Below are 56356 nucleotides of genomic sequence, written 5' to 3' on the forward strand. Positions count from 1 at the left end.
TTTTAAAGGGCGGGGTGGGCCCCTGGGCCCCAAACCGCGGGGGCCGCGGGGAGCGATCCGTCTTGTCCTTTCTTTTTCTTTTCCGTGGCTGGACGCGCACGGAAATTGTCCGTGGCCGGGCGGGATGGGTTGCGCAGGGGCGTGAGCCGCATGGATGCGGCGACCGAGCTTACAGGGGTGAGGGCGCTTTGCTTGCGAAGCATTGCTTCGCAAGCGACCGAACGCACAGCCGCTAGCGGCTGGGCCGGGCCCCGGAGGGGTACTTGCAGCCTCCCCTGCGCAGCCCATCCCGACCGGCCAAGCACGGCTTTGCAGTCGAGCAAGCTCGACTCTACCGACCACGCATCCAGCCACGAGGGGCTCAGCCGTTCGCCGCCAACTCAACATCCAGCGCGCGCAGGCGATCCACGGTGCCGACATCGGTCCAGCGCCCGCGATGGTGCTGCCCCGTCATCAACCCCTGCGCCATGAAATGCTTCTGCAGCGGCACCACCGAGAACTTCGGCGGCATCCGCTCGCTGCCCGGTGCCTCGCCGATCACCGCGCGCCAGTCGGCCACGATGGAAGGGCGATACACGCCGATGCCGGCATAGGTCAGGCACGGTCCTTCGCGGTCGTGGTGCAGCAACCCCTGCGCATCGAGGCGGTAGTCACCGTCCGGGTGCTGCGTGGGATTGTCGACCAGCACCAGGTGCGCCTGGCCCTGCGGCTCGCGCGGCAGCGTGGCGAAATCGAAGTCAGTCCAGATGTCGCCGTTCACGACCAGGAACGGGGCGTCGCCCAGCACCGGCAACGCGTTGAGAATGCCCCCGCCGGTTTCCAGCGGGGTCTGCCCTTCGTACATGAAATGCAGGCGCAGGCCCCATTGGCTGCCATCGCCCAGCGTCGCCGGGAACTGCTCGGCCAGCCATGCGGTGTTGACCACCACCTCGCGCACGCCGAGTGCGGCCAGGCGTTCCAGGTGCCACACGATCAGCGGCTTGCCAGCTACTTCCAGCAGCGGCTTGGGCGTGTGCAGGGTCAGCGGGCGCATGCGCTCGCCGAGGCCAGCAGCAAAGATCAGTGCCTTCATCGGGCCACGCGCATCGGTGCGGCCAGGTCGGCCAGCGCTGGCTTGATGCGGCCTTCCAGCAGCTGCTGCAGCGGTGCCAGTTCGCGGTAGCGCGGCAGCACTTCATCCAGATAGGTGATGAAGCGCGGCGCGTCGTCGAGGTAATGGCCCTTGTTGTCGCGATAGCGCAGGCGGCAGAACAGGCCCAGGATCTTCACGTGGCGCTGGATGCCCATCCAGTCAGCATCGCGCAGGAAGGTGGCGCGGTCGGGCATCGGCAGGCCGGCGTCGCGGGCGCGCTGGTGATACTGCGCCAGCCACTCGTCCACACGCTGCAGCGGCCAGCTCAGGAACGCGTCCTTGAACAGGCTCATCGCATCGTAGGCGATCGGGCCGCGCACCAGGTCCTGGAAATCCAGCACTGCGGGACCATTCTCGACCGGCATCAGATTGCGCGGCATGTAGTCGCGGTGGGTCATCAGCTGGGCCTGGCCCAGCGCGTTGTCCATCAAACGGCGGTGTACCAGCTGCAGCCCTTCAATCTCGCCGCAGTCCAGCTCCAGGTTCAGGTGGCGCTGCAGGAACCATTCGTCGAACAGCCCGGCATCGCGCTGCAGCAGCGCCTCGCCGAACTGGCCGAAGTCGGCCGGCACCGGGATCGCCTGCAGGCGCAGCAGCTGTTCGATCGAACGGCCGAACCATTCGTCAGCGTTGCGCTCGTCGAGGATCTTCGCCAGGGTTGGGCCGCCGAGATCTTCCAGCAGCAGGAAGCCGGCATCCAGATCCTGTGCCAGCAGCGCGGGCACACGCAGGCCGTTGTCGTGCAGCAGGCCGCGCATGCGCAGCCACGGCCGCGGATCTTCCAGCCCCGGCGGGGCGTCCATCACGATGTGGCTGCCGCGCGTGCTGGTGGTGCGCCAGTAGCTGCGCATGCCGGCATCGACCGAGGCGCGTTCGACCACCGCGTTGGCATCGTCGAGCTGGGTACGGGCCCACTGCAGGCGCTGCGCGCTGCGCTGGGGATCGGAGGCGGGTTCGGTCATGCAGGCATATCCGGGCGCGCTGGGCGCGCCTACGTCGGGAACAGAATGGGAAAGGGGGGCGGGGTCAGCGGCGGCCGCTGAACAGGCGCAGGACGGCCAGCACGGCCACCGCACCCACTACCGCACCGAGGAAACCGGCCGGCTCACCGGGGGCGTACCAGCCCATGTACTGGCCGAACCAGCCTGCCACCAAGGCGCCAATGATGCCCAGCACGATGGTCAGCAGGCAGCCCATGCGGTTGTTGCCGGGCATGAAGAAACGCCCAAGCAGGCCAACGAAGAAGCCGACCAGGATGATGTAGAGCCAGCTGCTGCTGCCGAACAGACCATTCATGCGCGCGATTTCCACCAAGGGTGGACGCAGCCTAGCAAGGCCAGGCTGCGTCCGTCACGGTGTGCCGTAATCAGCAGCAGCCGTGGTCGCCGTGGCGAGTGCCACTGTCGGCAGCCACCGGCGAACCGCTGGTCTCGCCGCGCAGGCTGGCGGCGTAGTGCTCGCTGATCACCTTGGACACGCAGGCGGTGACCTTCTTGCCCATCGGGATGTGCAGGAACTCGTTCGGGCCGTGTGCATTGGAGTGCGGGCCGAGCACGCCGGTGATCATGAATTGGGCGCCCGGGAACTTCTCGCCCAGCATGCCCATGAACGGGATCGAGCCGCCTTCGCCCATGTACATCGCCGGCTTGCCGAAGAAGGCCTGGCTGGCGTCGTCGATGGCCTGGGTCAGCCACGGCGCCATGGCCGGGGCGTTCCAGCCGGTGGAGGCCTTTTCCAGGTCAAGGGTGACCTGCGCGCCGTTCGGCGGATCGCGCAGCAGCGCTTCCTTCAGCAGCTCGCCGCAGGTCTTGCCATCGGCGGTCGGCGGCAGGCGCAGCGACAGCTTCACCGAAGTCTGCGGGCGCAGCACGTTGCCGGCCGATTCCAGCGCCGGCATGCCACCGACGCCGGTGACCGACAGTGCCGGGCGCCAGGTGCGGTTGAGCACCAGCTCGGTCAGGTCCTCGTTCATCGGGCGCAGGCCGTCGACCATCGGGAACTTCTCGAAGATCTCGGTATCGACCACTTCGGCGGCACGCTTGGCCTGCGCCTGGCGCTCGGCCGGGATTTCTACGTTCATGCCGTCGATCAGGATGCGGCCGGTGTCCTGGTCCTCGATGCGCGACAGCAGCTGGCGCAGCAGGCGGAAGCTGGACGGCACCACGCCGGAGGCATCGCCGGAGTGCACGCCTTCGTTGAGCACCTTCACGGTGAAGTTGCCGCCGGTCAGGCCGCGCAGCGAGGTGGTGCACCACAGCTGGTCGTAGTTGGCGCAGCCCGAATCCAGGCAGACCACCAGCGACGGCTTGCCGATGCGGTCGGCCAGATGGTCGACGTAGGCCGGCAGGTCGTAGCTGCCGGACTCTTCACAGGCTTCGATCAGCACCACGCAGCGTGCGTGCGGCAGGCCCTGGGCCTGCAGCGCCAGCACGGCGGCCAGCGAGCCGAAGATGGCGTAGCCGTCGTCCGCACCGCCGCGGCCATACAGCTTGTCGCCGCGCAGGACCGGGGTCCACGGGCCGAGGTCGTCGTCCCAGCCGGTCATTTCCGGCTGCTTGTCCAGGTGGCCGTAGAGCAGGATGGTGTCGTCGCCGGTTTCGGCGCCGGTAGCCGGAATTTCCAGGAAGATCAGCGGGGTACGACCTTCCAGGCGCACCACTTCAACCTTCAGGCCGGGCAGCTGCTGGGCCTTGGCCCAGTTCTCCATCAGCGTGACCGCCTGTTCCATGTAGCCGTTCTGCACCCAATTGGCGTCGAACATCGGCGACTTGTTGGGAATGCGGATGTAGTCGACCAACTGCGGGACGATTTCGCTGTCCCACTTGTCATTGACGAATTGGCCGAGCTTGGCGCTGTCCATCTGAAACTCCGGTTGCATGGGCTGATCCGGCCATTCTACGCCTGTGCCACGGGTAGGGTTTTTCCTACAGCACGTCGGGTATTTGGCTGGCTTTTAGAAATCCAGGAAACCGATAGGCTGTGTGCATGTGGTGACGGACACTGTTCCTACCGACGGGATTGCCGGTCGGGACGGCCAGAATCACAAGGAGTTACACGTCGTGCCTTGGAATGTCGTGTTGAGGGCACTGGTGCTGGTCGTGTGGATCGCTGGGGCGCATGCCGCCGAACCGATCGACATCAACCGCGCCGATGCCCAGGCGCTGCAGCAGGGATTGACGATGGTCGGAGCCGCCAAGGCCGAGGCAATCGTCGAGCACCGGCGCAGACACGGCCCGTTTCATCGCGTCGAGGACCTGACGCAGGTGAAGGGGATAGGGAAAGCAATCGTCGAACGGAATCGACAGCGGATCACCGTAGGCAACAGGTTGTTGCCGGCGGATCCGGTACCCGGATCGGTACCGGTGCGAACCGTACCCAGGCGCTGACAGCAGGAATCGTCGGAACCGGCAGGAAGCTGGCTCACCGGTCACGGACAGGACGGCCGTGACCACCGACCGCCGCAGGACGCGGCACCAATCACCAGGATGGTGGCATCACAGACCTGTGGAAGGGGCTGAGATACAAACAGGACAGACGCGGCCGCGTGCAGGATGCAACGCTACCCCCACAGCGCAGGATGCGAGGGGGCGGCAGCAGGCCGACAAGGACGTAACGATTGCCCGGTACGACACATGGCTGTGTCGCCGGGCAGTTTCATTTCCGGCGCCTGGTTTTGCCGCGGCCACCACGGGCCGATGGTGTACGGTGGCCGCACCGCATGGAAAGGACCCCCGCTGGATGCTTCCGCACCGCCCCACCACCCTGATGCTCGCCCTTGCACTGGCCCTGCCGCTGCTGGCCCATGCCGCTGCGCCGACGCCGGCTGCCAAGCCTGTAGCTGCCTCAGCCAGCACCGCCGAAGTGCGCGGGCCGACCGACCTCAAGCCGGGCGAGTACCTGTGGCATCCGGAAATCTCGCCGACCGGCCCGATCGTGCTGGTGGTCAGCCTCGATGAGCAGCGCGCCTATGTGTACCGCAACGGCATTGCCATCGGCCTGACCACGATCAGCTCGGGCAAGGCCGGGCACGAAACGCCGACCGGTGTGTTCACCATCCTGCAGAAGGACAAGGACCACAAGTCCAACCTCTACAACAGCGCGCCGATGCCCTACATGCAGCGGCTGACCTGGGACGGCATCGCCCTGCATGGCGGCAGCCTGCCCGGGCATCCGGCCTCGCACGGCTGCGTGCGCCTGCCGCAGGCCTTCGCGCAGAAGCTGTTCAGCGAAACCCAGCGCGGCGATACCGTGGTCGTGGCCGATGCCAAGAGCTCGCCGATGACCCTGGCCTATCCGTCGGTGCTGGCGCCGGTGAACGCGCGCGGCCAGGCCCTGCCGGAGACCGAGGGCGGGGCGCCGGCACAGGCCTGGTGGGACGACGCCGCGGCGCCGGCCGGGCAGGTCGGCATCCTGGTCAGCCTGCACGACCAGCGCCTGTACGTGCTGCGCGATGGCGTGATGATCGGCGAGTCGCCGCTGAAGGCTGACGCCCTGCCGGCCTTCCAGGGCACCACGCTGTTCGTGATGGGGCAGGGTTACAGCGACACCCCCAGCCCGCTGGACGTGAACCAGCGCCTGCACCAGTGGACGGCCTACCCGTTGCTGGGCCAGGACCGGGCCCAGGCCACACCGGACCTGCTGGCCACGCCTTCGCTGCCGATGGCGCTGCCGGCCGACTTCGCCCGCCAGCTGTACCAGGTGCTGGTGCCGGGCACGACCCTGCTGGTGACCTCGCTGCCGGCGGTCCGCCCAAGCCCGGCTGAATCCGGAATGCAGCCGGTCTTGGAATCCGAGCCGCCAGGGTCCACCCTCAAGGGCAACTGAGTCCCCTCGTTGTGCCCATGTCTGCATCCCGCCTGTGCCGGCTGGCCGCGTTCGGCCTGCTGGCGACCTCGGCCAGCGCCCCGGCGCTGGCACAGACGCCCGCCCTCGCCACCTCTGCCGATGATCTGGCTGCCTTGCTGTCGCGCAGTGCGCCCAAGGCCGACCGCCACGTGTTGCAGCTGGCGGCGCACGCCATGCGCTGTGCGCTGCAGCGGCCGGAGCTGGGCATCAACGGTGATCGCCTCAGCGTGATCGATTACTCGCGGCCGTCCACCGAGCCGCGCCTGTGGGTCTTCGACCTGGCCCACCAGCGCCTGCTGTTCGAGGAATGGGTGGCGCATGGCCGCAACAGCGGCGAGAACCGCACCGAGCACTTCTCCAACCGCGATGGCAGTTTCATGTCCAGTCTCGGCGCGTTCACCGCGCAGGAGACCTACATGGGTGGCAATGGATATTCGCTGCGCCTGGCCGGACTGGAACCGGGCTTCAACGACCGCGCGCGCGAGCGCGCGATCGTCATCCACGGTGCGCCGTACGTGAATCCGGCCACCGCGCAGCTGCAGGGGCGGCTGGGCCGCAGCCTGGGTTGCCCGGCGGTGCGGCTGTCTGTGGCCAAGCCGCTGATCGATGCGTTGCGTGGCGGCACGATGGTGTTTGCCTACTACCCCGACCAGGACTGGCTGAAGCACTCGCAGCTGCTGGCCGGCGGATGCGGTGGCCAGGGCACGCTCGCCACGCGGTGATGCACGACGGCGCGCAGCATGATGCAATGCGCGGATGAACATCGACTCCCTACTGCACACTCCGAGCCAGGTCATTTCCAGCCTGGACTATCGTCGCGAACGCTGGCGGAATGGACTTGGCTGGACCCGCGAGATCCTGCGCCTTCCTGCGCAGGGTGATGACTGGGCGCTGCGCCTGTCGGTGGCCGAGATCGAGCAGGACGCGGCGTTCTCCGCCTTCCCTGGCGTGGAGCGCGAGCTGGTGCTGCTGCAGGGCAATGGCGTGCGCCTGCGCTTCGACGATGGACGCGTGGCGGAAGTGCTGCCGCCACACGGGCGGGTGCGCTTTGCCGGCGAGGAAACGCTGCACGGCGAACTGGTCGATGGCACCACCCATGATTTCAACCTGATGTGGAAGCGCGAGCTGCTGCAGGCCGAACTGCTGCACCGGCCGCTGGTGGGCGCGATGTTCTTCTTCTGCGAACCGGGCGTGGCCTGGGCGCTGCATCTGCTGGCCGGTCAGGGGGAGTTTGGCGCCGACAGCGGCCTGCCGGCGCTGCAGGCGGGCGATACCGCATGGTTGGCAGCCGGCGAACGTCAGCGGCACGCGTTGCAGGGTGGTGGCGAGTTGCTGGCGATACGGGTCAGTGCAGCGGCGGGATGATTCCTGGGCGCCGGTGGCTCAATCCACGCATGGCGTGGATCTACTGGGTGTGGTTGCCATGCCTGGACACGCCGCGCAGTAGATCCACGCCATGCGTGGATGCGGTCGCCGATGCCGCGTCATGGTGCGAACCAAGGTTCGCACCCACCAGAGGGCGGTTCGCACCCATCAGAATGCGGTTCGCACCTACCAGGAGGCGGTTCGCATGCATCGATGCCATTCAGTAGATCCACGCCATGCGTGGATGCGGCAACCTCAATACACATCGCGCCGGTAACGACCGGCCAGCAACAGCGCTTCCTTGCCTGCAGTACCCAACACCTGCTCGATCACCGCATCCACCGCCGGGGCCATGCCCTGCAGGCTGCCGCAGACCAGGATCGTCGCGCCTTCATCCACCCACTGCCGCAGCGTTGCCGCTTCGGCCAGCAGCCGGTCCTGCACATAGCGATGCGCGCCGCCGTCGCGGCTGAATACCGCATCCAAGCGCGCCAGCGTGCCGTCTTCCAGCATCGCCTGCAGTTCTTCACCGAAGTGGAAGTCGTGCGCGGCGGTGCGCTCACCGAACAGCAGCCAGGTCCGGCGCGCGCCCTGCTGAGCACGTTCGTGCAGGTGCGCGCGCAGGCCGGCGATGCCGGTGCCGTTGCCGATCAGCAGCAGCGGCACATCTGCGGGCACGCCATGGAAATTGTCGTTGCGGCGCAGACGCAGCTGCACCGGTTCGCCGATGGCCGCGTGGTCGCACAGCCAGCCGCTGCCGATGCCGGGTGTTCCATCGGCGCGCAGCTGGCGACGCAGCAGCAGCTCCACCGCACCGTCGGCCATCACCGAGGCGATCGAGTACTCGCGATGCGGCAGCGGCTGCAGCGCCGCCAGCAATGCGGGCAGATCACCCGGGGGAACCAATGAGGGCAGGTGCGAGCGCGCGACGCGTGTCAGCAACGTCTGCTTGTCATCCAGCACGATGTCCGCATCGAAGCGTTGTGCATCCAGCCAGGCACGCACGGTGTGCGATGCGTGCTGCGGGCCGATCTCGGCGATGTCGCCGGCCTGCCACTGCGCATCCGCGTCGGCCGGTGGCTGCAGGCGCAACCAATACACCGGACCGCCGGGGCTGCCCGGGTTCAGATGCTCGCGCTGCAGCAGCGTCCACGGCTGGTACTCGGCCGGGCTCCAGTCGGGCAGTTCACTGGCGCCACCGCCGAGTTGTCCCAGCAGCTGTTGCCAATGACGCAGCGCCGCCGGATCGGCGTTGTCGACTTCGATCGCATCGAACAGTGGATGCGCGCCGTGCTGGCGCAGCCATTGGTCGAGCTGGTGACCGAATCCGCAGAAGTGGCCATAGCTGCGGTCGCCCAGTGCGAGCACGCCGTAGTGCAGGTGCTGCAGCGAGGGCGGCGTGGCCATCACCCCGCGCAGGAACGGCAGGGCGTGGTCGGGCGGATCACCTTCGCCGGTGGTGCTGGCGATGAACAGCGCGCGCTGGCTGTCGGCCAGCAACACGGCGTCGACCTCATGCAGGCCGCGCACGCGCACGGGCACGCCGGCACCGCGCAGGGCTTCGGCACTGCGTTCGGCCAGTTCGCGGGCAAAGCCGGTCTGGCTGGACCAGACCAGCAGGATGGGCGCGGTGTCTCCGGTTGCGGCATCGTCGTGCGGGCGCCCCCGCCACCACAGTGCAGCGCAGGCCAGCGCATACAGCGCCGTGGCGAGCACCGCGATCTGTAACTGCCGCGCCGGTGGCGCGCCCTGCCACCAGGCTTCCCCCAGGTGCAGGCGCAGCAGCGCCCAGCCGATCACTGCCAGCAGGAACAGAGCCAGTGCGTTGCCGAGCCAGGCGCGCGATGGACGTGCGCTCATGCGTCCTGCTCGTCGAGCAGGCGCTGGAAGGCGCTGCTGAGGAATTCCTGCGGGCCTTCTGCGGCGCGTTGCAGGTAGCGCGCGGCCAGTCCTTCGCGTTCGGCCAGCGCCATGCCCTGTTCGCGACCGAGTACGGTCAGTGCGGTGGCCCAGGCATCGGCGTGCATGGCGTCGTCGGCCACCACGGTGACTGCCGCGGCGACCTGGCGCACCGGTCTGCCCGAACGCGGGTCCAGGCTGTGGCTGTAGGCCTCGCCATCGGCCTGGTACTGGTGCCAGCGATCGCCGGAGGTGGCCACGGCCTTGCCGTCCAGCGCCAGCACCCGTGGTGGGGTATCGGTGTGCACGTCTTCTTCCGGTGCGGATTCCACCAGCACGCGCCACGGCTGTCCGTCCGGTTTGCGGCCGTAGCCGGCCAGCTCGCCACCGACTTCGACCAGCGCGGCAGTGATGTCCTGTGTGCGCAGCCACGCAGCGACATGGTCGACGCCGAAGCCCTTGGCGATTGCAGAGAGATCCAGTTCCAGTCCGCCCGGCTGCAGCAGTGCATCGTCCTGCCACTGCAGGCGCTGCCAACCACAACGCTCACGCGTGGCCTGCAGGGTAGCGTCGTCGGGCTGGCGGCGTTCACCGGCATGTGCACCGAAGCCCCACAGGGCAACCAGCGGACCGAGGGTGGGATCGAAGGCGTCGCCACTGGCCGAAGCGATGGCCTGTGCGCAGGCCAGAACGTGGCGGGTCTCAGCCGGCAGCACGCACCATTGGCCAGCGTCGGCGCGGTTGTAGCGGCTCAGGTCCGAACCGCGCTCCCAGGTGCTCATCTGCGCGACCACCTCGTCCAGCCGCGCCTGGATGCCGGCATGGAGCGGGTGCAGGTCGCGCTGGCGCGGGGCGACCAGCGACACGCTCCAGGTGGTGCCCATGGTGGTGCCACCGAGGCGGGCGATATCGAGCAGGGGATCGGTCATGGTGGTGTGCTGCAGATGCGATGCCGGGGTTGCCCGGCATCGCGGTCCACGTCATTACTGCGGCAGCACTTCCAGCGTGGCGACGTAGCTCAGGCGGCGCTTGGCGGCCTGCTTCACCGACGTCCTGTTGTCTTCGGTGCCGGTTTCCAGCCAGTACATGCCGGCTTCCGGCCAGGTCACCTTGATCTCGCCCTTGGCATCGCTGGTGACCTTCAGTTCGTCCTGCGCGTTTCGGTAGCGGGTACCGCCACGCACGATCTCGAATTCCAGGCCGGCGGCAGGCTTGCCATCGACCAGCACACGGAAGGTGGCTTCCTCGCCAGCGAACAGATCGTTCGGGTGGCCGACGGCGACCAGCTCGATGCCACGGTTGGTCGGCTTCAGCGCAGTGTCGTTCGGGGCGCCGTTGGTGACGAAGGTCTCCACGCGGCCGACCGACTGGCTCACTTCCAGCTTCTTCGCGTCCTTCGGCAGTTCGCCGAAGGTGGCGACGCTGCCGCGCCAGCGCTTGCGCTCGCCGTTCTGCTCGTAGGTGGCGAACAGGCCATCGTTGACCGACGCGATGCGGTAGGTACCCGGCTGCTTCAGTTCGATGTCGAACACGCTGCGGTACTTGCCGGTCGACGCGTTCTGCGGCTGCACGGTGCTGCCGTCCGGTGCGGTGATCACCAGCGATTCCAGGCGCAGCGGCACGTGGTTGAAGTAGAACAGGTCGTTGGAGACCGCACCGTCGACGGTGATCCACGGCGCGTTGCCGGCGATCACGGTCTGCGAGGGCAGCAGCCAGGCCTTGTGGGCCAGGGCGGAGAAGGGAAGGGCAGCGGCCAGGGCGGCGGCGAGGACGAGCGTGCGCTTCATGCGGAAGACTCCAGTGGATGCGGGGTGATGCGACAAGGGCGAGGGGATTACGACTTAATCCCCTCCGTCCCCTTTTCAGGGTTTGACGGCCAGGGTGACCTGGCCCAGTTCGGTGGCGCCCTGCGCCTTGCCGTTCTGCGCGGCGGTGGCTGGCCAGGTGAAGGGGATCTTCAGCAGTTCGCGGCCGCCGACTTCGCGCACCGCTTCCACTACCAGGGTGTAGTTGCCCGGGGCCAGCTGCTTCAGTGCCGGCTGCTTGTCGTTGAACGACAGCGCGTGCTTGCCGACCGGGCGGGTCGGACCGGTCACGCCGTCCACCGGCACCTGCAGGGTGCGGCCACTCTTGCGCCACCACTGGCGCAGGTCGGGCAGCCACTTGGTGCCATGGCCTTCGCTGTTGCTGGTCTGCTGGTACCAGATCGAGAGGTTGGCCGCGACCTTCTGGTCGGCGCCTTCCAGCCACACGGCCACATACGGGCGGTGGTATTCGGCCACGTTGAGCTTGGGCACTTCGACGTTGATGTCGAGGGTGGTGGCATAGGCCGGCGAGGTGGCCAGCAGGCCGCTGAGGGCGATGGTCAGGGTGACGCGCATGGGGCGGCTCCGGAAACGAAGGAAAGTCAGTGGATCAGCAGCAGGGCGATCAGCAGCGGGATCATCAGGCCGAGGCCGACCAGCGGCCAGGTCATGCGCCGTTGCCGCGCATGCAGGTGCAGCAGGAACAGGCCGGTGATGCAGAACACCAGGCAGGCCACGGCGAACAGGTCCAGGAACCAGCCCCACGCCGGGCCGGCATTGCGGCCCTTGTGCAGGTCGTTGAGGTAGGACACCGCGCCGCGCGAGGTTGATTCGTACTCCACCGCGCCGGTCTCGCGATCGATGCTCAGCCAGGCGTCGCCGCCGGGGCGTGGCAGCGACAGGTAGATCTCTTCGGGCGACCACTCGGCCGGGCGCCCGCCGATGGCGATGCCCAGCTGCGTGTCCAGCCATTGCCGGGCCGGGCGCGGAATCGGCGCGTTGCCGTCCTCGCGCGTGCCCAGTTGGCCCAGCAGCGCGGCCGGCAGTTCCAGATGCTGGTTCTGCACCTCGGGCTTGGCCTCGATCTTTGCGGCATGGTTGAGGGTCAGGCCAGTCACCGCGAACAGCAGCATGCCGATCAGGCACACCGCCGAGCTGATCCAGTGCCACTGGTGCAGCGTCCGCAGCCAGAAGCCACGGTTCTGTTGCTGCTGCACGGTGGAAGAGGCAGGACGGCTCACGGCACGGTTCGGGGCGGACGAGGACTGCCCATTACATCATTGATGAGAATAGCTCGCAATTGCGTGTCGTTCTGTATCCCTGGAGGGGAATTGCCGGCGGTTGGCCGGCAATTCCGGGGTTCCGGGAAACATCGTGGGGTTGCCGGCCTGCGGCCGGCACTACCGACAGGCTGGAACTGCCGATCCACGCCATGCGTGGATCGAACAGTACCGGCGATCAGAACTTGAAGTTCAGGCTCACCCAGACGCTACGGGCCTTGTCCTTGTTGTTGTAGTCGTCTTCGAACAGCACTTCGTTGCTGGCATCGCCATAGATGCCGCTGTTATCAAGATCGGCGAAGCTGGCTCGGTAGGTGGTGAAATCCCGGTCCAGCAGGTTGTTGATGCGAGCATTGACCGTCAGCCACTGCGTCGCTTCGAACGAAGCGCCCAGGTGCAGGGTGGTGTAGTCCTTGTAGTACAGCTTCTCCCGGGTATTGGCGCTGAGTCCGCGGAAGCGCTTGGAGCGCGCCTCTGCCGTCAGGAATACATTGAACCGCTCGCTGGCTTGCCAGTCGAAGGTAGCGTTGGCCATGTGCCGCGCGCTGTTGCCCAGGGGGAGGCCTTTCTCCGCGCCGCTCTTCTGCTCACTGTCCGTGTAGGTGTAGTTCGCACGCAGGCTGAAGCGCTCGCCGATGTTCCAGCGTCCAGCCACTTCGGCGCCCTGGATGATCACCTCATCGATGTTCACCGTTTTGCTGCTGTTGGCGTAGCCCAGCTCGGCGTAGTCGCCGGTGGAGGTGCAGGCCAGGGCGAGGCGGCCGCCACAGGGTTGTGAGGCGATCTTGTCGTCGAAACGGTTGTGGAACACCGTGGCATTGAAGTTGTGCCCGTCTGGATGCTGCCAGTAAACCGCCAGTTCGGTGCTGGTGCTGGTTTCGGGCTTCAGGTTCGGGTTGCCGAACATCGGTAGCGTGCCCTGCGCGCCGAAGCCGGTGACGCCGTCGTACAGCTGAGTGGTCTTGGGTGTCTTGAAGCCCGTGCTGACACCACCCTTCACCGTCCACTGTTCATTGACGGTGTAAACGCCGTACAGGCGCGGGCTCAAGTGGTCGCCGAATACCTCGTGGTCGTCGTAGCGCAGGCCATAGGTGATTCCCAGCGGCGCGATGACGGTCCAGGTGTCCTCAGCGAACAGCGAATACATGTTGTGCTCCTGCTTCTGGCCGGGCATTCCGCGCTCGGTGCCGAACACGCCGTCAGTCAGTTCACCACGGATGACCTGCGCACCGACAACGGCGATATGCTGGCCTGCGGCCTGGAAGGGAATGTCCAACTTTGCATCGAAGGTGTACTGGGCGCTTTCGAGCGTGCGTTGAGGACGTGGCAGGAAGGTTGATTCAGCCAGTGCGCGGCGTTCAGCCGTTGAGCGGCCACGATAGGCACCGGTGCCGTCGATCATCTGCAGCAGCAACTCGCGTTCGGCGACAGTGAATGGCATCGTCCGGCCATCGTTGTTGGTCGAGACGTGCGAGAGGGACACCAGGCTGTTGCCAAAGCCCCACTTGCCCTCGTGGGTCAACGCCCATGCATCGCGGGTGAATTCCTGGGTCGGTCCGTAGCCTACGCGCGGGTCGGCTCGACGAGCCCACGTGCCGCCACTGACGCGGCATGCATTGGCATTGGCACCGCTGCCGTTGCGGCAGAAGTTGGCCGTGCGCCAGATGCTGTTGATGTTGTCCACGGTGCCAACCGGGTACTCCTCGACACCGGCATCATTGATCTTGATCGAATTGTCGTACTCCTGGCGCGAGGTGTCGTAGTCCAGCGTCAGGCGTTGATCTTCATTTATGTTCCATTCGAGGCTCAGACCACCAGCTTTGTTTGTGTTGTCTACGGTCTTGCCACCGCCGCCAAAACCCAGCGTGCGGGCATGAGGGGTGCCGTTGGGGTCGATTGCCGGTGAGTAACGGGGATTGGAAGCATCACGGTCATACCAGCTGGCCCGTGCGCTGAGGTTCAGTACACCAGGAACAATGGGACCGGTCACATACAGGTCTGCGGTACGGTCGTCACCGAATTCGTCATCGGTCTCGAAGGTGCCGGCAAGGGTGGCCGAGCCGCTCCAGCGGTCCAGCGATCGCTTGGTAATGATGTTGATGACGCCACCCATGGCGTCGGCGCCGTACAGTGTGGAAGCCGGGCCGCGGATGACCTCGATGCGCTCGATCGCGTCCAGCGGTGGGATGTGGTTGAACTGGTTGCCACCGAAGTTGTTCGGGTAGATGTCGCCGTGATTGTTCTGACGGCGGCCATTGACCAGGATCAGCGTGTAGTCCGAGCCCATGCCGCGCATGGAAATGGTGCCTTGGCCGGTCTTGTCGCGGGTCTCGCCAACGTCCACGCCTTCCAGATCGCGGACTGCATCCAACAGGGTCATGTATGGGCGCTTGGTCAGCTCTTCCTGGGTGATGACTGAAATGCTGGCCGGCGCGTCAGTAATTTTCTGCTCGAAGCCGGAGGCGGTGACCACCACCTTGTCCAGCGTCTGTGGCGCGCCGGAAGCGTCACCGTGGGCGAAGGCGGGGGCGGTCATGGCCGCCAGCACGGCGCTGGTCAGCAGGGTACGGGACAGGGACGAACGGACACGATGGCGCTGGGCCATGGCAGTAACCTCGAAGGATGCAGGGTGGTGCGATGCCAGGCGCGAACGGCGCGGCATGCACGGGGAGGCCCGGTCAGGGGCGGCAGGGATGAAGCAGGCAGCGGCGCGCGGGCACGACCGCGCAGGCGGTCACGCGGGGCCGTGAATCAGGCGAGCGGCGGCGCCTGGCCGCGTTGCTGGCGGCGCCCGGGCGCATCGGCCCAGGGCGTGTCCGGAGCGGCCAGCGGCCAGTCCGGGCGCACGCCGGGCATGGCCGGCGTGGCGGGTACGAGTTCAAGCTCGGTGCGCAGCCATTGGCTGGCCAGCAGCAACGGCGGGCGTGCCTTCTCGGCTGATTTCACCGGAGCGGCAGCACAGCGGCGCAGCTTGGCCGGTGCCTCTTCCTGCAAGGGACCTTCGCCGCCGCGCTCTTCCAGCGGCATCTGCACGGCCATTCCGGCCTGGCCGTGTGGCAGCAGCGGCAGGGTGCCCAGCAGCAAGGCCAGCATCGCCACCCACGCCAACAGGCTGGCCAGCGCAGGACGCTGGCCGCGCATGGCGGTGCCCATCTTGCGATGGATGAGTGGGCGAGGGCGAAGCGGGCGCAGCAAGCAGGGGTCCCCAGGGGTCTGCCGGCAGCGGCCGGCATCAACGGGGCGTGATTGTAATGAGAGCTGTTAGCTGTTGCAAATGAGAATGATTGCCAAAATGTCGCAGGCCAGCCTGACGGGGCTCAGACTTCGCTCCAGCGCCGCAGCAGGTTGTGATACACGCCGGTCAGCTGCAGCACCGCCTCGGCGTCGCCACCGGTCTGCCGCAGGCGCTCGATCGAGCCGTCCATTTCCCACAGCAGGCGGCGCTGCACATCGTCGCGGACCATGCTCTGCACCCAGAAGAACGAGGCCACGCGCGCGCCGGCGGTAACCGGCCGCACCTGATGCAGGCTGCTGGACGGGTACACGATCAGGTCGCCGGCGGGCAGCTTCACTTCGTGCTCGCCGTAGGTATCGCTGATGATCAATTCGCCGCCCTCGTACTCGTCCGGCGCCGACAGGAACAGGGTGCAGGAAATGTCCGAGCGCAGCTGTTCGCCGTTGGCCAGGTTCATTACCGCGCCATCGACATGGAAGCCATAGGTGCCGCCACCGCTGTAGCGGTTGAAACGCGGCGGCAGGTATTTCAGCGGCAGCGCGGCGCTGAAGAACAGCGGGTGCCGGGCCAGTGCGACGAGGATGATCTCGCCCAGTTCGCGGCGCAGCGGTGAGGCCTCGGGCAGCTGCTGGTTGTGCTTGGCCTGCGCGCCCAGATGGCCGACGGTCTCGCGGCCATCGGTCCAGTCGGCGGCATCCAGTCGGCGGCGGAAGTCGGCAACCTGGTCGGCGCTGAGAATATCGGGGACGTGCAGCAGCATGCGGGACTCCTCAGAGGGACGGCGGTGCGACCAGGGCGCGCACCTGCGGATGCGGCGACGCGGCCAGTTCCGGCACGATGTGCGCCATGAACGCCGGGCTGCCGTGGGCCAGTGCAAGCCGCAGCCAGTGCACGGCCTGCTCGACCTGGCCGGCCTGCAGCAGGATCGAGGCGTAGTTGGCCTGGCCGCGGAAATCACCGGCTTCGGCCGCGCGCTGGTACCAGGCCAGCGCTGCCTGCGGATCGGGTGCGGTATCCAGGCCGTCTTCGAGGTGGCGGGCCAGCAGGTTCATCGATTTGGCATGGCCCAGGTGTGCGGCACGGGTATACAGGGCCAATGCCTGCGCGCGGTCCTGGGTCACGCCGCGGCCGGTGGCCAGCAGGTTGGCCAGGTTGTACAGGCCCCAGTCCAGCCCGCTATCGGCCGCGCGCCGGTACCAGACCGCGGCGAGTGTCGGGTCGGGCGCGGTGCCCTGGCCCAGTTCGTGGCAGCGGCCAAGCATGTTCATCGCCATCGGCGCGCCGTTGTTGGCGGCGGTTTCGTACCAGAGCAGTGCCGCCGAGGTGTCCTGTGCGGTGCCTTTGCCTTCCATGTGCATCTGCGCGAGCAGCAGCTGCGCCTCGACCTGTCCGGCCTGCGCAGCGTCGCGCACGCGCGCGAAGGCAGCCTGCGGATCGTGCTGCAGCAGCTCGGCCAGGGCATCGCTGTCGATGGGAGTGCGGGTAACCATGGGGTGAGTATCGCCGGAAACAAAAACGGCGGCAGGAGAACCCTGCCGCCGTGGTGGAGCGGAGCTACATCAGAACTTCACGTTCAGTGCCAGGGTGGCCGAGCGACCCGGGGCGATGCTCGCGTAGTGCGAGGCATAGGCCTTGGTGAAGTAGGTCTTGTCGGTCAGGTTCTGCACGTTGAGCTGCAGGCTGATGTTGTCCTGGATCGCGTAGCTGGCCATCGCGTCGAAGCGGGTGTAGCTGGCAATCCACTTGGTGTTGGCGACGTCACCGTACTGCTTGTCCGAGTAGAACGCACCAGCGCCGATGGTCAGGCCGATCGGGAAGCGGTAGGTGGTCCACAGGTTGGCGCTGTGCTTGGCGGTGTTCGGGAACACGTTGCCGTTGTTCGGGGAGACCACGTAGGTCGGGCAGGGCTGGCCACGCGGTACGCTGACGCCGCAGACGAAGCCGTTGTCCTTCAGTTCCGAGTCCAGGTAGGTGTAGCCGCCGTACAGGCTCCAGGCATCGGTCAACTGGCCATTGAAGCCCAGTTCGAAGCCGTTGATTTCCTTCTTGCCGGCATTCTGGCTGGTGCCGTTGTCGATGGTCACACGTGCGTTGTTCATCACGGTGTGGAAGATCGCGGCAGTCAGGTTCAGGCGGTTGTCGAGCAGGTCCCACTTGGTGCCGAGTTCGAGGTTCCTGGTGTCCTGCGGCTTGAGGTCGGCGACGCCGGCATTCAGGCCGTCCGAACCGTCGCCACCGTCCATGCCCGGCGGGGTCGAGGAGGTGCCCCAGGACAGGTAGATGCTGCCGTTGGCGGCCGGCTTGAACACCACGCCGGCCTGGTAGTTCAGGAAGTCGTTGTCATTGCGCACACGGGGAGTGGCGCTGCCCGGAGTGAGCAGGGTGGTGGAGTAGTCGTCATAGCGCAGGCCGACGTTGAAGCTCCACTGTGCATTGAGCTCGATGGTGTCGAACAGATACGCGGACTTGGTCTTGGTGCGCTGTTCAACGTCCTGCGCCTTGTTGCTGCGATAGACAGTCTGACCGGCCGCCCACGGATCGTTCGGGTTCGGATTGTTGAAGTCGGTGCAGTTGTAGCCGGTAGCGGCACCGGACACCGTGCATCGCGAACTGTTGGCCGCGAGGGGTTCCAGCGGGTTGGCGGTGCCTGGCGTCATCTGGTAGCTGCCACGGGTCATCTTCTCGTCGCTGTACTCCACGCCCGCGCTGTAGCTGTGCTTGAGCGCGCCGGTCTGGAAGGCGCCGGTCAGGCCCAGCTGGTCAGCGAAGCTCTTGACGTCGACCGCACGGGAGTTGGTCCGGCGCCACAAGGTGCCGTACAGGTTGGGGTTGCCCTTGCTGTCGTCCGGCTGGGTCCACAGGTAGTCGTTGCTGGTGTTGCCCAGGCGCGCGATGTTGCGCAGCTTGTGGCCGCCGAAGTCGTAGCTGGCGTCCAGAGTGCTGATATCGGCGCGGGTGTGCTGGAAATCACGGTCGACCAGGCCGTAGTAGTTGTTGCGGTCCGGCACCATCGGGCGGCCATCGCCGTTCTTGGCCACGTTCGGGCCGCTGGAGAACGGATTGTTGTAGGGGAAGCCACCCGCGTCCGGCAGGTCATCGCTCTGCATGTGGTAGTGGCTGGCGATCAGCTGCGCCGGGCCGTTCAGGCCGAACGCGATCGACGGCGCGATGCCCCAGCGGCTGACATTGGCGGCGTCGCGGCCGGCGATGTCCGACTCGTGCTTCATCAGGTTCAGGCGGGCGGCGATGCCGTCGCCCAGCACGTAGTTGGCGTCCACGGTGCCGCGTGCGTAGCTGTCGGTGCCGATGCCCATGCTGGCGCTGGTCTCGTTCTTCAGCTTCGGCGTCTTGCTCACCAGGTTCAGGCTGCCACCACCGGAGTCACGGCCGCCGTAGGCCGAGCTCGGGCCCTTGACCACTTCCACCTGCTCCAGGTCGAAGATTTCGCGGGTCTGCGAGCCGACGTCGCGCAGGCCGTCGACGAAGACGTTGCTCTGCGAATCGAAGCCACGGATGAAGGGGCGGTCACCGGTCGGGTTGCCGCCTTCGCCGGCACCGAAGGTGATGCCGGGGACCATGCGCAATGCATCCTGCAGGTTGGTCGCTCCGGTTTCGGCGATCAGCTTCTCCGACACGATCGACACCGACTTCGGGGTATCCAGCAGTTCGGCGGTGAACTTCGGCGAGGACGGATTGAACCAGCTGCCGCGCACCTGCACCTTGTCCAGGTCGGTGGCCTTGCGGGAGCCGGCATCGGCGCTGTCGGCGGCCTGTGCGGCCAGCGGTGCGAAGCCGGCGGCCAGGGTGGCGGTAGCGAGCAGGGAAACGCGCGGGGCGTGCTTACGGGACGTGATGTGGGTCATGGTATGGGTGGCGGTGGCTTGGATCGGGAAAGGGCGAGGGCCGAAGCGCAGGCAGCGCGACGACACGTAGAGAGCTTCTTCTGTAGAGCCGAGCCGATGCTCGGCTGGCAGGAAACGCAATCAGGCGCACGGCAACGGCCGCAGGGCGCCTCAGCTGGCGTGCGGTGCGGGCGGAGCGTGGCCGGGGTTCAACCGCAGTGCGGGATCGTGCAGGTGCCAACGCAGGGCGTCGGAGCGCCACAGCGGAACATGCGCGACCAGGGCGGCGCGCGGGGGAGCCAGTCCAGTACAGGGCGTGGTGCCCTCGCCATCCAGCGGCGGCTCCGGCGCTGGTGCGACATGGTGCGGGCACTCGTCCGCCGGCGGGGCCGGCATCGGCATGACCTGCTGCAGATCTTCAGCGTGTGCCTGCCAGCCGTGGGTAGCAGAGCCGTTGCCGCGTCCTTCGTGCAGTGCCGACCAGCCCAACAGCAGCGTCAGCAGCACGGCCATGAGCAGCGGCCACCCTTGACGGGCAAGCTGGCACAGCGTGGCGGTGGGCGCGGGCGAAGCCATGGCGCGGGGGCGGAGTCGTTACGAAGATGTTACGTAGAATAACATCAACGATAATGATTCGCATGTGCGGGGCGTGACGGGCCGCTGGGGCCGCCCCGGAGCGGCCTGGGGGCGCCCTCATGGCCTTCCGGTAGATCCACCCCATGGATGGATGCTCTCCCGCGGGGCGCCCTCTGGGGGGGGGGCTCTCCGGGCCGAGCGCCGCCTCAATCCCGGTCGTCGCGGGTCCAGACAGCGTCGTGCTCGCGCTTCACCGGAAACTTGGGCACAGGGCTGTAGGCCGGGGCACACAGGGCGCGGCCGTCACGCACGTCGAAGCGCGCGCCGTGCAGCACGCACTCCACGCTGCCTTCGGTGGTGTTGAACTCGCCCGAGGACAGCTCGAACTCTTCATGCGTGCACTGGTCTTCCAGGGCGTACAGCTCGCCGTCGAGGTTGAACACCACGATCGGCGTGCCGGTCACTTCGTCGAACACGCTCTTCATTTCACCCGGCAGCAGCTCGGTGCCGGCACAGACGAAGGTCCAGGTATCGCTCACGCGGCGGCTCCGGCCAGCGGCTTTTCCAGGATCTCGAAGCGCAGGTCGTCGCGCTTGGGAATACCGAAACGCTCGTCGCCGTACGGGAACGGCTTCTTGATGCCGGTGCGCAGGTAGCCGCGGCGCTCGTAGAAGGCGATCAGCTCGTCGCGCACGTCGATCACCGTCATCTGCATCACCGGCACCTTCCATTCGCGTGCAGCGTGCGCTTCGGCGGCGTCCATCAGCTGCTTGCCGACGCCGCCGCCCTGCTGGGCCGGATCGACCGAGAACATGCCGAAGTAGCCCTTGCCGTCGACATCGGCGACGTGGGCGCAGGCCACCAGCTGGTCCCCGCGCTCGGCCAGCAGGATGGTGGAGCGCGGGCGGTCCAGGTCGGCCTGGATGCCCTCGGCGTCGATGCGGGCGCCGTCCAGTAGGTCGGCTTCGGTGGTCCAGCCGACACGGCTGGCGTCACCCCGGTAGGCCGAGGTGACGAGGGCAATGAGGGCGGGGATGTCGGCCGACGTGGCGGCGCGGAAGGTCAGGGTGCTCATGGGGACATTCTAGGTGGGGCGTGGGCGGGCGCAAATGGGGGAGGAGCTCCGGCAGTTCTGGCAACCGCCATGCTCGCGCTTCATCAAATGCCAGGCGGAGTGCTGGGTGGGCATATCGAAGGGAATCGCGCTGGCAGCCGCCGCCATGCATGTGGGGCTTCTGGCCGGCCCGCCGACGCGCGAGGATGGGGGCGGCATTGCGCCCAACGGCCTGAGGTGCCCGGGTTTCAGTCCGTCCCGTGCGTTACCTGTCACGCTGGAGGCGCTGCGGGCCGATCCCATGCGCTATCACGGGAGATTGCTACGCGTGCGGGGTGCCTACGTTGATGGTTTTGAAATGTCTGCGCTGCATTTCGGGCCGCCGGTACAGGACCCATGGGTGGCCGAGGGCGTGTGGGTGAATGGAATTCCCATCTTGGCGCTGCCGTCGGAGCAGGCGGTTGAACTCACCGGAATCGTAGCGGCGGGCCGACCCGTTCTCCCTTTCGGCAAGGGGCATCTTGGGCAATGGCCTGCGGAGCTCTGCGCGCCTTCGATCCTTCCATTGGCGGCGCAATAAAAAACGCCGCAGTTTCCCGCGGCGTTCTCGATGCTTCCGGCTGGCCTGGGAATCTCACCCCAGCAGCTTGCGCACCTTGGTCAGCGCGGTCATGAAGCGCTCGATCTCGGCGTGCGTGTTGTAGAACGCCAGCGAGGCACGGCAGGTAGCCGCGACGCCGAAGTACTGCAGCAGCGGGTGTGCGCAGTGCTGGCCCGAGCGCAGGGCCACGCCTTCCAGGTCGAGCAGGGTCGCCAGGTCGTGCGCATGTGCACCGTCGATCAGGAACGAGACCACGGCGGCCTTCTCCGGCGCTTCGCCGATGATGCGCAGGCCGTCAACGCGGCGCAGCTCTTCGGTGAAGTGCGCCAGCAGTTCGGCTTCGCGTGCTTCCACGTTCTCCTGGCCGAGCTGCTGCAGGTAGTCGGCGGCCACGCCCAGGCCGATGAAGCCGGCGATGTTCGGGGTGCCGGCTTCGAACTTGTGCGGGGCATCGTTGAACACGGTGCCGTCGAAGCTGACTTCCTTGATCATTTCGCCGCCGCCGAGGAACGGCGGCATCGCATCCAGATGCTCGCGGCGCGCCCACAATGCGCCGGTGCCGGTCGGGCCGCACATCTTGTGGCCGGTAATGGCGTAGAAGTCGCAGCCGATCGCAGCCACGTCGACCTTGCGGTGCGGCACGGCCTGCGAGCCATCGACCACGGTGATGATGCCGCGCTTGCGCGCTTCGCGGCAGATCTCGCGCACCGGATTGACCGTGCCCAGCACGTTGGAGACATGAGTAACCGCCAGCAGCTTGACCTCCGGGGTCATCGCCGCGCGCAGCGCATCCAGGTCCAGCGCGCCATCGGGGGTGATCTCGGCCACGCGGATGGTGGCGCCGGTACGCTGCGCGACCAGCTGCCACGGCACGATGTTGGCGTGATGTTCCATGCGCGTGATCAGGATCACGTCACCGGCCTTCAGCCGCGGCAGCGCCCACGAGTAGGCCACCAGGTTGATGGCGAAGGTGGTGCCACTGCACAGCACCAGGTCGCTGGGCCGCACGTTGAGGAAGCGTGCCAGCTTGCTGCGTGCGCCTTCGTAGGCATCGGTGGCTTCGCTGCCCAGTGCATGCACCGCGCGGCTGACGTTGGCGTTGTAGCGGCGGTAGAACTCGTCCACCGCGCCGATCACCTGCACCGGCTTCTGGCCGGTGTTGGCATTGTCGAAATAGACCAGCGGCTTGCCATGCACTTCACGCATCAGCAGCGGGAAGTCGAGGCGGACGCGGTCCCAGTCGGGGGCGCCGGTGCGTTCTTCGATCGGGCGCGGCGTGGACAGGTTCATGCCACACCCGCCTCGGCGAGGGCCTTGTCCAGGCGACGTGCCAGCTGCGCACGCAGCGCGTCCGGCAGGATCTTCAGCGGCTCGTGGCAGAACGCGGCGCTCAGCAGTGCCTGTGCCTGTGCCTGCGGCAGGCCGCGCGAGCGCAGGTAGAACAGCGCATTGGCGTCGAGCTGGCCGACGGTCGCACCGTGTGCGGCCTTCACTTCATCGGCGTCGATCACCAGCGTCGGCTGGGTGTCGATCTCGGCATCGGCCGACAGCAGCAGGTTCTTGTTGGACAGGTTCGCGTCGGTGCCATCGGCGCCTTCGCGGATCTGGATGCCACCATGGAACACCACGCGGCTGCGGTTGGCGGCGACACCGCGCCACAGCAGTTCGCAGGCGGTATCGCGTGCGATGTGGTCGATGCCCAGGCGGGTTTCGACGTGGCGGCGGCCATTGCCAAACAGCACACCGTTGGCGGTCAGCTGGGCATTGTCGCCTTCAAGGCGCACGTTCAGTTCATGGCGGCTGAGCGCGGCGCCCAGTTCCAGGTCGACGCGGTAGTACTGCGCGTCGCGGGCCAGCACGGCGTCGGTGCGCAGGAAGCTGGTCTGGCGCGCGCTGCCGGCCTGCACGCGGGCGTGCTTGAGCACGGCATCACGGGCGACGTGGGCATGCAGCACGGTGTTGTCCAGGTGGGCGGAGTCACCCACGCTGAAGCGATGCTCGACCACGCCCAGGCTGGCGCCCGCACGCAGTTCGATCAGGTGACGGTGGTGCCAGGCCAGATCGGTGTCGCCAGCGACGCTGGCGAATACCAGCTGCAGCGGCGTTTCGACCTGCACGCCTTCATCCACGCGCAGCACCACGCCTTCATCGGCCAGCGCGGCATTCAGGCGGGCGAAGATCTCCTCGCTGCGCTCGTAGCGGCGGCCAAGGAAACGCACGGCGTCTTCGCCGGCAGCCAGCGCGGCCGACAGCGGCTGCAGCTGCACGCCGGCCGGCAACGCCTGCACGTCGCTCAGCGCGGCATCCAGGCGACCGTTGACGAACACCAGGCGCGGTGCCGGGATGTCGTCCAGCAGCGCGGCGTCCAGCGCCGGAGCCTGCAGCGGTGCCGCAGCGAACGCACGGCGTTCCAGCTGGCGCAGCGAGGTGTACTTCCAGGCTTCGTTGCGGGCGGCCGGCAGGCCGTCGCGCAGGGCCGCATCCAGCACTTCGCGGCGCGCATCGCTGCCGCAGAAGGCCTGGGCCATCGAATCAAGCAGGGCGCTCATCAGACCGCCGCCTCGGGCACGACCCGGTCCTTCAGGAAATCATAGCCGTGCGCTTCCAGTTCCAGTGCCAGCTCCGGGCCGCCACTCTTGACGATGCGGCCATCGGCCAGCACGTGCACCACGTCCGGCTTGATGTAGTCCAGCAGGCGCTGGTAGTGGGTGATGACCAGGAACGAGCGGTCGGCGGCGCGCAGTGCGTTGACGCCGTCGGCCACGCTCTTCAGCGCGTCGATGTCCAGGCCCGAGTCGGTCTCGTCCAGGATCGCCAGCTTCGGTTCCAGCACGGCCAGCTGGAAGATCTCGTTGCGCTTCTTCTCGCCGCCGGAGAAGCCTTCGTTGACGCCACGGTGCAGCAGTTCGTCCTTCAGGTGCAGCACGGCCAGCTTCTGGCGCACCAGCTTGAGGAACTGCATGGAATCGAGTTCTTCCTCGCCGCGTGCCTTGCGCTGGGCGTTCAGTGCCGCGCGCAGGAAGTAGGTGTTGTTCACGCCCGGGATTTCCACCGGGTACTGGAACGCCAGGAACAGGCCGGCAGCGGCGCGCGCTTCCGGGTCCTGCTCCAGCAGGTCGACGCCGTCGAACTGCACGCTGCCTTCGGTCACTTCGTAGCCGTCGCGGCCGGCCAGGACATTGCCCAGGGTGGACTTGCCGGCGCCGTTCGGGCCCATGATGGCGTGCACCTGGCCGGGCTGGACGTCCAGCGACAGGCCCTTGAGGATTTCCTTGTCGCCGATGCGGGCGTGGAGGTTTTCGATCTTCAGCATGGTGGGGGTTTCCGTGGGGCGGGCCGCGGCCCGCCGGTAAAGAGAATGCGTTTGCGAGGGGCAGGGGCGGGCGGTCAGCCCACCGAACCTTCCAGCGAGACTTCCAGCAGCTTCTTGGCTTCCACCGCGAACTCCATCGGCAGTTCGCGGAACACCTGCTTGCAGAAGCCGTCGACGATCATCGACACCGCGTCTTCCTGGCTGATGCCACGGGCGCGGCAGTAGAACAGCTGGTCGTCGGAAATCTTCGAGGTGGTGGCCTCGTGCTCGACGGTGGCGCCCGGGTTCTTCACCTCGATGTAGGGGAAGGTGTGCGCGCCGCACTGCTTGCCGATCAGCAGCGAATCGCACTGGGTGTAGTTGCGCGCGCCATCGGCATTGCGGTCCACACGCACCAGGCCGCGGTAGGTGTTCTGGCCGCGGCCGGCGCTGATGCCCTTGCTGACGATCTTGCTCTTGGTGCGCTTGCCGACGTGGATCATCTTGGTGCCGGTGTCGGCCTGCTGACGGTGATGGGTCAGCGCCACGGAGTGGAACTCACCGACCGAGTCGTCGCCCAGCAGCACGCACGACGGGTACTTCCAGGTGATCGCCGAGCCGGTCTCGACCTGGGTCCAGGTGACCTTGCTGCGTGCGCCACGGCATTCGGCACGCTTGGTGACGAAGTTGTAGATGCCGCCGACGCCGTTCTCGTCGCCCGGGTACCAGTTCTGCACGGTGGAGTACTTGATCTCCGCGTCTTCCAGCGCGACCAGCTCGACCACCGCAGCGTGCAGCTGGTTCTCGTCGCGCATCGGCGCGGTGCAGCCTTCCAGGTAGGACACGTAGGCCTTGTCCTCACACACGATCAGGGTGCGCTCGAACTGGCCGGTGTGGCCGGCGTTGATGCGGAAGTAGGTGCTCAGCTCCATCGGGCAGCGCACGCCCTTGGGAATGAACACGAAGCTGCCATCGGAGAACACCGCCGAATTGAGCGCGGCGAAGTAGTTGTCACCCACCGGCACCACGGTGCCCAGGTACTGGCGCACCAGTTCCGGGTGTTCCTTGATGGCCTCGGACATCGAGCAGAAGATGATGCCCTTCTCGGCCAGTTCCTTGCGGAACGTGGTGCCGACGGACACCGAGTCGAACACCGCGTCCACCGCCACGCCGGCCAGCTTGGCGCGCTCGTGCAGCGGCACGCCCAGCTTGTCGTAGGTGTCCAGCAGCTCCTTCGGCACGTCATCCAGCGAGGCGTACTTCGGGCCCTTCGGCGCGGAGTAGTAGCTGAGCGCCTGCAGGTCGATCGGGGCGATCTCCAGCTTGGCCCAGTCCGGCATCGGCATGGTCAGGAAGTGGCGGTAGGCGTCCAGGCGCCACTGCGTCATCCACTCCGGCTCTTCCTTCTTGGCCGACAGGGCACGGATGGTGTCCTCGTCCAGGCCCGGCGGCAGGGAGTCCGATTCGATCTCGGTGATGAAGCCGGCCGAATACTTGCGGCCGAGCTGCTCGTGGATCTCGCGGTTGGGGGTGTCGTCGTGGGCGACGTTTTCGATGGTTTCGGTGGCCATGGGGGGCTGCCTACGGATCAGGAGACGACGTCGACAGCGATGGTGCGGCGCTGTTCGTCATCGGCAAGGGGGAGAGGGGGCAGGATCTGGGCGAGGGTGACATCGCGCAGGGCCTCGGAGACCACGTCGTTGATCAGCCGCCAGCTGCTGCGCGCGCCGCACTTGGGGGCCATGCCGCACTGGTGGTGGTCGTGGCTGCATTCGGTCAGGGCCAGCGGCCCTTCCATTGCTTCGACCACTTCGAACAGCGAGATCTCGATGGCCGCGCGGGTCAGCCGGTAGCCGCCACGGACGCCGCGCAGGCCTTCAACCAGGCCGGCCTGGGCCAGCGGCTTGAGCACCTTGCTGACGGTGGGCGGCTCCAGACCGGTGAATTCGGCCAGCTCGGTGGCACTGAGCACCTCGCCCGGGCGGGCGGCGAGTACGGTCAGTACGACGGTGGCGTAATCGGTGAGTTTGGTGACGCGCAACATGGGGATGCGAGTGGTTCTTAAAGCGGACTGAAATTGTACGCTTTTATTCGCCGCCATCCAACCCGGGCATTCAGCCGGCGCTGGGGCCGGGCCGGGAGGACACACCGGGGCCGTTGCCAGGACGCAATGCTGCGCCAACGGGGTGATTTTCGCAATCACCCGGAATGGGCGAGAATCAACGTTCCTTTCGCTGCAGACCTCCCTTGCCGATGCCCAAGAAGATCCAAGCCCGCAAGTCCGCCATCCACGGCAACGGTGTGTTTTCCGTGGCCCCGATCAAGCAGGGCGAGCGCGTGATCCAGTACAAGGGCCTGCTGCGCAGCCACGGCGACGTTGATGCCGATGACAGCGGCGACGTTGAAAGTGGCCATACCTTCCTGTTCACCCTCAATGACGACTGGGTGATCGATGCCAACTACAAGGGCAATGACGCGCGCTGGATCAACCACAGCTGCGACCCGAACTGCGAGGCAGTGATCGAGGAAGACGAGGACGGCGACAGCCGCGGCGACAAGGTGTTCATCGAGGCGCTGCGTGACATCAAGGTCGGCGAAGAGCTGACCTACAACTACGGCATCACCCTGGCCGAGCGCCACACCGCCAAGCTGAAGAAGATCTGGGAGTGCCGCTGCGGCTCGCCCAAGTGCACCGGCACCATGCTGCAGCCGAAGCGCTGACCCGCAATGGGTAGTGCCGGCCGCTGGCCGGCACATACGTGAAAAGCGTGCCGGCCAGCGGCCGGCACTACCTTATTTACCCAGCACGCCTGCCGGCACCAGGTTGCCCAGGTTCTGGTTGAAGGTGACCACCAGCTTGCCGTTCTTCACCTGCGCCGACTGCACCTGCAGGGCGCCGAGCAGGCCGGCCACGGCCGGGTCCAGCTTGTAGATCGGTTCGCGCTGGGCGTAGTCGCTCAGCCAGGCATTGAGCAGGCCGCGGGTGCGCGAATCGAGACGACCGCCCTGGTTGGCCGGGGTGAAGTCATCCACGCTCGGCTGCTGCAGGTGGAAGCCCTGGGTCTGCGCGTCGTAGCGCAGGCCACTGCTGAGCTTCACCGTGCCCAGCTTGGACGGGTTGCCACCGGCGGTGGCCAGTGCCACATCCATGCCCAGGTTCAACCGTTCGCCGGCCGGAAGGCTCAGTTGCGGGTGACTCATGGTCAGGGCGATCAGGCCGCCCAGGGCGTCCTGGGTGCGCGGGAAGCTGCCATCGAGGTACTGCTGCACGTCGCTGGCACCGACCGACAGTTCGCGGCCGGAAATGGAAGGGGCAGCCTGGGCGCCGATCGCAGCAGCGATCAGCACGGTGGAGGCCGCGAGGCGGGTCATCAGGGAACGCAGGCGCATGGCGGTGACCGGTGAATGCGGAATGGATGAATCAAAGAGTAGCCGTGCCGGCTGAATCGCGCGTGCATGCCGCTGCAACGGTTCAGTCCAGCGATGGCCGCAGTTGCGCCGACTGGATCTGCCAGGCGCGGCCATCGGCACGGGGTTGCACCCGGTACCAGCCACCGAAGCGGAAGGTGCCCTCAGGGGTCACTGCGCGGATCTGCACCGGAACCTCCAGCAGCTGCGGCGGCTGGTGACCGTCGCGCGCGATCGGCAGTTCGCTGGTCAGGCGCAGGCTGCGCACGTCCGTGAGCTGGCGCAATGCGGCATCGTCGGCGCGTCGTGCATCGCTGGGCGGGAAGGTCCATGCGGCGTCGATGGCCTTGCGATCACGATTGAGCAGGGCCATGACATAGGCATTGAGCATTCCCGCCGGCAGCTCGGCCTCGGCCGCGACGGCGGCAAACAGGGGATCGACGTCGATGGCCTGCACCGCCGCTGCATCGCCTTCTGCGGCGGTCTGTGGAGCCGCCTCGGCCGTGGCCGACGGTGCGGCATCCGCTGGATGAGGTTGCGATGGCGGCCGGGAACAGGCCAGCAGCACCAGCGGTGCGATCAGTATCAGGCGCCTGCGCATGTCTGCCTCCTCCCCGAGGCGAACGGAAGGAGGCAGTGTATCGGCTGTGCCGCGGTCAGCGGGAGGAGGGCAGCTGTTCCAGTGCATCCAGCGCCGGCAGCACCTGCGCGGCGATGCCGGCCAGCGCATGGCCTTCGGTGTCGGCGTGGCGCTGCACGATGTCGCGCAGCAGCTGGGTGGCGATCACCAGGGTCGCGCGCTCGTCGCCGCTGATGCCAGCGGTGCGCGGCGCCGCTTCCAGCAAGCGCATCAGGTCGCGGCTGGCGCGATGTTCCAGTTCGATGGTGCAGCGCCCGGTGCACTGCAACCCGTCCTTTTCGATGGGGGTCACCGAGATCCGGTAGCGGGTGGAGGGGCTGGCCATGAGGGTGTGCTCGCCGTAGCTGTGGAGGATGTGCCCACCTTAGGCAAGGCGGTGCCCGGCGGCGATGGCCGGGGCTGCACGCAGTGTTCCACCCGGTACGTTCCGGGACCGGAACGGAGCACGCCCAGCCAATGGCGACGGGCCTGTACGCGCATTCCCGGGGATGCGGCAACGCTGTGTTGCGGGCTGTGGTTGGGACAAAAAAAACGGGACGGCCAGAGCCGTCCCGTCGGAATCCGCGTTGGGGCGCGCGCTTACAGCGCGGCGTCCTTCAGCTTCTTCAGCGGACGCACCTTCAGCTTGGTGGTGGCCGGCTTGGCAGCGAACCACTGCTCTTCCTTGGTGAACGGGTTGATGCCCTTGCGCTTCGGCTTGGCCGGCACATTGACGGTGGTGATCTTCAGCAGGCCCGGCAGGGTGAAGGAGCCAGCGCCCTTCTTGTGCACCGAGGAGGCGACGGCGCTTTCCAGCGAGGCCAGCACAGCGCGGACGTCCTTGGCGATGACGCCGGAGGCTTCAGCGATGTGTGCAACCAGGCCGGACTTGGTCAGCACTTCCTTGATCGGCTTCGGAGCGGCCGGCTTGGCGGCTGCCTTCGTCGCGACTTTCTTCACTGCCTTCTTCGGGGCAGCCTTCTTAGCGGTCTTTGCCATGGTTTCCTGTTCCGTGAACGGTTGGTTGTTTGGTCGGCGCCGAACCCCGTCGGCAAGCGCAATGTAGGGCAACTCTCGGGCGCCGCCAATAGCCCGAAGCGCGGAAAGTGCATGTTTTTTCATATCCAGGCCGATTCAGTACATGGCCGGCAGTGCGGGAAGGGGGTGTGGCAGCGCGCGCGATGGCCCACGCCCGCCCATCGGCGGAATGCGCGAAACTACTGAAAACAAGAGGAAAATGCGTTTCCGGTTGGCGAGGAAGTGTCCACGCGACGGGTTCGGAAGGTGCCTGCGGCGTGCGGCGGAGCGACGCAGGGCTAACGCGTGGCGTGCGAGGGTGACCGTTCATCACCGCCACGCAGGAGCAGCACAATGGGAATCTCGCGACACGCCACCGCGCACTGGGAAGGCGATCTGAAGTCGGGCAAGGGGCAGTTGAGCACGCCGCAGAGTGGCCTGCTGGACAAGACCCGGTACGGCTTCAACAGCCGTTTCGGCGACGAAAAGGGCACCAATCCGGAAGAGCTGATCGCTGCCGCGCACGCCGGCTGTTTCACCATGGCGCTGTCGGCCAAGCTCGGCGAAGCCGGCTTTACCCCGACCTCGCTGGATACCGAAGCCAAGGTTGATCTGTCGCTGGAAGGTGGCCCGCAGCTGTCGCAGATCCGGCTGAAGGTGAAGGCGGTGGTGCCGGGCATCGACGCGACGCAGTTCCGTGCGATTGCCGATGACGCCAAGCAGAACTGCCCGGTGTCAAAGGCACTGAGCGCCGTGCCGATCAGCCTGGAAGCCGAGCTGGGCTGACCCACGGTATTGCCGGCCGCTGGCCGGCAACCGCATGAATCGATGATTGCAGAGGCAGCCGGCCAGCGGCCGGCTCTACCCCGCGGTGTTTACCAGTCAAGGGTGCCGATCAGCCTGGAAGCCGAACTGGGCTGACCCAAGGTAGTGCCGGCCGCTGGCCGGCAACTGCATGAATCGATGATTGCAGAGGCAGCCGGCCAGCGTTATGGCGGCCTTCCTGGCCGCCACCCTCCGGGCCGTCGCGTCCGACGTTGGCAGCGGCTCCTGCCGCTGCCTTCGGCTCTACCCCGTGGTGTTTACCAGTCAAGGGTGCCGGTAATCACCGTCTGCACCTGGCCACCCGACCAGACCTCGCCGTCCTCGTCGACCAGCAGGGTCAGGCGCGCATCGTGGCCGACTTCGCGGCCCTGGCTGACCTCGAACGGGGCACGGCCACGCGGCAGCGCATCGCGCAGGTCCAGCCACGCGGCCAGCACGGCGTTGGCGGCACCGGAGGCGGCGTCCTCGAAGCGGCGTCCATTGCCGACGAAGGCACGTACCGCCAGGTCGAATCCCTCGCTGCCATCGCTGAAGGCATAGGCGAACACGCCCATGCTGTCGGTGGTCTCGGCCAGTGCGGCCACCGCGTCCCAGTCCGGCTGCAGCCCGCGCAATGCGGCCTCGTCGGCCACCTGCACCACCCACCAGCTGCGCCCGCCCTGCATGCGTGCCGGTGGCAGCGTGCCCAGCGGCCAGCCCTTCAGTGCGTCCTGCAGGCGAGGATCGGTCGCCTCCGCAGTCTCGGCCAGCTGCGCGCGCGGGGTGCGGATGGCGATGCGCTGCTGCGCACCCTCACCGCTGACGCGCAGCGGCAGGGCACCGGCAATGCCGTCCTGCACCAGCACACCGTCGACCGCTGCGGCCAGGCCCGCCTGCAGCACCGCATGCGCGGTGCCGACGCTGGGGTGGCCGGCGAACGGAACTTCCTTCTGCGGGCTGAACATGCGTAGCCGGTAACTGGCACCGGCGACCTCCGGCGGGAACACGAAGGTGGTCTCGGGCAGGCGCGTCCAGCGCGCGATGGCCTGCATGCTGGCATCGTCCAGGCCCTCGGCATCGAGCACGACGGCCAGCGGATTGCCGGCGCCGGCGCGCGGGGAGAACACATCCAGCTGCAGGAAACGGCGGGTGGTCATCGGGGCGAAACTCCTGGAGTGAAGGGAGATACGGTAGCGCGGGACCATGCCCCGCGAGCGCGCAACGAGGCAAAGGCCGCCGGGCATGGCCCGGCGCTACCAGCGAATGTGTCCATCGATGACCGGCTGCACCTGGCCGCCGATCCACACTGTGCCCTGCGCATCAACCTCGACCTGTACGCGGCCATCGCGGCTAACTTCGCGGCCCTGGCTGGCCACGTAGCGGCCTTCGCGGCCGGGCAGGGCATCGCGCTGGCGCAGCCAGGCGCCGATCAAGGCATTGGCGCTGCCGGTCACCGGATCTTCGGGCACGGCGGCTGCATCAGCGGGGCAGAAGGCGCGCACCACACGGGCGTGGTCGCCGCCGGCCTCGCCGGCGAACACGGCCAGACCGGTAGCATCGGTGGCCAGGCTCCAGTCGCGCAGGGCCGCCATGTCCGGCGCCAGCCCGCGCACGGCAGCGGCGTCGCGCAGCGGCAGCAGCCACCAGCGTGCGCCGTTGTCCCACAATTCGGGCACGTGCCCGCTGGCCGCCAGTGCCAGCAGCTCCTCCGGTGCGGCGTCCGCCATCGTGTCCAGTTGTCGTGCCGGTGGGCTGGCCAGCTGGATCTGCAGTGCCTCGGCCGGGCCGTTCACCCGTACCGGCAGCAACCCCGCCGCGCATTGCTGCAGCAGGGCGCCGTCGCGCGGTTGCGCCAGGCCGCAGGTCACCGCCGCCCAGGCGGCACCGACGCTGGGGTGGCCGGCAAACGCCAGCTCGCGGGTCGGGGTGAAAATGCGGATGTGGTAGTCGGCGCCCGGCGCGCTGGGGCGCAGGAAGAACACCGTCTCGGACAGGTTCAGCCAGGCAGCCAGGGCCTGCATCTGGCCGCTGGAGAGCCCGTCGGCGTCCAGGATGACGCCCAGTGGGTTGCCGGTGCCGGGGCGGGAGGCGAAGACATCGAGCTGCAGGTAACGGAGGACGGCCATCTACGGGGATATTGCGCTTAGAATCAAAGGTTCCGCCCCCGAGGGCGGCTTCCCCACATTCTACATAGCCAATCCATGTCAGCTTCCCCCCTTGTCGATCGTTGGATCGTACTGAAGTTCGGCGGCACCTCGGTGTCGCGTCGTCATCGCTGGGACACGATCGGGAAGCTGGCGAAAAAACGTGCGGAAGAGACCGGCTCGCGCGTGCTGGTGGTGGTGTCGGCGCTGTCCGGGGTCACCAACGAACTGACTGCGATTGCCGATGGCGCGGCGGACAGCCGTGATCGCGTGGCGGCGCTGGTCGAGCGCCACGAGGGCTTCCTGGTTGAACTCGGCCTGGGCCGTGAGGTGCTGGCCGAACGCCTGGCGGCGCTGCAGGGCCTGCTCGACGACGCGCGTGCAGCCACCCGTCCGCTGGACTGGCAGGCCGAAGTGCTGGGCCAGGGCGAGCTGTTGTCCTCCACCCTGGGCGCGGCCTATCTGCACGCCTCGGGCCTGGACATGGGCTGGATGGATGCCCGCCAGTGGCTGGATGCGATGCCGCCGCAGCCGAACCAGAGCGACTGGTCGCAGCGCCTGTCGGTGAACTGCCAGTGGCGTGCCGATGCGGAGTGGATGCAGCGCTTCCGCGCGCAGCCGACCCGCCTGCTGATCACCCAGGGCTTCATCTCGCGGCATGCCGATGGCGGCACCGCCATCCTCGGCCGCGGTGGCTCGGATACCTCGGCGGCGTACTTCGGTGCGCTGCTGGGGGCCAGCCGTGTGGAGATCTGGACCGACGTGCCGGGCATGTTCAGCGCCAACCCTAAGGACGTGCCGGACGCGCGCCTGCTGACCCGCCTGGACTATTACGAAGCGCAGGAAATCGCCACCACCGGCGCCAAGGTGCTGCACCCGCGCTCGATCAAGCCGTGCCGCGATGCCGGCGTGCCGATGGCCATCCTCGATACCGAGCGCCCGGAACTGCCGGGCACCAGCATCGATGGCAGCGCCGCACCGGTGCCGGGCGTAAAGGCGATCAGCCGCCGCAACGGCATCGTGCTGGTGTCGATGGAAGGCATCGGCATGTGGCAGCAGGTCGGCTTCCTGGCCGATGTGTTCAACCTGTTCAAGAAGCATGGCCTGTCGGTGGACCTGATCGGTTCGGCCGAAACCAACGTCACCGTGTCGCTGGATCCGTCCGAGAATCTGGTCAACACCGATGTGCTGGCCGCGCTGTCGGCCGACCTGTCGCAGATCTGCAAGGTGAAGGTGATCGTGCCGTGTGCGGCGATCACCCTGGTTGGCCGTGGCATGCGTTCGCTGCTGCACAAGCTGTCGGACGTGTGGGCCACCTTCGGCCGCGAGCGCGTGCACATGATCTCGCAGTCGTCCAACGACCTGAACCTGACCTTCGTCATCGACGAGGCCGATGCCGATGGCCTGCTGCCGGTGCTGCACGCCGAGCTGATCGACAGCGGCGCGATGCCGGTGGAAGAGACCGAAGTGTTCGGCCCGCGCTGGCGCGAGATCGCCGGCACCGTGCGCCCGCGTGGCACGCCGTGGTGGCGGGGCCAGCGTGCGCACCTGCTGCAGCTGGCCGATGCCGGCACGCCGCGCTACGTCTACCACCTGCCGACGGTGCGCGCCCGCGCCCGTGCGCTGGCCGCGATCAAGCCGATCGACCAGCGCTACTACGCGATCAAGGCCAACAGCCACCCGGCCATCCTGCAGCTGCTGGAAGCCGAAGGCTTCGGTCTGGAGTGCGTGTCGCACGGTGAGCTGAAGCACGTGTTCCAGCACCTGCCGGAACTGTCGCCCAAGCGCGTGCTGTTCACCCCCAGCTTCTGCCCGCGCAGCGAGTACGAGGCGGCGTTCGCGCTCGGCGTGACCGTGACGGTCGACAACGTCGAAGTACTGCAGCGCTGGCCGGACCTGTTCCGCAACCGTGAGCTGTGGCTGCGCGTCGACCTGGGCCGTGGCGAAGGCCACCACGCCAAGGTGCGCACTGGCGGCAAGGAGTCCAAGTTCGGCCTGCCGATCGCCCGCGTCGACGAGTTCGTGCGCGCGGCCACCGATCTGGGCAGCCGCGTGATCGGCCTGCATGCGCACCTGGGCAGCGGCGTGGAGACCGCGCAGCACTGGCGCCTGATGTGCGATGAACTGGCCGGTTTTGCCCGCCGCATCGGCAGCGTGCAGACCATCGACATCGGTGGCGGCCTGCCGATTCCGTATTCCGCCGAGGACGAGCCGTTCGACCTGGACGCCTGGGCCGAGGGCCTGGCCGAGGTCAAGGCACTGCATCCGGCATTCCGCCTGGCGATCGAGCCGGGCCGCTACCTGGTGGCCGAGTCCGGCGTGCTGCTGACCCATGTCACCCAGGTGGTGGAGAAGGACGGCGTGCGCCGCGTCGGCCTGGATGCTGGCATGAACGCGCTGATGCGCCCGGCCCTGTACGACGCCTGGCACGACATCGAGAACCTCAGCCGCCAGGGTGGGTATGCCGAGGCGGCGTTCGATGTGGTCGGCCCGATCTGCGAATCCAGCGATGTGTTCGGCAAGCGTCGCAAGCTGCCGGTGTCGACCGCGCCGGACGACGTGATGCTGATCGCCGATGCCGGTGCCTACGGCTATTCGATGGCCAACACCTACAACCAGCGGATGCTGCCGCGCGAAGACGTGATCGAATGATCGCCGCGCGCGCCCTGCACCCGCCCACCGACACGCCCCGCGCCATCGCGCGGGCCCGTGCCTGACCGGATACACCATGACTGCTTTCGACAAACACCAGGTTTCCCGCTTCCGCTTCGTCCGCTGCGAATTCGCCGCGGAGACCGGCGTGGCCAAGCTGGTCTATGCCTTTGATGACGGCCCGGAGATGGTGGAAACCATCACTGTGCCGGGCGCCCCGTTCGTGCTGGACGAGGCGCGTACCGCCGCCGTGCAGCGCGCGCTGCAGCTGCTGCACCTGATTGCCGGTGTCAGCTACTACAAGGCGGGCGTGCCGGAGACGGTCAGCATCGACAGCTATGCCATCGATGCCGATACCGCTGCGCTGGTGGAGACGGTCTACCTCAACGGCCTGGGTGAATTCGCGTACCGCAACGGCCTGAACCTGCGCGGGCGCTTCCGCCTGCCGGTGCAGGGCGAAGCGGTGCAGGCGCCGGTGCTGGGCCTGCAGCCGCACGCGCTGGTGGCGATCGGCGGCGGCAAGGATTCGCTGGTCAGCATCGAAGCGTTGCGCCGTGCCGGCGTGGACGAGACGGTGACCTGGATTGGTGGTTCGCAGCTGATCCGCGCCTGTGCCGAGCGTACCGGCCTGCCGACGCTGAACCTGGGCCGCGCGCTGGCGCCGGAACTGTTCGAGCTCAACCGCCAGGGCGCGTGGAACGGGCATATCCCGGTCACCGCGGTGAACTCGGCCATCATGGTGCTGGCCGCGCTGCTGCAGGGCGTGGACCAGGTGGTGTTCTCCAACGAGCGTTCGGCCAGCTACGGCAGCCAGATTCCGGGCACCGGCGAAGTGAACCACCAGTGGTCCAAGGGCTGGGCGTTCGAGCAGGCCTTCGGCAGCCACGTGCAGACGCACGTGGCGGCGGACCTGCAGTACTACTCGCTGCTGCGCCCGATGTCCGAGCTGGCGGTGGCCCGCCAGTTCGCCAAGACCGATTTCTACGACGCGCACTTCTCCAGCTGCAACCGCAACTTCCACATCCTTGGCGAGCGCCCGGTGAATCGCTGGTGCGGCGTCTGCCCGAAGTGCCACTTCGTGTTCCTGGCGCTGGCCCCGTTCATGCCCAAGACGCGCCTGGTGCGCATCTTCGGCCGCAACCTGCTGGACGATATCGAACAGGCCGGTGGTTTCGACGCGCTGCTGGAATTCCAGGACCACAAGCCGTTCGAGTGCGTGGGCGAAGGCCGCGAATCGCGTGCGGCGATGGCGACCCTGGCGCAGCGCCCGGAGTGGAAGGAAGACGTGCTGGTGAAGCGCTTCTGCAATGAGATCCAGCCGCAGCTGGATGCCGCCGAACTGGAACTGGCACCGCTGCTGCAGCTGCAGGGCGAGCACCGCGTTCCGGCTGCGCTGTGGGAACGGGTGCGTGAAGATTTCGAAGTTTGAAGGAAAGCGCGTTGCGCTGTGGGGCTGGGGCCGTGAGGGCCGCGCCGCGTTCGCGGCGCTGCGTGAGCGCCTGCCCACGCTGCCACTGAGCCTGTTCTGCCCGGCGGCCGAAGTCGAGGCCGCGCGTGCGGAAACGCAGGGCGTGCTGGACGTGCGTGGTGAGCCCTCCGCTGAAGCGCTGGCCACGTTCGACGTGGTGATCAAATCGCCCGGCATCAGTCCCTATCAGCCGATCGCGCTGGCGGCTGCAGGGCAGGGCACCACCTTCATCGGTGGCACCGCGCTGTGGTTCGCCGAGCATGCGGCTGCCGATGGCATCGTGCACGACACCGTGTGCGTGACCGGTACCAAGGGCAAAAGCACCACCACTGCGCTTGTCGCGCACCTGCTGCGTGCCGCCGGCCACCGTACCGGCCTGGTCGGCAACATCGGCCTGCCGTTGCTGGAAGTGCTGGACCCGCAGCCCGCGCCCGAGTACTGGGCGGTGGAACTGTCCAGCTACCAGACCGGTGAGGTGGCACGCAGTGGCGCCCGCCCGCAGGTGGCGGTGGTGCTGAACCTGTTCCCGGAACACCTGGACTGGCACGGCAGCGAACAGCGTTACATCGAAGACAAGCTGCGACTGGTGACTGAAGCCGCGCCGCGCATCGCCGTGCTCAACGCCGCCGATCCGCATCTGGCCGCGCTGTCGCTGCCCGACAGCGAGGTGGTCTGGTTCAACCAGCCGCAGGGCTGGCACATGCGCGGTGACATCGTGCATCGCGGCGAGCAGGCCGTGTTTGACACGCGCAACACGCCGCTGCCGGGCCGCCACAACCGCGGCAACCTGTGTGCGGTGCTGGCCGCGCTGGAAGCGCTGGGCCTGGACGCCGTGGCGCTGGCGCCGGCGGTGCAGGATTTCCGCCCGCTGCCCAACCGCCTGCAGCGCATCGGCGTGGCGGATGGCCTGACCTACGTCAACGATTCGATCAGCACCACACCGCATGCCAGCCTGGCCGCGCTGGAGTGCTTCGCCGGGCAGCGCATCGCGTTGCTGGTGGGCGGGCACGACCGTGGCCTGGACTGGACCGATTTCATGCAGCACATGGCCCACGACGTGCCGCCGGTGGAGATCGTGACGATGGGCAGCAACGGCCCGCGCATCCACGCGATGCTGCAGCCGCTGGCCGATGCCGGTCGCTTCGGCCTGCACGCGGCGGGCGATCTGCCCGAGGCGATGGCCTTGGCGCGCGCCGCGCTGGGTGCGCAGGGTGGGGTGGTACTGCTGTCGCCGGGCGCGCCGAGTTTTGGTGCTTACCGAGACTACGTGGCGCGTGGTCGTCATTTTGCTGAGCTGGCTGGGTTTGACCCGGAGAGCATCAGCGCGATTCCGGGGCTGGGCATCGCTTGAAGGTAACGCCGGCCGCTGGCCGGCAACCTTCGGAGAAATTCATCCACGCATGGCGTGGATCTACTGCTCCTCGTCGATGAACGCGTAGCCGCCGTCGATCAATTGCTGCAGATACGCATCGAAGCTGGGCGCGATCACCGCGTAGCTGTCCGGGTCGTGCAGGTAGCGCACCACCTGGCCGACCGTGCCACCCGGCGCCGGGTCGAAATCCAGGTAGAGCATCGAGGTGCCGCCGTTGTTCATGCAGTGCGAGAAACACAGGCGACGGTTCATCGGCAGGTCGCCATCGATGCCGTCGCCCAGGATCTCCGGCTCGTCATCCAGCCATTCCTCGTAGATGGAACGGATGCTGTCGTCCCATTGCTGCTGGTCCTCGAAGATCTGCGCGACCGAGCGCAGGTAGTACGGATAGCCGCCGTCTTCCACGTCCGAGCCGAGCATCAGCACGCAGACCTCGCCGCCGGGGTACTCGCGGAAGTGGGTGCCATCCACGCGGGACAACAGTTCCGCCAGGCTGTCCGGCACCTGCGGCCATTGCACGCGCAGTCGCTGCAGGTCGTCGGCGCTGGCACCCTGCACGTGGGCCCACTGCGCGGCATCGTCGGCAGGCAGGCGTGGGATCAGGCCAGACAGAAAGCGATCAACAAGGTTCATGCGGAAAAGGGGACGGAGGGGATTAAGTCGTATCCAACCACACCTGCGTCACGTCGCCAATGCAGAATGCGACGCGGGAGGGGCGAATACGGCTTAATCCCCTCCGTCCCCTTTTTCTTGCGGAGCAGGCGTATGAATCGTTGGCGATGCGGTGTAGCGGTGATGCTGGGGCTGGCGGCGATGCCGGCGTGGGCGGCGATGAAGACGCAGCCGGTGGAGTGGAAGCACCAGGGCACGACCTTCAGTGGCGTGCTGGTCTATGACGACGGCGACAACGACAAGCGCCCGGGCCTGGTGATGGTGCCGAACTGGAAGGGTGTGAACGAATCGGCCATCGAGAAGGCCAAGCAGCTGGCCGGCGATGACTACGTGGTGCTGGTGGCCGATGTCTACGGCAAGGGTGTGCGGCCGAAGACCGATACCGAGGCCGGGCCGGTGGCGACCAGGCTGCGCAATGACCGGCCGCTGCTGCGCGCACGTGCGCTGGAAGCGGTGAATGTGCTCAAGGCGCAGGCCGGGAAGGTGCCGCTGGATGCTGGCCGGATCGGTGCGGTGGGCTTCTGTTTCGGCGGCACCACGGTGCTGGAGCTGGCCCGTGCCGGTGCGCCGCTGGCCGGGGTGGTCAGCCTGCATGGCGGGCTGGGCTCGCCGCTGCCGGCACAGGCCGGTGGCAGCCATCCGTCGGTGCTGGTGCTCAATGGCGCCGACGACAAGAGCGTGACCGCCGAGGACATCGCCGGTTTCCATAAGGAAATGGATGCGGCCAAGGTCGACTGGGAGTTCACCAACTACAGCGGGGCGGTGCACTGCTTCGCCGAGCGCGATGCCAACAGCCCGCCGGGCTGCCGGTACAACGAACGGGCGGCCAAGCGCGCGTGGAAGGCACTGGATGAGTTCTTCGAGGAACGCTTCGAGAAACGTTGATCCGTGCAGCGGTAGTGCCGGCCGCTGGCCGGCAACCTCATGATGCTGGCGATGTCATCGGGAATGCCGGCCAGCGGCCGGCACTACCGATGCTTCAGTGCCGACCAACGGTCGGCACCCACCGGAATGCCGGTTTGGTAGGTGCCGACCGTTGGTCGGCACATCTCAACCCATCAATGCGAGCGCTGCACCGCGTAGCGCGCCAGACCACGCAGGGCGGCAACAGCATCGTTGTCGCCCAGGCCATCGAGCGCGCGCTCGGCGGCCTCAGCGTATTCCTCTGCACGCGCGCGGCTGTACTCCAGGCCGCCGGTGGCGCGGATCGCCGCCAGTACTTCCGGCATCGCCGAGGCGTCGCCGTCCTGCACGATGGTGCGCAGGCGCTCGCGGGTGGCGTCGTCGGAGTGGGCCATCGCGTGGATCAGCGGCAGCGTCGCCTTGCCCTCGGCGAGATCGTCGCCCAGGTTCTTGCCCAGCTCCTCGGCGTTGGCCGAGTAGTCCAGCACGTCGTCGGCGATCTGGAACGCGTAGCCCAGGTGCATGCCGTAGTCGAACAGGGCCTGCTGGGTCGCTTCATCCACGCCGCTGGCCAGTGCGCCCAGGCGGGTGCCGGCGGCGAACAGCACCGCGGTCTTGCGCTCGATCACGCGCAGGTAGGCGGCTTCGTCGGTGTCCGGGTTGTGCACGTGCAGAAGCTGCAGCACTTCACCCTCGGCGATGCGGTTGGTGGCATCGGCCAGGATCTGCATCACCGACATGCGCTCCAGCTCGACCATCAGCTGGAAGCTGCGCGAGTACAGGAAGTCTCCGACCAGCACGCTGGGCGCGTTGCCCCACAGCGCGTTGGCGGTGCTGCGGCCACGGCGCAGGCTGGATTCGTCCACCACGTCGTCGTGCAGCAGGGTGGAGGTGTGGATGAACTCGATGATCGCCGCCAGCTGGTGGTGATCCGGGCCGGCCTGGCCGACCGCATGGCCGGCCAGCATCACCAGCATCGGGCGCAGGCGCTTGCCGCCGGCGGAAATGATGTGGTCGGCGATCTGGTTGATCAGCACGACGTCCGAGGACAGCCGGCGCCGGATCAGGGCGTCGACGGCGGCCATGTCGGCCGCGGCAAGCGACTGGATCTGGGGCAGGCCCAGGGCGGGACGGGTGTCTTCGGTGATGGTCATGCGATCAGGCTTTCAGGCTCACCACTGATTATAGGCGCTGGCCGTGAATTCGGGCGCAAACCGGGCGGGCCGACGTCCGCGGCCCGGCCAACGCTGCCGCCTGCGTGAATACGTATGCAGGTTGCGCCATGCCCGTGAGGCCACCGCTAAGCTTGCGGCATCAGGATTTCGGCCCGCTCCCGGCGGGTCCCGCATGCCCGGAGGGGGGCTGTCGATGTCGCACTATCCATGGTGGCGCGGAGCCGTCATCTACCAGATCTACCCACGCAGCTACCTTGATGCCAACGGCGATGGCGTGGGTGACCTGCCGGGCATCATCCAGCGCCTGGACCACATCGCCGCGCTGGGCGTGGACGCGATCTGGATCTCGCCGTTCTTCAAGTCGCCGATGGCCGACTTCGGCTACGACATTGCCGACTACCGCGACGTCGACCCGCTGTTCGGCAACCTGGATGACTTCGACCGCCTGCTGGCCAAGGCCCACGGCCTGGGTCTGAAGGTGATGATCGACCAGGTGCTGAGCCACACCTCGATCGAGCACGCCTGGTTCCGCGAGAGCCGCCAGGACCGCAGCAACCCGAAGGCGGACTGGTACGTCTGGGCCGACCCGCGCGAGGACGGTACCCCGCCCAACAACTGGCTGTCGCTGTTCGGCGGCGGCGCCTGGCAGTGGGAGCCGCGCCGCGAGCAGTACTACCTGCACAACTTCCTGGTGGACCAGCCGGACCTGAACTTCCATCACCCGGACGTGCAGCAGGCCACCCTGGACAACGTGCGCTTCTGGCTGGACCGCGGCGTGGATGGCTTCCGCCTGGACGCGATCAACTTCTGCTTCCATGACGCGCAGCTGCGCGACAACCCGGCCAAACCGGCGGAGAAGCGCTTCGGCCGTGGCTTCAGCCCGGACAATCCGTACGCCTACCAGTACCACTACTACAACAACACCCAGCCGGAGAACCTGCCGTTCCTGGAGCGCCTGCGCGCGCTGCTGGACGAGTATCCGGGGGCGGTCAGCCTGGGCGAGATCTCCTCGGAGGACTCGCTGGCCACCACGGCCGAGTACACCCGCGATGGCCGCCTGCACATGGGCTACAGCTTCGAGCTGCTGGTGAACGACTACAGCGCGGCCTATATCCGCGACACGGTCTCGCGGCTGGAAGCGGCGATGACCGAAGGCTGGCCGTGCTGGGCGGTTTCGAATCATGACGTGGAGCGGGCAGTCAGCCGCTGGGGCGGCCACCCGGCCGACCCGCGCCTGGCGCGGATGCTGGTGGCGATGCTGTGCTCGCTGCGCGGCTCGGTCTGCCTGTACCAGGGCGAGGAGCTGGGCCTGGCCGAGGCCGAGGTGCCGTTCGAGGCCCTGCAGGACCCGTATGGCATCACCTTCTGGCCGAACTTCAAGGGCCGTGATGGCTGTCGCACCCCGTTGCCGTGGACCGATGCGCCGCTGGCCGGTTTCACCACGGGCCAGCCGTGGCTGCCGATCCCGGCTGAGCACCGCGCCGCGGCCGTGGCGGTGCAGGAGCGCGACCCGGATTCGGTCCTGGCCGCGTTCCGGGGGTTCCTGGCCTGGCGGCATAGCCAGCCGGCGCTCCTGCATGGCAGCATCCGGTTCATCGAAAGCGCCGAGCCAGTGCTGCTGTTCGAGCGTATGCTTGCAGATGAAACCCTCCTGCTGGCCTTCAACCTGTCGGCCGAGGCGGTGAGCCATCCGCTGCCGCCGGGCAACTGGCAGCAGGTGGCGGTACCGGGCCCGGATGCGGGCACGGTGCAGGGCAATGAAATCCAGCTGCCGCCGCGTGCGGTGTATTGCGCCCGACGCAGCTGACCGTTTTCTCCGGTGGCGGTACTTGCGGGGACGGGGCCGAAGCGCCCCGTCCCTTTTTTGTGGGTGGGATTCCGGTGAAGGGCATCCACGCGTGGCGTGGATCTACCGGGGGATTGCCCCTATCCACGCGTGGCGTGGATCTACTGGTTGGGGTGTCGCTGGGTAGATCCACGCCATGCGTGGATGGGCCTTGCCGACCAACGGCCGGCATTCGCGCAAAAGAAAGCCCGCTGCCTGCGCAGCGGGTTTCCGATGAGTCGTTGCCGGCCAGCGGCCGGCACTACCCGGTCGTGGTCAGAACTTGTAGTTCACGCCCAGCATGTAGGTGCGGCCCCACTCGATGTACTCCAGCGGGCGGTCCTTGCTGCCGGCGTAGGTGCGGTACGGCTCGTTGGTCAGGTTGCTGCCCTGCAGCAGCAGGGTCAGGCCACGCAGGGCGCTGCTGTCGCTGAAGGTGTAGCTGACCTGTGCATCGGTCACGTTCTCGCCCACCACGTAACGCAGCGTGCGGTTGCCGTTGAAGTTGCCGATCTCACCAATGAAGTCCGAGCGGCGGCGCTGGCTCACGCGTGCTTCAAAGCCACTGCGCTCGTAGTAGGCGGTGAAGTTGTAGACACGCTTGGACAGGCCCGGCAGGCTGATCGGGTCACTGCCCACGCTGGAGGCGCTTTCCGGATCCAGGATGGTGATGTCGCTCTTGTTGAAAGTCGCGCTGGCCTGCACGCCGAAGCCGCGCAGGCTGTCGGTCAGCATCTCCAGCGGAAACGACCCGGTCAGCTCCAGGCCCTTCAGCGTGCCGCCCTTGCCGTTCTGCGGCGTGGAGAAGGTGCCGGTGGTCAGCACCGGTGCGGTCATGCCCGGCGGCGGCACGTAGTTGCCCAGCAGGCCGCTGAAGTCGTAGTTGTCCACCGACTGCGTGTAGACGTAGCTCTTCAGGTCCTTGTAGAAGATGGCCGCAGCCACGTAGGCCTTCTCGCCGAAGTACTTCTCATAGGACAGGTCCAGCGCGGTCGCGCGCCACGGATCCAGCAGCGGGTTGCCGCCGCTGCCACCGGGGCGGCCGTTGTTGGTATCCACGCCGAATTCCAGACCGGCGCGCATCTGGTCCACGCGCGGGCGCGCCACCTGCTTGGCGGCGGCGAAGCGCAACGTCTGCTGGTGCGGGAACATGAACACCAGGTTCAAGCTCGGCAGCCAATCCTTGTAGGTCTTGCCGGCAGAGAAGGGCTGGATGTTGCTGCCCGCCGGCTGCGAGCTGTCCCAGTAGCGCGAATCCGAGCTCTGGTCGGTGTGCTGCATCTGCACGCCGATGTTGCCGCGCACGCCGACCACGCCGATGTCGGTGTTGATGTTCAGGCGTGCCCACGCGGTGGTGATCTTCTCCTCGACCGTCCACGACTTGGGAATCAGGTAGTCCAGGTTGTCGACCGGGTTGAAGGTCATGTAGCGCCCCACCGCTGCCGGCACGTTCCACGACGGGATGTAACCGATGCCGGCGAAACCGAGGTTGACCGGGCGGTACTGCAGGTCCTGGGCGATGGTGGATTCGCCTTGGGCGCCGAGCAGGATGTTGCCTTCGGCCTGGGCCTTCTGCTTGCGACGGTCGGCATAGTTCACGCCCACGTCCACATCCGAGAACCAGCTGGACATGGCTTCGGGAACCGGCAGCGTCGCCGCCAGCTTGGCGCCCTTCAAGCGGTCTTCGACCTCCGGCACCTTGCCGTAGCCGGAGCCATAGATCGTGTTGGTCAGGAACAGGCTGTCCGGATTGGAGTAGTCGCGCCCTGGCGTGATCTGCGAGAAGCCGTTGTTGTTCACCACCAGGCCGATCGTGTCGAACTGCGGGCGCGGCACCAGCTGCAGGTTGTTTTCCAGATTGATCTCGCGGCGGGTCGCCTTGGAGTAGTTCAGGTCGGCGACCAGCTTCACGCCGCCGACGTTGAACTCGTTGTTCCAGCCGAACGCATCGATCTTGTCCTTGCGCTTGTTGTACATGCCGCGCACCAGCGGGTACGCATTGCTGATCGTGCCACCGGTGAAGCTGCCATCGGCATTGCGGCCGACATTGCTGAACACCGGCAGGATCGCGTTGGGGTTGTTGCTGTCCTCGCCGTTGCCGCTGAGGCTCAGCTCGAACTGGTTGGCGGTGTCGATCTGCTCGGCTTCGGTGTGGAACGCATCGAAGGTGCTGGTCCAGCTGTTGCTGGGGCGGAACTGGATCGTCGCCATCACGCCGTCGCGCTTGTTGTTGCCGGTACGGCGCAGCGCCTTGATGCCATCGGTGAAGTAGGTGCCTGGCGCGATTCCGCGACGCTCGCCCTTGTCGGTGTGTTCGGTGGTCCAGGGCTCGTACAGGCCGACCTGGTTCTCCTGGATCGGCATGTCGCTGTGCGCGTAACCGATGGCGATGCCCAGGGTGTTGTCGAAGAACTGGTCGATGTAGCTGGCGCTGAAACGGTTGCCATATGGATCGATGTTGGCAGCGCGGCCCAGGGAGCTCTTCTGGTAGCGGCCGCTGACCGCGATCACGCGCTCGCCGAAGCTGAGCGGGCGTGCGGTCTGCATATCGATGGTGCCCGACAGGCCCTGGCCGACCAGCGCCGCGTCCGGGGTCTTGTAGACGGTCACGCCGTTGACCAGTTCAGATGGGTACTGGTCGAATTCGACGCCACGGTTGTCGCCGGTGCTGACCACTTCACGGCCATTGAGCAGGGTGGTGGCGAAGTCGGGTGACAGGCCTCGCACGCTGATCACCTGTGCACGGCCGGCCACGCGCTGGGCGGCCAGGCCAGGCAGGCGCGAGATGGATTCGGCGATGCTGACGTCGGGCAGCTTGCCGATGTCTTCGGCGGAAATCGCCTCGACCACCGAGGTGGCGTCCTGCTTGATCGCGATCGCGTTCTCGATGCCGCGACGGATGCCGGTGACCTGCACCGTATCCAGGTTGGTGGCGGCGGTGGTGGCCGGCGTGGTGGTGCTCTGCGTGGACTGTGCCGACGCCAGCGTCGGCGCCAGGACAACGGCCAGCGCGATGCTCAGCGCGCTGCGCTTGTGGTTCAACATTTTCCCCTCCCAGGCAATGTTGCAGATCGATTCGTGAACGTCCCGGAGTGACCGTGGACGTGCGACGCGGTGGCCGCTGTCGTCGCCGCTATGGTAGGCAGCGCGTTCTTCGCGGGAATCACCCTGCATACGTATTCAATGGCGTTTGCAGGGATGTAATCGCTTTCAGATCCTGCTTGCGGTGGCGCCGGCCAGCGGCCGGCACCACCCGGGCTTTCAAAGAGGTGTGAAGCGAATGGCCTGCCCACCGCCCGGTGCCAGCACCAGCGTCAGCACGTCGGCGCTGGTCACCTCGCGGGTTTCGCGCGCGAAGGCGAACGGGTTTCTGCGGAAATCAGCGCCCTCGCCATCGCGGTAGATCTCGGCGCGATAGCGCACGCCCGGCTCCAGGAAGCCCAGCGACACCGGCAGCACGCGGCCGTGTTCGTCGGTGATGCTGCCGAGGAACCAGTCGCGGCTGTTGCGGTCACGGCGCACGATCGTCACGTAGTCGCCCACTTCGCCATCGAGCACGCGGCTCTGCTCCCAGTCCACCGCCACGTCCTCGATGAAGCGGAATGCCTCGCGGTGCTGCAGGTAATGCTCGGGCAGGTCGGCGGCCATCTGGATCGGGCTGTACAGCACCACGTACAGCGCCAGCTGGCGTGCCAGCGTGCTGGGAATGGCCTGGCCGTGGCGGCCCTTCAGGCTGAGGATGCCGGGGGTGTAATCCATCGGCCCGGCCAGCATGCGGGTGAACACCAGATTGACCTCATGCTCCGGCGGGTTCGGTGGCTGGCCCCAGGCGTTGTACTCCATGCCACGTGCGCCTTCGCGCGAGATCCAGTTGGGATAGGTGCGACGCAGGCCGGTGTCCTTGATCGGCTCATGCGGGTTCACCGACAGATGGCGGCGTGCCGCTTCCTGCACCACCTTCAGATGGTGGCGTGCCATGAACTGCCCGTCATGCCACTCGCGCCACAGCGGGCCGCCGGCCGGATTGCGGCGGTCGACCTGGCCGTCGTCGCAGACGTAGCCGGTCTTGAACTGGTCCACACCCAGCCGTGCGTACAGGTCCAGCGCGGCGCCCAACTGCTCCTCGTAGTGCTCGATGGCGCAGCCGGTTTCATGGTGCCCGATCAGGTGCACACCTTTCTTCAGGCCATACGCCGACAGCGCCTCGATGTCGAAATCAGGCGTGGCGCGGGTGAAGTCGAAGTCGTAGCCATTGCCCACCCACATGCCGTCCCAGCCCGGGTTCCAGCCTTCCACCAGCACGCCACGGAAGCCGTGCGCGGCGGCGAAGTCGATCACCTTTTTCGTCTTGGCGGTGGTGGCCGCATGCTTCGGCCCGGTGGCCCAGCTCTCGTTGTCCAGGTGCATCGACCACCACACGCCCAGGTACTTGGCTGGCTTCACCCAGCTCACATCACCCAACGCATTGGGCTCGTTGAGGTTGAGGATCAGGTCCGATTCGACCAGGCCGCCAGCGCGGTCTGCGATCTGCAGCGTGCGCCAAGGCGTGGCGAAGGGCAGGGCACGACGCACCTTCCAGCCTTCGGCCGAGGGTGACAGCTGCGCGCGCAGGCGTTGTCCCTCGGTGCGGCGCAGCCACATGCCGGCGTAGTCCACCAGCGCGGCCTCGTGAATGGCCACATGCAGGCCATCGCGGCTGCGCAGGGTCATTGGCGTATGCACCAGCGGCACCTCGCGCAGTGGCGTGCGCTGGTACAGGTATTCGTAGTGGATCGGCTCGCCGGCGGGAATCCACCAGGCGGTGGATTCAGGCGCGATGGCGAACTCGGTCAGTTCGTCATCGATGATGGCTTCGCGCAGGTTCGGCTGTTCGGGAAACACATAGCGGAAGCCGAGGCCATCGTCGTAGACGCGGAACACCACATCCAGCCGTCGCTTGCTGCCGGTGGTTTCGGCCAGCTGCACGGTCAGCTCGTTGAAGTAATTGCGGGTGAGCCGGCGCTCGCCCCACGGCTGCTCCCAGCGGTCGTCGACGCTGCGCCGCTGCTGGCCAAGCAGGGCGAAATCGCGGTCCAGGCGGCCGTCGCGCAGGGCGAAGCCGAGCTTCGAATCCTCCACCACGGGCTCGCCGAAACGCTCGACGCGGTAGCGGGCGGTGCCGCCGTCCAGCACAAGGCTGACCTTGAGCACCTTGCCGGGTGATTCGACGCTGGCGACCTGTGGCGCGGCCTGCGCCAGCGTGGCCACGCCCAACAGGGCCAGGCCGAACATGTGCGCGAACAGCGCGCGTACAACCGTGTGTGGCATCGGCATTTCCCCTCCCAAGGCGCCGTTGGCAGACCCGGACCATAAGCCAGCGCAGCAGGCGCGCTACCGCGTGGCGCCATGAATACGTATGCAGCTGGACGCAGCCGACAGCCCCGCGTCTACCATGGGGCCAAGGCACCTTGAGGGAGGGGCCGCGCCCGCCCGCCGGCAACGACGGTGCGGACCTACAACGCGTGCAGAGAGGGAGGGAGGCCGACGGGCGCAAGCCGGTCCGCCGCTTCGATGCTGAAGATCATTTGCCTGACCGCTGCCCTGGGGGCAGCGCTGGGATCGACCGCGCAGGCGGCCGACCTGCAATTCGACGGCCGCCATGCGCGCGCCGAAGCCGCTGCCAACGGCAGCTTCGTGCTGCATGCGCCGAAAGGTGAGGTGCGTATCGCGCCGATGCCGATGCGCAGCCAGACCGGCAGCGTGATGTTCGATGCCCTGTTCGCGCTGGCCCAGCAGGAGATGGACCAGGACCGCGTGGACGCGATCCGCGATCCCGCCTTCGACGAAGGCCGGCCGGTGCCGTGCGAGTGCTTCCAGACCGGCGCGCGCTGGCCCTATGTGTGGACCCGCGATGTCAGCTTCGCCGCCGATCTGGCGCTGGCGCGGCTGGACCCGCAACGCACGAGGCAGTCGCTGCAGTTCAAGCTGTCGGCGGCGCGCGACGGGCACACGCCCGGCCTGTTCGTGGCGCAGGACACCGGTTCCGGTGGCAGCTGGCCGATCAGCAGCGATCGCGTGGTGTGGTTCCTGGCTGCACGTCATCTGCTGGAGGATCGCGCGTTTGCCGATCAGGTCTGGCAGGCGCTGCAGGGCACGCTGGCGCAGGACCGCGCGATGGTGTTCGACGCGCAGATGGGCCTGTACCGTGGCGAGACCTCGTTCCTGGACTGGCGCGAGCAGACCTATCCGGACTGGACCCGCGAGGACGTGCGCTTCATCGGTGATTCCTACGCACTGTCCACCAACGTGCTGCACTACCAGGCACTGCGTCTGGCCGAACGCCTGGCCGGCCAGCACGGCGACGCCCGCGCGGCCGACTACAAGGCGTGGGCCGATGCGTTGGCGCAGCAGATCGATGCACGCTTCTGGCGCGAGGATATCGGCCAGTACATGAGCTACATCGGCGAAGCCGCGCACCCTGTGCCGTACGCCAAGGTCGATCTGCTTGGCCTGTCGCTGGGCATCCTCGCCGAGGTGCTGCCGCGCGAGCGCGCGCGGCGTGCATTGGCTGCCTACCCGATGGGGTCGGCCGGCAGCCCGGTGGTGTGGCCGCAGGAGGCGCAGCAGCCGATCTATCACAACCGCGCGATCTGGCCGTTCGTCAGCGCCTACTCGCTGCGCGCGGCGCGGCAGCTGGATGATGCACCACGCATCGCCGCCGAGATCCGTTCGTTGATGCAGGGCGCTGCACTGGCGGGTTCCAACATGGAGAACTACGAGCTGGTCAGCCAGGCCGTGCATGTCGAGGAGGGCGCGCTGAGCGGCCCGGTGGTCAACTCCGAACGCCAGCTGTGGTCGGTGGCCGGGTATCTGTCGATGGTGGTCGAAGGCGTGTTCGGCGTGCAGGACGATGGCCGCGTGCAGCCCAAGCTGCCGGCCGTGCTGGTGCCAGAACTGTTCGGCACGCACCCCCGCATCACGTTGGAAGCCAACGGCAGGCGCTATGTGCTGGAGCGCCCGCAGAACGTGGGCGATGGGCTGCTGGTGGCCGGCAGAACCACCACGCGTGGCACAACCACCACGGTGCAGCTGGTCGCTGCCCCGGCAGCAACCGGTTTCGCTGCCACGACTGCGGATGCCAACGCACGTGCGCCGGCAACACCGGCGGCACCGCAGGCCCTACGCAAGGGCGCGGGCTGGAACGTTCCTGTGGCAGCCGGGCAGGTGCTGTGGAAGGACGGCAAGGCTGTCGCCGGCAGCACTGGCCAGGTGCAGATCAGCGACGATGGCCTGCAGCACTGCCTCAGCCTGACCCGACGCGAAGGCGCGTTGGAATCGCTGCACAGCCCGATGCGCTGCGTCGGACCGCAGCAGGTGCTAAAGGGCGAGGATCGCTGGCAGTTCACCTCGGCCAGGGCCGGGCAGGTGCGCCTGCGCCTGCAATATCGAAACCCGAACGGGCCGATCAACACCGGCGTCACCGCTGCGGTCAAGCAGCTGGTGCTGCAGTGCCCGGGTCAGGCATTGCAGCGGCATCCGGTTACGCTGCCGCACAGCGTGGCCGTGCAGGACTCGACCTCGGCAACGTTCGCTGTGCCCAAGGGGCAGTGCACGGTCGCGCTTGAAGAGGGCTTCAACATGAGCGCGCTGCAGCATTTCGCGCACTACACCGGAGGCAAGGGCGGCCGCGAGGGCGTGCTCAACCAGGCCCAGGTGCAGGCGCTGAAGGTGGCGCCGGTGGCGATGGAAGAGGGCGCACGATGAATCGTCCCGCCAAGCCGCAACTGTCGTTCTGGCAGATCTGGAACATGTGTTTCGGCTTCCTCGGCATCCAGTTCGGATTCGCCCTGCAGAACGCCAATGCCAGCCGCATCTTCGAGACGCTGGGCGCGGACATCGAAGCGGTACCAGGTCTGTGGATCGCCGCGCCGCTGACCGGACTGCTGGTGCAGCCGGTGATCGGTTACCTGTCCGATCGCACCTGGACCCGCTGGGGTCGCCGTCGTCCGTACTTCATGATCGGTGCGGTGCTGACCACGCTGGCCCTGCTGGTGATGCCGAATTCGCCGACGCTGTGGATCGCGGCCGGCACGCTGTGGGTACTGGATGCCTCGATCAACGTATCGATGGAGCCGTTCCGCGCTTTCGTCGGCGACCAGCTGGCACCGCGCCAGCGTCCGACTGGCTACGCCATGCAGAGCTTCTTCATCGGCGTGGGCGCCATCGTCGCCAGCTTCCTGCCGTTCATCCTGGCCCACTTCGGCGTCGCCAACACGGCCGCCGCAGGTGAGGTGCCGGACACCGTGCGCTATGCGTTCTACTTCGGCGCGGTGGTGCTGCTGGCGGCGATCACCTGGACGGTGGTCAGCACCCGCGAGTACTCACCGGCAGAGCTGGCAGGCTTCGATGACGCCGAGCCACCTGCGCATCACGCAGCGGCGGCGATCAACGGCCCGGCACCGTGGGCACAGGTGGTCGTATGGCTGGGGTTGGGTGTGCTGCTGGCGCTGCTGATCGCCTGGCGACAGGGCGACCGGATGCTGTACGTGCTGGCCGGCCTGTGCGCCGGCTACGGTCTGTTGCTGGCGCTCGCGCGCACGTTGCCGGCCACGCACATGCTGGCCGCCATCGTCGGCGACCTGCGCGCGATGCCGCTCACCATGCGTCGCCTGGCCTGGGTGCAGTTCTTCTCGTGGTTCGCGCTGTTTGCGATGTGGATCTACACCACCGCCGCGGTGGCTGGCGCCCACTTCGGTTCGACTGAACCAGAGTCGGCGGCCTACAACGAGGGCGCCAACTGGGTGGGCGTGCTGTTTGGCGCCTACAACGGTTTCGCCGCGTTGGCGGCGGTGCTGATTCCAGTGATGGTGCGTGCGATCGGTCTGCGCTGGAGCCACCTGGTCAATCTGTGGCTGGGCGGTGCTGGGCTGATCTCGCTGATGTTCATCCGCGATCCGCACTGGCTGCTGCTGTCGATGGTCGGCGTCGGCTTCGCCTGGGCGTCCATTCTTTCGCTGCCCTATGCATTGCTGTCCGACAGCGTGCCGGCGTCGAAGATGGGTGTGTACATGGGCATCTTCAATTTCTTCATCGTGATCCCGCAGCTGGTCGCGGCCAGCGCGCTCGGCTTCGCCCTGCGCACGTTGCTGGGCGGCCAGCCGATGCATGTGCTGGTGCTGGGCGGCTGCAGCCTGTTCATTGCCGGCCTGTGCGTGCTGTGGGTTCCGTCCCGTCCGGAGGTGGTGTGATGCGTGGTGCGCTGTGTGTTGCTGTTTCCCTGGTGCTGGCTGGTCAGGCGGTGGCCGCGCCGCGTCCGGACTATGTGGGTACCACCGAGCCGTTCGCCAGTGATGCGGTGTACTTCGTGGTCACCGACCGCTTCGTCAATGGTGATCCGTCCAACGACCATCGTGACCAGGGTGGCGCGCACCGCACCTTCGACATCCCGGTGCCATGCCCGGACAAGGTGGACGGCAACATCGGCTACCTCGGCGGCGACTTCCGCGGCGTGCTCGACAATGCGCAGTACATCCGCAACCTCGGCTTCGGCGCGGTGTGGATCACGCCGATTGTCGACAACCCGGACGAGGCCTTTACCGGTAGCAAGCCGATCAGCTGCACCAGCACGCTGACCGATCGTGGCAAGACCGGCTACCACGGGTACTGGGGCATCAACTTCTACAAACTCGATGAGCACCTCCCCAGCAAGGACCTGGATTTCGCCGGACTGACCAAGGGCCTGCACGGTGCTGGCTTGAAGGTGGTGCTGGACATCGTCGGCAACCACGGTTCGCCGGCCTGGACCATGCCGACACGGCAGCCGCAGTTCGGGCAGATCTTCGACAAGGATGGAAAGCTGATCGCCGACCACCAGAACCTGCCACCGCAGAAACTGGATCCGAAGCACAACCCGCCGCACGCGTTCTACAACAACATCGGTCCGGTCGACAGCAAGGATGGCTCGATCTTCGATGGCAACCTGGCTGAGCTGTCCGACTTCAACCAGGATAATCCGGCGGTGATGGACTACCTGGTCGGTGCCTACCTGCAATGGACCGCGCAGGGCGTGGACGCGTTGCGCATCGACACCATCGGCTGGCTGCCGCACCCGTGGTGGCATGCCTTCGTCAAGCGCATCCGCGCCGAGCATCCGGGCATGTTCATGTTTGGCGAAGCCTTCGACTACAACGCGGCGACCATTGCCGAGCACACCTGGCCGGCCAACGCCAATGTCAGTGTGCTCGACTTCCCGCTGCGCGGTGCACTGGAGCAGACCTTCGGCACCGCCGCCAAGGGCTTCGAGACCCTGGCCGAGCCGCTGCACCTGAGCGGGGGGCCGTACGCCAACCCGTACGAGCTGATGAGCTTCTACGACAACCACGACATGCCGCGCCTGCAGGCCAGTGACAACGGCTTCATCGATGCGCACAACTGGCTGTTCACCGCGCGCGGCATTCCGGTGGTCTATTACGGCTCGGAGACCGGCTTCATGCGTGGCCGCGCCGAGCACGCCGGCAACCGTGCCTACTTCGGCCAGCCGCGTGTGGATGCGGCGCCGAAGAGCCCGATCTTCGCGCCGCTGCAGCGTATCGCCAGGCTACGCGCAGCCACCCCGGCGCTGCAGCGCGGCCTGCAGGTGAACGAACGCCTGCAGGGCGATGAGGCGGTGTTCTTCCGCGTGCTGCAGCATGGCGAGGTGGCGCAGACCGCGCTGGTGCTGCTGAACAAGGGCGACCAGGCCAGGACGTTCACTGTTGCGCGCTATGTCCAGGCGGGCAGCTGGCGCGATGCGCTGGATGGTGGTTCGTTGCAGGTGAACGGTCCGCTGAAGGCCGACGTGCCCGCGCACGGCGTGAAGGTCTACGTGCTGGAGGCCGCCGTGCAGCAGCCGGCGCTGCAGGCCGAGCTGGACAAGGCGATGGCCGACCAGAAGGCGCGGGACCAGCGCCTGGGGCGGTAGTGCCGGCCGCTGGCCGGCAGCCCCGGATTCCGGGTACCTGCAGATGCCGGCCAGCGGCCGGCACTACCGGGTTTGGCCGCATCCGGCACAATAGGCACCCCTCACGCCCCGCCGTACCGCCATGACCGACCTCGCCCCGCAGACCCCGATCGAAACCCTGCTGAAGGCGGCGATGGACGGGGCGGTGCCGATCCGCGCCTTCATGGAGGCCTTCGTCGCCTCCGAGGTGGTGCTGCTGACCGGCAGCCTGGTGACCCCCGACGGCAGCGGCTTCGACCCACTGCTGTTCGACAAGCAGGGCACTCTGCACGTGGCCGTGTTCACCGATCCGTCGCGGGTGGGCATCTACAGCCAGCAGGCACCGCACCAGATCCGCTGGCTGATGCTGGACGTGCTGCGCCGCGTGCCGGGTGGCTATGGCGTCGTGATCAACCCGGGCACTCCGCTGGGCTTCGAGATCTCGCCCAGCGGCGTGGGCGAGATCCTGAAGGACTTCGCGCAGGGCTGAGTCCCTGGCTTCTGTAGAGTCGAGCCATGCTCGACTGCCTTTCCCACAGCCAGATCAGTCGAGCATGGCTCGACTCTACAGAACGCTTTCCCATCGAGGCATTGCCATGGAATTCAGGGTATTACCCGCCGACGCACCAGAACGGCAGCAATTGGCCCAGTGGTACCACGCGGAATGGGGTCAGGACGCCGGCCTGACACTGGAACAGGAACTGCAGCGGCTCAATCCGCCGCAGGAAGCCGAAGGCTTCCCGCACCTGATCGCCGCATTCGATGACGGTCAGGTGGTTGGCGCAGTCCAGCTCAAGCGCCGGGAAATGCAGGCGTTCCCGCAGTACGAACATTGGCTGGGCAGCGTGTTCGTGGCCGACAGCCATCGCGGGCGTGGGCTGGCTGGTGCGCTGGTGGAGCAGGCAGCGGCGCAGGCGGTGAGGATGGGGGTTTCCGACCTGTACCTGCAGACCGAAGCGCTGGATGGAGGCCTTTACGCCCGGCTGGGCTGGAAGCCGCTGCAGGAAGCCGACAACCGAAGCTATCGCGTGCTGGTGATGGTGCGCAGGTTGGCCGCATGAACGCATCCACATCGCGCCATTCCCGCTCCGCCCTGATCTTCCTGATTGCGGCGATCGTTGCCGCGCTGGTGTCCATGCCCCTGCTGCGCGCGGTGGGCATGGTGCTGTGGCCGGTGTTCGTCATTGCCTGGCTGATCAACCTGGGCGCGGCCTGGCATCTGGCCCAGTGGGCGCGCCAGCAGGGCCGTTCAGCGTGGGCATTCGGGTTGCCGGCGGCGCTCGGCACCGTCGCCTCGATCGTGGTCTTCGTGCTGCTGGCGTTGCTGGGGCCGAAGGCCAGGCCTCAGCCGGAAATCACCGGCTGAGTGCTTCGTTCCACTCGTTCCACAGGACACCGTCCACGGCGGTGAGCAATGTCTGCTGGACCTCGATCAGCGTGTTCATCTCATCCAGCGCCGCCTCCAGGTCGGTGATTGAGATCTCGAATCTGGCCATGCACTGGCTCATGGCATGTACGTGTTCGGTGCCATGCGCCAGCTCGATGGCTTCCTGGAGGACATGGGGCGCGTCGTTGAGAGAGAGCCGCAGGCGAACGTCTTCATCCCCTGTAATGAGAACACTGTTCCCACCCAGCTCCAATTCGAGCTCAAGACCACAGTCGGCCAATACCTCGGCTGCCCAGTTCAGTGATGCGGAGATTCCGTGTGCGTCGAAGTAGATATGGCTGGATGTCATCGCGGCCTCTCGAAGGTTCACGGAGAGTATCGCTTGCCTTGAAATGGAATCTGGTGGTGTACCCGCATCTCTGGCCAATCAGGACTTTGAATGACGCAATTGGGCGTGGCATGTCGTTTCTGTCTGCAGCAGTGATGCCAGCCATTTGACTGGCACCACCGCATACCTCACATCGTTACCTTGCGCCGGTTGTCATCGCTCACCCGGTCGATCAGCTTGTTGTAGGGATCGAAGCCTGCTTCGTCCGGCTTTTCATCCACCGTCACTGTGATCTTCGGATCGGCACTGGTGATGTGATGGCGCTGCAGATACAGCACCTTCTGGTCGCGCTCCTTACCCGACGTACCATTGGCGAACACGCCGACCTCGACCCAGTCATCCATCTTTCCGTCGCTTTCCTTGCCCTTGCCGTCGGCGTACTGCTTGGCCGCGTGCAGGTCCAGGGTCACGTCGTAGCGGCCGTCATCGCGCTTGCGGGCGCTGGCGGCCATCACGCGGTTGTCGTAGAAGCTGATCTTCTCGAACAGGTCGGTGACCAGCTGCTGGCGGTCGGCCGGGGTCTCGGCGCGGATGTAGCCCAGCAGTTCGCGTGAGGTGGTGTACGGCGGCTGCTGGTACCCCTTGTCCTGCAGGAAGCGCTTCAACGCCCGGTTCAGCGCCTGCTCACCGATTTCCTCG

The 56356-nt window shown here is 67.0% G+C and carries 52 protein-coding genes (1 of these 52 cut by a window edge); 18 read left to right on the forward strand and 34 right to left on the reverse strand.

What is annotated here, in order from left to right:
• Positions 1–361: 361 nt before the first annotated feature.
• The 4 genes from murU to EKL94_RS06510 form a co-directional block, all read right to left on the reverse strand.
• Positions 362–1072: an N-acetylmuramate alpha-1-phosphate uridylyltransferase MurU gene (gene murU, locus EKL94_RS06495; protein WP_126928458.1), complete on the reverse strand. Its 711-nt coding sequence runs from the start codon at positions 1070–1072 to the stop codon at positions 362–364.
• Positions 1069–2094 (reverse strand): aminoglycoside phosphotransferase family protein, encoded by a 1026-nt coding sequence (locus EKL94_RS06500; protein ID WP_126928459.1) that lies wholly within the window; start codon positions 2092–2094, stop codon positions 1069–1071. Before EKL94_RS06500 ends, murU begins: the two co-directional genes overlap by 4 nt.
• A gap of 64 nt (positions 2095–2158) precedes the next feature.
• A complete protein-coding gene (locus tag EKL94_RS06505; RefSeq protein WP_049434469.1) occupies positions 2159–2428 on the reverse strand; it encodes a GlsB/YeaQ/YmgE family stress response membrane protein in 270 nt (89 codons plus the stop codon).
• Between the two features lie 70 nt (positions 2429–2498).
• Positions 2499–3992, reverse strand: coding sequence for a M20 family metallopeptidase (locus EKL94_RS06510; RefSeq protein ID WP_126928499.1), 1494 nt, complete (start codon positions 3990–3992; stop codon positions 2499–2501).
• Between the two features lie 199 nt (positions 3993–4191).
• Here EKL94_RS06510 and EKL94_RS06515 point away from each other — a divergent pair, with 199 nt between their 5' ends.
• From EKL94_RS06515 to EKL94_RS06530, 4 genes are all read left to right on the forward strand, one after another.
• Positions 4192–4518, forward strand: a complete 327-nt coding sequence (locus EKL94_RS06515; RefSeq protein ID WP_260473396.1) for a ComEA family DNA-binding protein — start codon at positions 4192–4194, stop codon at positions 4516–4518.
• A gap of 352 nt (positions 4519–4870) precedes the next feature.
• The gene (locus EKL94_RS06520) at positions 4871–5956 is read left to right on the forward strand and encodes a L,D-transpeptidase (protein WP_126928460.1); all 1086 of its coding nucleotides are present in this window, start codon (positions 4871–4873) and stop codon (positions 5954–5956) included.
• Positions 5957–5973: 17 nt separating this feature from the next.
• Positions 5974–6699 (forward strand): murein L,D-transpeptidase catalytic domain family protein, encoded by a 726-nt coding sequence (locus EKL94_RS06525; protein WP_126928461.1) that lies wholly within the window; start codon positions 5974–5976, stop codon positions 6697–6699.
• 34 nt (positions 6700–6733) lie between these two features.
• Positions 6734–7342, forward strand: a complete 609-nt coding sequence (locus EKL94_RS06530) for a HutD/Ves family protein (protein WP_126928462.1) — start codon at positions 6734–6736, stop codon at positions 7340–7342.
• Between the two features lie 255 nt (positions 7343–7597).
• Here EKL94_RS06530 and EKL94_RS06535 read toward each other — a convergent pair whose 3' ends face one another.
• From EKL94_RS06535 to EKL94_RS06595, 13 genes are all read right to left on the reverse strand, one after another.
• Positions 7598–9202 carry a sulfite reductase subunit alpha gene (locus EKL94_RS06535; protein WP_126928463.1) on the reverse strand — a complete coding sequence of 535 codons (1605 nt, stop codon included), beginning with the start codon at positions 9200–9202 and terminating at the stop codon, positions 7598–7600.
• Positions 9199–10170: an FAD:protein FMN transferase gene (locus EKL94_RS06540; RefSeq protein ID WP_126928464.1), complete on the reverse strand. Its 972-nt coding sequence runs from the start codon at positions 10168–10170 to the stop codon at positions 9199–9201. The genes EKL94_RS06535 and EKL94_RS06540 overlap by 4 nt, the downstream gene beginning before the upstream one ends.
• Positions 10171–10224: 54 nt before the next feature.
• Complete coding sequence (locus tag EKL94_RS06545; protein ID WP_126928465.1) at positions 10225–11028, reverse strand: DUF4198 domain-containing protein; 804 nt, start codon at positions 11026–11028, stop codon at positions 10225–10227.
• 75 nt (positions 11029–11103) lie between these two features.
• A complete protein-coding gene (locus EKL94_RS06550) occupies positions 11104–11622 on the reverse strand; it encodes a DUF2271 domain-containing protein (protein ID WP_126928466.1) in 519 nt (172 codons plus the stop codon).
• Between the two features lie 26 nt (positions 11623–11648).
• Positions 11649–12287, reverse strand: a complete 639-nt coding sequence (locus EKL94_RS06555; RefSeq protein WP_005408421.1) for a PepSY-associated TM helix domain-containing protein — start codon at positions 12285–12287, stop codon at positions 11649–11651.
• 217 nt (positions 12288–12504) lie between these two features.
• Positions 12505–14931 carry a TonB-dependent receptor domain-containing protein gene (locus EKL94_RS06560; protein WP_126928467.1) on the reverse strand — a complete coding sequence of 809 codons (2427 nt, stop codon included), beginning with the start codon at positions 14929–14931 and terminating at the stop codon, positions 12505–12507.
• A gap of 146 nt (positions 14932–15077) precedes the next feature.
• Positions 15078–15479: a hypothetical protein gene (locus tag EKL94_RS06565; RefSeq protein ID WP_126928468.1), complete on the reverse strand. Its 402-nt coding sequence runs from the start codon at positions 15477–15479 to the stop codon at positions 15078–15080.
• A 164-nt stretch (positions 15480–15643) separates the two neighbouring features.
• Positions 15644–16321, reverse strand: coding sequence for a Fe2+-dependent dioxygenase (locus tag EKL94_RS06570; protein WP_126928469.1), 678 nt, complete (start codon positions 16319–16321; stop codon positions 15644–15646).
• 10 nt (positions 16322–16331) lie between these two features.
• The gene (locus tag EKL94_RS06575; protein WP_126928470.1) at positions 16332–17051 is read right to left on the reverse strand and encodes a tetratricopeptide repeat protein; all 720 of its coding nucleotides are present in this window, start codon (positions 17049–17051) and stop codon (positions 16332–16334) included.
• 69 nt (positions 17052–17120) lie between these two features.
• Positions 17121–19424, reverse strand: a complete 2304-nt coding sequence (locus EKL94_RS06580; RefSeq protein WP_126928471.1) for a TonB-dependent receptor — start codon at positions 19422–19424, stop codon at positions 17121–17123.
• 150 nt (positions 19425–19574) lie between these two features.
• Entirely contained in the window at positions 19575–19979 is a 405-nt protein-coding gene (locus EKL94_RS06585; RefSeq protein WP_126928472.1) for a hypothetical protein, read from the reverse strand.
• Between the two features lie 206 nt (positions 19980–20185).
• The gene (locus tag EKL94_RS06590; RefSeq protein ID WP_100437470.1) at positions 20186–20518 is read right to left on the reverse strand and encodes a non-heme iron oxygenase ferredoxin subunit; all 333 of its coding nucleotides are present in this window, start codon (positions 20516–20518) and stop codon (positions 20186–20188) included.
• Entirely contained in the window at positions 20515–21054 is a 540-nt protein-coding gene (locus EKL94_RS06595) for a GNAT family N-acetyltransferase (protein WP_126928473.1), read from the reverse strand. The genes EKL94_RS06590 and EKL94_RS06595 overlap by 4 nt, the downstream gene beginning before the upstream one ends.
• Positions 21055–21160: 106 nt before the next feature.
• Between EKL94_RS06595 and EKL94_RS06600 the strand changes: the two genes are divergently transcribed.
• Positions 21161–21613, forward strand: a complete 453-nt coding sequence (locus tag EKL94_RS06600) for a hypothetical protein (RefSeq protein WP_126928474.1) — start codon at positions 21161–21163, stop codon at positions 21611–21613.
• Between the two features lie 54 nt (positions 21614–21667).
• On the opposite strand, the gene EKL94_RS06605 is transcribed toward EKL94_RS06600, so the two are convergent.
• The 5 genes from EKL94_RS06605 to EKL94_RS06625 all read right to left on the reverse strand — a co-directional run bounded on the left by EKL94_RS06605 (position 21668) and on the right by EKL94_RS06625 (position 26970).
• A complete protein-coding gene (locus tag EKL94_RS06605; RefSeq protein WP_126928475.1) occupies positions 21668–22924 on the reverse strand; it encodes a cysteine desulfurase in 1257 nt (418 codons plus the stop codon).
• Positions 22921–24183, reverse strand: coding sequence for a Fe-S cluster assembly protein SufD (sufD, locus tag EKL94_RS06610; protein WP_126928476.1), 1263 nt, complete (start codon positions 24181–24183; stop codon positions 22921–22923). The genes EKL94_RS06605 and sufD overlap by 4 nt, the downstream gene beginning before the upstream one ends.
• Positions 24183–24947, reverse strand: a complete 765-nt coding sequence (gene sufC / locus EKL94_RS06615) for a Fe-S cluster assembly ATPase SufC (protein ID WP_019337095.1) — start codon at positions 24945–24947, stop codon at positions 24183–24185. Before sufC ends, sufD begins: the two co-directional genes overlap by 1 nt.
• A gap of 74 nt (positions 24948–25021) precedes the next feature.
• Positions 25022–26497: a Fe-S cluster assembly protein SufB gene (sufB, locus tag EKL94_RS06620; protein ID WP_043396952.1), complete on the reverse strand. Its 1476-nt coding sequence runs from the start codon at positions 26495–26497 to the stop codon at positions 25022–25024.
• A gap of 17 nt (positions 26498–26514) precedes the next feature.
• A complete protein-coding gene (locus EKL94_RS06625; protein ID WP_012510324.1) occupies positions 26515–26970 on the reverse strand; it encodes an SUF system Fe-S cluster assembly regulator in 456 nt (151 codons plus the stop codon).
• 209 nt (positions 26971–27179) lie between these two features.
• Here EKL94_RS06625 and EKL94_RS06630 point away from each other — a divergent pair, with 209 nt between their 5' ends.
• Positions 27180–27647, forward strand: coding sequence for an SET domain-containing protein (locus tag EKL94_RS06630; RefSeq protein WP_117309729.1), 468 nt, complete (start codon positions 27180–27182; stop codon positions 27645–27647).
• A gap of 72 nt (positions 27648–27719) precedes the next feature.
• Here EKL94_RS06630 and EKL94_RS06635 read toward each other — a convergent pair whose 3' ends face one another.
• The 4 genes from EKL94_RS06635 to EKL94_RS06650 all read right to left on the reverse strand — a co-directional run bounded on the left by EKL94_RS06635 (position 27720) and on the right by EKL94_RS06650 (position 29952).
• Complete coding sequence (locus EKL94_RS06635) at positions 27720–28316, reverse strand: YceB family lipoprotein (protein WP_049413438.1); 597 nt, start codon at positions 28314–28316, stop codon at positions 27720–27722.
• A gap of 82 nt (positions 28317–28398) precedes the next feature.
• Positions 28399–28935, reverse strand: a complete 537-nt coding sequence (locus EKL94_RS06640; protein WP_126928477.1) for a hypothetical protein — start codon at positions 28933–28935, stop codon at positions 28399–28401.
• Between the two features lie 55 nt (positions 28936–28990).
• Positions 28991–29299 (reverse strand): DUF3861 family protein, encoded by a 309-nt coding sequence (locus EKL94_RS06645; RefSeq protein WP_126928478.1) that lies wholly within the window; start codon positions 29297–29299, stop codon positions 28991–28993.
• 254 nt (positions 29300–29553) lie between these two features.
• Complete coding sequence (locus EKL94_RS06650; RefSeq protein ID WP_010483539.1) at positions 29554–29952, reverse strand: HU family DNA-binding protein; 399 nt, start codon at positions 29950–29952, stop codon at positions 29554–29556.
• 372 nt (positions 29953–30324) lie between these two features.
• Here EKL94_RS06650 and EKL94_RS06655 point away from each other — a divergent pair, with 372 nt between their 5' ends.
• Positions 30325–30756, forward strand: coding sequence for an OsmC family protein (locus EKL94_RS06655; RefSeq protein ID WP_005408443.1), 432 nt, complete (start codon positions 30325–30327; stop codon positions 30754–30756).
• 296 nt (positions 30757–31052) lie between these two features.
• Here EKL94_RS06655 and EKL94_RS06660 read toward each other — a convergent pair whose 3' ends face one another.
• On the reverse strand, positions 31053–31931 hold the full coding sequence (locus EKL94_RS06660) for a PhzF family phenazine biosynthesis protein (RefSeq protein WP_126928479.1): 879 nt from the start codon (positions 31929–31931) through the stop codon (positions 31053–31055).
• A 96-nt stretch (positions 31932–32027) separates the two neighbouring features.
• Positions 32028–32900 (reverse strand): PhzF family phenazine biosynthesis protein, encoded by an 873-nt coding sequence (locus EKL94_RS06665; RefSeq protein ID WP_126928480.1) that lies wholly within the window; start codon positions 32898–32900, stop codon positions 32028–32030.
• Between the two features lie 75 nt (positions 32901–32975).
• Between EKL94_RS06665 and EKL94_RS06670 the strand changes: the two genes are divergently transcribed.
• The 3 genes from EKL94_RS06670 to murD all read left to right on the forward strand — a co-directional run bounded on the left by EKL94_RS06670 (position 32976) and on the right by murD (position 38389).
• A complete protein-coding gene (locus EKL94_RS06670; RefSeq protein ID WP_126928481.1) occupies positions 32976–35570 on the forward strand; it encodes a bifunctional aspartate kinase/diaminopimelate decarboxylase in 2595 nt (864 codons plus the stop codon).
• Between the two features lie 76 nt (positions 35571–35646).
• The gene (gene murL / locus EKL94_RS06675; RefSeq protein ID WP_126928482.1) at positions 35647–36999 is read left to right on the forward strand and encodes a UDP-N-acetyl-alpha-D-muramoyl-L-alanyl-L-glutamate epimerase; all 1353 of its coding nucleotides are present in this window, start codon (positions 35647–35649) and stop codon (positions 36997–36999) included.
• The gene (gene murD, locus EKL94_RS06680; protein ID WP_126928483.1) at positions 36980–38389 is read left to right on the forward strand and encodes a UDP-N-acetylmuramoyl-L-alanine--D-glutamate ligase; all 1410 of its coding nucleotides are present in this window, start codon (positions 36980–36982) and stop codon (positions 38387–38389) included. Before murL ends, murD begins: the two co-directional genes overlap by 20 nt.
• Positions 38390–38449: 60 nt before the next feature.
• On the opposite strand, the gene EKL94_RS06685 is transcribed toward murD, so the two are convergent.
• Positions 38450–39043 (reverse strand): SMI1/KNR4 family protein, encoded by a 594-nt coding sequence (locus EKL94_RS06685; protein ID WP_126928484.1) that lies wholly within the window; start codon positions 39041–39043, stop codon positions 38450–38452.
• A gap of 132 nt (positions 39044–39175) precedes the next feature.
• Between EKL94_RS06685 and EKL94_RS06690 the strand changes: the two genes are divergently transcribed.
• Positions 39176–39967: a dienelactone hydrolase family protein gene (locus EKL94_RS06690; protein ID WP_126928485.1), complete on the forward strand. Its 792-nt coding sequence runs from the start codon at positions 39176–39178 to the stop codon at positions 39965–39967.
• A 173-nt stretch (positions 39968–40140) separates the two neighbouring features.
• Here the strand turns inward: EKL94_RS06690 and EKL94_RS06695 are convergent, their stop codons facing one another.
• Positions 40141–41139, reverse strand: a complete 999-nt coding sequence (locus EKL94_RS06695) for a polyprenyl synthetase family protein (protein WP_004147673.1) — start codon at positions 41137–41139, stop codon at positions 40141–40143.
• 214 nt (positions 41140–41353) lie between these two features.
• Between EKL94_RS06695 and EKL94_RS06700 the strand changes: the two genes are divergently transcribed.
• Complete coding sequence (locus EKL94_RS06700) at positions 41354–42967, forward strand: alpha-glucosidase (protein ID WP_126928486.1); 1614 nt, start codon at positions 41354–41356, stop codon at positions 42965–42967.
• Positions 42968–43261: 294 nt separating this feature from the next.
• Here the strand turns inward: EKL94_RS06700 and EKL94_RS06705 are convergent, their stop codons facing one another.
• Positions 43262–46030: a TonB-dependent receptor gene (locus EKL94_RS06705; protein WP_185830000.1), complete on the reverse strand. Its 2769-nt coding sequence runs from the start codon at positions 46028–46030 to the stop codon at positions 43262–43264.
• Positions 46031–46246: 216 nt separating this feature from the next.
• On the reverse strand, positions 46247–48298 hold the full coding sequence (locus EKL94_RS06710) for a glycoside hydrolase family 97 protein (RefSeq protein ID WP_126928487.1): 2052 nt from the start codon (positions 48296–48298) through the stop codon (positions 46247–46249).
• Between the two features lie 237 nt (positions 48299–48535).
• On the opposite strand from EKL94_RS06710, the gene EKL94_RS06715 reads away from it, so the two are divergent.
• The 6 genes from EKL94_RS06715 to EKL94_RS06740 all read left to right on the forward strand — a co-directional run bounded on the left by EKL94_RS06715 (position 48536) and on the right by EKL94_RS06740 (position 55308).
• Positions 48536–50728 (forward strand): glucosidase family protein, encoded by a 2193-nt coding sequence (locus EKL94_RS06715; protein WP_126928488.1) that lies wholly within the window; start codon positions 48536–48538, stop codon positions 50726–50728.
• Positions 50725–52212 carry an MFS transporter gene (locus tag EKL94_RS06720; protein WP_126928489.1) on the forward strand — a complete coding sequence of 496 codons (1488 nt, stop codon included), beginning with the start codon at positions 50725–50727 and terminating at the stop codon, positions 52210–52212. The genes EKL94_RS06715 and EKL94_RS06720 overlap by 4 nt, the downstream gene beginning before the upstream one ends.
• Positions 52212–53924 (forward strand): alpha-amylase family glycosyl hydrolase, encoded by a 1713-nt coding sequence (locus EKL94_RS06725; RefSeq protein WP_126928490.1) that lies wholly within the window; start codon positions 52212–52214, stop codon positions 53922–53924. The genes EKL94_RS06720 and EKL94_RS06725 overlap by 1 nt, the downstream gene beginning before the upstream one ends.
• Positions 53925–54045: 121 nt before the next feature.
• Positions 54046–54432 carry an SseB family protein gene (locus EKL94_RS06730; RefSeq protein WP_049458914.1) on the forward strand — a complete coding sequence of 129 codons (387 nt, stop codon included), beginning with the start codon at positions 54046–54048 and terminating at the stop codon, positions 54430–54432.
• A gap of 106 nt (positions 54433–54538) precedes the next feature.
• A complete protein-coding gene (locus tag EKL94_RS06735; RefSeq protein WP_126928491.1) occupies positions 54539–55003 on the forward strand; it encodes a GNAT family N-acetyltransferase in 465 nt (154 codons plus the stop codon).
• A complete protein-coding gene (locus tag EKL94_RS06740; RefSeq protein ID WP_126928492.1) occupies positions 55000–55308 on the forward strand; it encodes a hypothetical protein in 309 nt (102 codons plus the stop codon). Before EKL94_RS06735 ends, EKL94_RS06740 begins: the two co-directional genes overlap by 4 nt.
• On the opposite strand, the gene EKL94_RS06745 is transcribed toward EKL94_RS06740, so the two are convergent.
• Together EKL94_RS06745 and EKL94_RS06750 are read right to left on the reverse strand one after the other, a co-directional pair.
• On the reverse strand, positions 55298–55699 hold the full coding sequence (locus tag EKL94_RS06745; protein WP_260473398.1) for a hypothetical protein: 402 nt from the start codon (positions 55697–55699) through the stop codon (positions 55298–55300). The genes EKL94_RS06740 and EKL94_RS06745 overlap by 11 nt on opposite strands.
• A gap of 146 nt (positions 55700–55845) precedes the next feature.
• A protein-coding gene (locus EKL94_RS06750; RefSeq protein WP_126928493.1) for an ABC transporter permease/M1 family aminopeptidase crosses the window boundary here: on the reverse strand, positions 55846–56356 show its 3' portion. 3074 nt of this gene lie beyond the right edge of the window; the window shows 511 of its 3585 coding nt (coding positions 3075–3585); the start codon falls outside the window, past its right edge; its stop codon occupies positions 55846–55848.

This window comes from Stenotrophomonas maltophilia, assembly GCF_003970865.1.
GTDB lineage: Bacteria > Pseudomonadota > Gammaproteobacteria > Xanthomonadales > Xanthomonadaceae > Stenotrophomonas > Stenotrophomonas maltophilia_AR.

What these genes read in the sequence shown, in the direction of transcription:
- murU (WP_126928458.1), bottom strand. Translation starts at nt 1,072, where the DNA reads ATGAAGGCACTGATCTTTGCTGCTGGCCTCGGCGAGCGCATGCGCCCG.
- EKL94_RS06500 (WP_126928459.1), bottom strand. Translation starts at nt 2,094, where the DNA reads ATGACCGAACCCGCCTCCGATCCCCAGCGCAGCGCGCAGCGCCTGCAG.
- EKL94_RS06505 (WP_049434469.1), bottom strand. Translation starts at nt 2,428, where the DNA reads ATGAATGGTCTGTTCGGCAGCAGCAGCTGGCTCTACATCATCCTGGTC.
- EKL94_RS06510 (WP_126928499.1), bottom strand. Translation starts at nt 3,992, where the DNA reads ATGGACAGCGCCAAGCTCGGCCAATTCGTCAATGACAAGTGGGACAGC.
- EKL94_RS06520 (WP_126928460.1), top strand. Translation starts at nt 4,871, where the DNA reads ATGCTTCCGCACCGCCCCACCACCCTGATGCTCGCCCTTGCACTGGCC.
- EKL94_RS06525 (WP_126928461.1), top strand. Translation starts at nt 5,974, where the DNA reads ATGTCTGCATCCCGCCTGTGCCGGCTGGCCGCGTTCGGCCTGCTGGCG.
- EKL94_RS06530 (WP_126928462.1), top strand. Translation starts at nt 6,734, where the DNA reads ATGAACATCGACTCCCTACTGCACACTCCGAGCCAGGTCATTTCCAGC.
- EKL94_RS06535 (WP_126928463.1), bottom strand. Translation starts at nt 9,202, where the DNA reads ATGAGCGCACGTCCATCGCGCGCCTGGCTCGGCAACGCACTGGCTCTG.
- EKL94_RS06540 (WP_126928464.1), bottom strand. Translation starts at nt 10,170, where the DNA reads ATGACCGATCCCCTGCTCGATATCGCCCGCCTCGGTGGCACCACCATG.
- EKL94_RS06545 (WP_126928465.1), bottom strand. Translation starts at nt 11,028, where the DNA reads ATGAAGCGCACGCTCGTCCTCGCCGCCGCCCTGGCCGCTGCCCTTCCC.
- EKL94_RS06550 (WP_126928466.1), bottom strand. Translation starts at nt 11,622, where the DNA reads ATGCGCGTCACCCTGACCATCGCCCTCAGCGGCCTGCTGGCCACCTCG.
- EKL94_RS06560 (WP_126928467.1), bottom strand. Translation starts at nt 14,931, where the DNA reads ATGGCCCAGCGCCATCGTGTCCGTTCGTCCCTGTCCCGTACCCTGCTG.
- EKL94_RS06565 (WP_126928468.1), bottom strand. Translation starts at nt 15,479, where the DNA reads ATGGGCACCGCCATGCGCGGCCAGCGTCCTGCGCTGGCCAGCCTGTTG.
- EKL94_RS06570 (WP_126928469.1), bottom strand. Translation starts at nt 16,321, where the DNA reads ATGCTGCTGCACGTCCCCGATATTCTCAGCGCCGACCAGGTTGCCGAC.
- EKL94_RS06575 (WP_126928470.1), bottom strand. Translation starts at nt 17,051, where the DNA reads ATGGTTACCCGCACTCCCATCGACAGCGATGCCCTGGCCGAGCTGCTG.
- EKL94_RS06580 (WP_126928471.1), bottom strand. Translation starts at nt 19,424, where the DNA reads ATGACCCACATCACGTCCCGTAAGCACGCCCCGCGCGTTTCCCTGCTC.
- EKL94_RS06585 (WP_126928472.1), bottom strand. Translation starts at nt 19,979, where the DNA reads ATGGCTTCGCCCGCGCCCACCGCCACGCTGTGCCAGCTTGCCCGTCAA.
- EKL94_RS06595 (WP_126928473.1), bottom strand. Translation starts at nt 21,054, where the DNA reads ATGAGCACCCTGACCTTCCGCGCCGCCACGTCGGCCGACATCCCCGCC.
- EKL94_RS06605 (WP_126928475.1), bottom strand. Translation starts at nt 22,924, where the DNA reads ATGAACCTGTCCACGCCGCGCCCGATCGAAGAACGCACCGGCGCCCCC.
- sufD (WP_126928476.1), bottom strand. Translation starts at nt 24,183, where the DNA reads ATGAGCGCCCTGCTTGATTCGATGGCCCAGGCCTTCTGCGGCAGCGAT.
- sufC (WP_019337095.1), bottom strand. Translation starts at nt 24,947, where the DNA reads ATGCTGAAGATCGAAAACCTCCACGCCCGCATCGGCGACAAGGAAATC.
- sufB (WP_043396952.1), bottom strand. Translation starts at nt 26,497, where the DNA reads ATGGCCACCGAAACCATCGAAAACGTCGCCCACGACGACACCCCCAAC.
- EKL94_RS06625 (WP_012510324.1), bottom strand. Translation starts at nt 26,970, where the DNA reads ATGTTGCGCGTCACCAAACTCACCGATTACGCCACCGTCGTACTGACC.
- EKL94_RS06630 (WP_117309729.1), top strand. Translation starts at nt 27,180, where the DNA reads ATGCCCAAGAAGATCCAAGCCCGCAAGTCCGCCATCCACGGCAACGGT.
- EKL94_RS06635 (WP_049413438.1), bottom strand. Translation starts at nt 28,316, where the DNA reads ATGCGCCTGCGTTCCCTGATGACCCGCCTCGCGGCCTCCACCGTGCTG.
- EKL94_RS06640 (WP_126928477.1), bottom strand. Translation starts at nt 28,935, where the DNA reads ATGCGCAGGCGCCTGATACTGATCGCACCGCTGGTGCTGCTGGCCTGT.
- EKL94_RS06645 (WP_126928478.1), bottom strand. Translation starts at nt 29,299, where the DNA reads ATGGCCAGCCCCTCCACCCGCTACCGGATCTCGGTGACCCCCATCGAA.
- EKL94_RS06650 (WP_010483539.1), bottom strand. Translation starts at nt 29,952, where the DNA reads ATGGCAAAGACCGCTAAGAAGGCTGCCCCGAAGAAGGCAGTGAAGAAA.
- EKL94_RS06655 (WP_005408443.1), top strand. Translation starts at nt 30,325, where the DNA reads ATGGGAATCTCGCGACACGCCACCGCGCACTGGGAAGGCGATCTGAAG.
- EKL94_RS06660 (WP_126928479.1), bottom strand. Translation starts at nt 31,931, where the DNA reads ATGACCACCCGCCGTTTCCTGCAGCTGGATGTGTTCTCCCCGCGCGCC.
- EKL94_RS06665 (WP_126928480.1), bottom strand. Translation starts at nt 32,900, where the DNA reads ATGGCCGTCCTCCGTTACCTGCAGCTCGATGTCTTCGCCTCCCGCCCC.
- EKL94_RS06670 (WP_126928481.1), top strand. Translation starts at nt 32,976, where the DNA reads ATGTCAGCTTCCCCCCTTGTCGATCGTTGGATCGTACTGAAGTTCGGC.
- murL (WP_126928482.1), top strand. Translation starts at nt 35,647, where the DNA reads ATGACTGCTTTCGACAAACACCAGGTTTCCCGCTTCCGCTTCGTCCGC.
- EKL94_RS06685 (WP_126928484.1), bottom strand. Translation starts at nt 39,043, where the DNA reads ATGAACCTTGTTGATCGCTTTCTGTCTGGCCTGATCCCACGCCTGCCT.
- EKL94_RS06690 (WP_126928485.1), top strand. Translation starts at nt 39,176, where the DNA reads ATGAATCGTTGGCGATGCGGTGTAGCGGTGATGCTGGGGCTGGCGGCG.
- EKL94_RS06695 (WP_004147673.1), bottom strand. Translation starts at nt 41,139, where the DNA reads ATGACCATCACCGAAGACACCCGTCCCGCCCTGGGCCTGCCCCAGATC.
- EKL94_RS06700 (WP_126928486.1), top strand. Translation starts at nt 41,354, where the DNA reads ATGTCGCACTATCCATGGTGGCGCGGAGCCGTCATCTACCAGATCTAC.
- EKL94_RS06705 (WP_185830000.1), bottom strand. Translation starts at nt 46,030, where the DNA reads ATGTTGAACCACAAGCGCAGCGCGCTGAGCATCGCGCTGGCCGTTGTC.
- EKL94_RS06710 (WP_126928487.1), bottom strand. Translation starts at nt 48,298, where the DNA reads ATGCCGATGCCACACACGGTTGTACGCGCGCTGTTCGCGCACATGTTC.
- EKL94_RS06715 (WP_126928488.1), top strand. Translation starts at nt 48,536, where the DNA reads ATGCTGAAGATCATTTGCCTGACCGCTGCCCTGGGGGCAGCGCTGGGA.
- EKL94_RS06720 (WP_126928489.1), top strand. Translation starts at nt 50,725, where the DNA reads ATGAATCGTCCCGCCAAGCCGCAACTGTCGTTCTGGCAGATCTGGAAC.
- EKL94_RS06725 (WP_126928490.1), top strand. Translation starts at nt 52,212, where the DNA reads ATGCGTGGTGCGCTGTGTGTTGCTGTTTCCCTGGTGCTGGCTGGTCAG.
- EKL94_RS06730 (WP_049458914.1), top strand. Translation starts at nt 54,046, where the DNA reads ATGACCGACCTCGCCCCGCAGACCCCGATCGAAACCCTGCTGAAGGCG.
- EKL94_RS06735 (WP_126928491.1), top strand. Translation starts at nt 54,539, where the DNA reads ATGGAATTCAGGGTATTACCCGCCGACGCACCAGAACGGCAGCAATTG.
- EKL94_RS06740 (WP_126928492.1), top strand. Translation starts at nt 55,000, where the DNA reads ATGAACGCATCCACATCGCGCCATTCCCGCTCCGCCCTGATCTTCCTG.